This window comes from Pyxidicoccus sp. M15 (assembly GCF_056858435.1).
This window is the reverse complement of sequence record NZ_CM166495.1, coordinates 11160062-11217732: the sequence shown is the minus strand read 5'-3', so window position 1 is coordinate 11217732 and position 57671 is coordinate 11160062. Positions and strand designations below refer to the sequence as shown.

Genomic DNA, 57671 nt, shown 5'->3' with positions numbered 1-57671 from the left:
CCTTCTGTCTGGACGGCAAGCGCCTGCTCCAGGTGGGCAGCACCGACGAGGGGGAGAAGACCTACGCCACGGAGGTGGAGGCGTTCTCACACATCGTGGCGCGGCAGGAGGACGCCTTGGGGCCCCTGTGGTTCGAGGTGCAGCTCAAGAGCGGGCTCGTGCTGGAGTACGGCCGGGAAGGCGCCTCGCGCATCGAGGGCTACCGGATGCGCTTCGAGGCGGCCTCCAGCAACCCCACGGATGCCACGGTGGTGGGAAACCACGCCGCGCAGAGCGTGCGCTACGGCTGGTCGCTGTCGCGTGTGAGGGACCGGCATGGCAACTACATGCTGGTGGAGTACGAGCTGCGCACGCACGGTGATGTCAGCTCGGGCTTCGGCTATGAGCAGCTCCCGGTGGCCATCCGCTACACCGGCTCCACCACGGACCCCTCGGTTGTGACTCCGCGCCGCGCGGTGCGGTTCTATTACCAGTCCACGGAGCGGCCCGACCGCATCGAGCGGTTCGTGTCCGGGTTCCGGATGGTCAACGTGCGGCTGCTCACGTCCATCCACATGTGGGGGCCGGGCTGGGGCACGGGGCCGCTGCGGAGCTACACCCTCACCTATCTCAACAACAGCGTCTCCGGACGGAGCCTGCTGGAGAAGGTCAAGGAGTGCGACGCCAATGGGGATTGCAAGCGCCCCACCCTCTTCACCTGGGAGCTGGGCACGCCGGGGACGGGCCGTGTGGAGCAGGTGCCACCCGTCGACCCGTATTTCCTCCGCGTGCAGGTGTCTTCCGCGCTGCCCTACATCGCGGGGAGCGCGGGCTACCCGGACGCCGAGGGTTTCGCGCCGGGACCGGACTTCTGGACATTGCAGACGCTGGACGTCAACGGCGACGGGCGCGACGACCTCATGTACCGCTTCAGCCCGCTCATCAGCGGCAAGATTCAGCCGCCCAGGTGGTATCTCCGCCTCAACACCAATGGCGAGGACTTCGGCCCGGCCATGGAGTTGCTGGCGCTGTCTCCAGCGCGCGCGGGAGACGGCGCGGATGACCTGCGCACCGTGGACCTGAACAACGACGGGAAGGTGGACGTCGTCAACCTCTCCCTGCCCGACGTGCAGTCGGGCACCAACGGCAAGTACCAGACCTTCCTGTCGAACGGGACGGGCTTCACGGAGACCCAGGCCGACGCGTTCGACTTCTGGTTCGACCAGTCGAGCCCGGTACGCGTGCCGGCCCTGCACGTCGCCGACCTGGACGGCAACGGGTTGCCGGACATGGTGCGCAGCGTGACGCAGGGCACGAGCGGAAGCCCCTTCCCGCGCGAGTGGGGCGCGCGCCTGACTCAGGTGGATGCGCAGGGAACGCCCGTCTTCCCCGTGGGACACCAGCGTACGGGCGTGGCCGCGGGGCAGGACCACGCGGGCTACGCGGTGGACGTGGACGGGGATGGAGCGACGGAGTTGCTGGTGCGCGAGTTCGACTCAGCCACGGCGGATGACTACTCCCGCTTCCTCGTGGCGCTGGGGCGCACGGCGTCGGGGGCGATTGGCAAGAAGCTCACCACGACGCTCACCACGCAGCCAGTCCCCAACAGCACCTACCTCGACTTCATCTACCGGCAGCACTGGTTCATGGACATCAACGGGGACGGGCTGCCCGACTCGGTCAGCGCCAAGCGGCAGCCCCAGGCGCATGACAGGGGAAACATCGAAATCTCCATCAACACCGGCAATGGCTTCGCGCCGCCGGTGACGCAGGTGCTGCCGGCCGGGGCGGAGGTGAGCTTCTCGCGCCTGGACCCGCGGCACCGTCTCACCGACGTGGGTGTGCGGGTGGTGGACTTCAACATGGATGGCAAGCAGGACCTGCTGCTGACGGACGGCGGCTACGGCGTGGGCCTGCGCAACACGCACGTGGTGCTGCAGTCGACGGGCACGGGCTTCACGGTGCGTCCGCTGAGCATCCCGGTGGGACAGACCACCGGCCGCGGCAATGTCATCAGCGTCAGCACCGAGGACTCCTCGAAGACGTCGCTGAAGGGCTCGGGCTGGGGGATGAAGTTCACCCAGCTCCTGGATGCCAACGGAGACGGGCTGACGGACGTCATCCAGATGGAGCAGGGGGAGCTGGTGCTCTACGTGCGCACCTCCTACAAGCCGGACATGTTGAAGAAGGTGGAGGATGGCCTCCAGAACCAGGTGAAGGTTGCGTACGAGTCCGTCACGCACCGCAGTCGCTCCGCGGAGGCATCCTTCCATACGCCGGCAACCTGCACCTGGCCGCAGTCCTGCAACATGCGGGGGCAGTGGTTGGTGTGGCGCCACATCGAGAGCGGCTCGGGCATCCCCGGGGGCGGGGACCGGGACTTCAGGTACAGCTATGAAGGCGGCCGGACGGACCTGCGAGGCCGCGGGTGGCTGGGATTCGCGAAGCGGACGGTGGAGGACGTGGCCGCCTCCCAGGAGACCACCTCGCTGTATCGCAATGACAAGCTCACCCAGGGCTTCTACCTGGAGGCGCACCGGCCCTGGGAGGTGACGACGAAGGTGGAACTGGAGCCGGGGAATGTCGACTCCTTCCGGCGCACCTCCGAATTCGCGTCCCGCCCCACGGCCGGAGGCAGGGGCATCTTTCCGTACGTGTCGAAGGTGACCGAGACGGAGGTGGGCGGGGCCTACGGAACCCTGCGCTACCAGGAGTCGACGAACCAGTACGACACGTACGGCAACCTCACGCTGCACGAGGAGGTGGCGCAGGACGGCACCCGCCTGGTGACGTCCACCACCTATGAGAACCACCCCACGCCGGGAGACCACCTGCTGGGCCTGCAGCGCCGGCAGACGGTGACGAGCACGACGCCCGCGGGGCTGTCCGTCACCCGGACGACGGAGCTCCAGTACTGCGACGGTGCCTCGTGCCAGCCGGCTTCGAATCTGCCGCGTCGGCTCATCGTGGAGCCGGATTCGGTGTCACCCGAGCGCGAGGACGTCTGGCTGGAGTCGGTCTTCACCTACAACGGGTTGGGGCTGCCGACGCAGGTGGTGAGCACGGACGCCGCGGGACGCCAGCGCCGGACGGAGCTCCACTACGACGCCTACGAGCGGCTGCTGGTGGCGGCGCGCATTGCCCATCCCACGGATGACCCGAATGGCCCCGTCCTCCGCACGGACTATGCCTACCAGCGGGGCATGGGAGTCGTGGCGGTGCAACAGAACCACAATGGCTTGCAGACGCGCTGGTATTACGATGCGTTCGGTCGCCCGCGGGCCGAAGATGGCCCGCACAAGGGGGATGCCACCCTCAGCTATTCGTCGGAGGACGGGCGACCCCTCGTCACCTCGCGCGAGGTCGATATCTCGACCTGCGGGGGGAATGCCTATGGACTGAACTTCGCCACCTGTACGCCCAACGGCATCGAGTCGCAGGTACGCCATGACTCGCTGGGCCGTGAGTCGGTGCGCCGCACGCGGGGCTTCAACGGCGAGTGGATGGTGACGGATACGGAGTACGACGCGCTGGGGCGGGTGAAGCAGGTGTCCATGCCGCACACGGTGCTGGGACCGGTGCTCTACAGGCGCTTCGAGTACGACAAGCGGGGGCGGCTGCGTTTCGTCCACAACCCGGATGGCACGTTCCAGGAGAAGAAGCATCAGGGGCTGAAGACGCTCCGCTGGGACGAGAAGCGCAATGAGGGCTACACGGTGGAGGACGCGCTCGGGCGGGTGGTGCAGAGCGCGGACGTCATCTCCACGGGCACACTGGTCACCCAGTATGGGTACGGGCCGTTCGGGCTCCCTCGCACCGTGACGGATGCGTCGGGCAACCAGACCGTCCTGGAGTACGACAGGCTGGGCCGGCGCACGCTGCTCCATGACCCGGACTCGGGCATCCACCGGACCGCGTACACCGCGTTCAGTGACGTGCGGTGGCAGACGGACGGGAATGGAAACACCGTCACCCGCACGTATGACGCCTTGGGGCGCAACCTCACGGAAACCAACCAACCGGCGGCGACGGGCAGCCCCGCGCAGGTGACGACGCTTGTCTGGGACACAGCGCCCAACGGGCTGGGGGCGCTGCACACGGCCACGTCGCCGGACGGCGTCGTGCAGACGTACGAGTACGACACGCTGAGCCGCCCCGTGCACGAGCGGTGGAGCATCCAGGGGCAGGAGTACCGGCTGAGCCGCGCCTACGACGCGCAGGGGCGTCTGCAGACGGTGGGGTACCCGGAAGTGGCGGGGCGCGCGAGGATGGGCCTGCTCTACAACTACACCGGCCATGGCGACGTGCAGTCGGTGCAGAACATCAACACGGGCCAAACGTACTGGACGGCGACGTCCCGCAACGCGTCCGGCCTGTTGACGGCGGAGACCTTCGGCAACGGCGTGACGACGACGCGGCGGTACGACGCGCTCAACCAGCTGCGCTTCGTCGAGACGTCGGGGCCGGCGGGGGACGTGCAGAAGCTGGCGTATGACTACGAGGCCAATGGCAACCTGCGCAGCCGGGTGGACCGGCTGGGGCAGGTGACGGAGGACTTCCAATACGACGGCGTGGACCGGCTGACGCAGTGGAAGGTGAGCAAGGGCTGCAACAGCGCGGTGTTCGCGTACAACTATGACGCGCTTGGCAACCTGAAGTACCGCTCGTCCAAGCTGGGCAATACGAGCAGCGCTCCCTTTGAGGAAGTTACGTACGGGTACGGGGACGGGCCGGCGGGGCCGCACGCGGTGACGAGCGTGGGGGCGGACCACTACGCGTACGACGGCAACGGCAACCTCAACCGGCGCCAGCTGGGGACGGGCGGGCTGCGGGAGCTGGAGTACACCTACTTCAACCTGCCGAAGAAGGTGACGGAGGGGACCCGGCAGTGGACCTTCGGGTACGACGCTGGCCACCTGCGGACCTTCAAGCAGTCCAATGACGGCTCTCGCACGGTGTACGTGGGCGGCCTGTACGAGAAGCGCACGCAGCCGGATGGGAAGGTTTCGCACATCTTCTACGTGGCGGGGCCGGAGCAGGTGGTGGCGCAGGTGGAGTGGACGGACGTTCCGACGCCGGGCGCGGAGACCGTCGCCTACCTGCACATGGACCACCTGGGCTCGGTGGAGTCGGTGACGGCCAATGGTGGCCTGGTGGTGGCGCACCATAAGTACGACCCCTTCGGCCTGCGCAAGAATCCCACCAACCCGGCGCTCCCCTTCACCGGGAGCGCGGCGAGTCTGCGCCTGGGCTTCACGGGCCACGAGGAGGACGACGAGCTGGGGCTCATCAACATGAAGGGCCGGATGTATGACCCGAAGCTGGGTCGCTTCATGAGCCCGGACCCGGTCGTCCAGGCCCCCTTCTTCGGGCAGTCCCTCAACCGCTACAGCTACGTCCTCAACAATCCCCTCACGTTCACGGACCCCACCGGCTTCCAGGCCGAAGAGTCTATGTCCTATCCCATCATGGGGTTGCGGCAGGTCTACGAGCCGCGGGTGACGGAGATTGAATTCACGGATGACATCATCGAGGGGACGAGCCCTGAGCCCGAGTTCATCGAGCCCCCCGCCGAATTCTGGCAGTCCGGCCCGGGAATGGGAGTGGAGCCCGTCGTCGGGGCGGCGGATCCGAATGGCAGCCGCGTCTCCGGATTGGAGGCAGCAGTCTACGGCGTGAATGGACTGCTCGCTGGCGTTGCCATCGGAATGGGGTCGGCGTATGCCCTCGGAGCCTTGGGCGCTCTGTGCCCACCTTGCGCGTTGGCAGCGGGGGTGGGGTTGCTGGCCTACGGCGTCTACCAACTCGCGAACGGAGGCGCGCAGTCGCTCTGGGACAGTGGCGAGCGCATCGTCCAGGGACGCGGGACAGCGGACGACTACTTCGGGGTTGGAGCCGTCGTCGGCGGCGTGGCCAGTGGGAGGTTCCTCGCGAAGCCGGCGAGCCTGACGGGGCAGGCGCATGGGCTTCGGTTGTCGGCTGCTGTCCGAGCGGCCACAGTGCAGGGCCCGCAACGAGCCGCCAGTGCGGAGCAGTTGGCGCTGCGCCTGGAGCGAATGGGATTCCAGGCCGGGCAGGAGGGACAGTATACGGATCCTGAGGTTGTGCTCGAGTATGCTGCGGCCATGGAGCGCGGGACCTGGAATTGGGGGGTTCGCGGGCCAGGCCCTGGGGGACGCTCTCTGGAGCCGATTATTGTTTCAGGCGACGGTGTCCTCATGAATGGACATCATCGCGTCATTGCCGCAGCGCTTACCGAGACGCCCATTCCCCCGTCTGCAGTTGTCAATACCGGGCAGACGACCGGTTGGAGCTTTCCGTGGTATGAAGCAATTCCTACAGGGCTCTTTCAATAGAGGGGTTCATGGGAGTGGAATGTTTTGGCGTGAAGTTGAGCCCTGGTGTGGGTGGTTTGTCAGGGCAACAGGCCCTTGCCACGATAACGGGCCTTGCCCCATCGGGAGTGGGTCAGGTCGGCTGGCCACACTACGAGCTTCTAACCGCCTCAGGTTACGTTGAGTTCGAGCTCAGGCCCGGTGGGGATGTGTCGTGCCAGATTGCCCTGTGTCAGCCGGACGAACTCGATGACGTTTTCTTTGATGTTGTCATCAGCTTGATGGGGAGAATGAAGGCATCGTTGCTTGTCCCGGGAAAGGTGGAAGCCCGCCTCTCTCATCAATCTCCGGCGCCGGAGGTGCTGGATGTGTTGCGCCAAGGGGTAGGAATAAAGCGGGAACGATGGCGGGCTGTATTTGGCGACAGGCGGGTGCAGGCGACGTGTGGCGAGGCGCTCAAGCTGCTCACTGGCACTGGTAGCTAGCTGTCCGGGGAAATGCAGTAACTGCCAGCTGTCCGGATTGATGCTTCGTATCGGGATGGGGCAGAAGCCGAGGCCCGGAAGAGCTGGTTCGCGGCGGTGTGGCGACCGCCCACGGTGGGTCCGCGACGCATCAGCCGGGCGTCGCTTGTGGGGAGTGGTCCGAGTGTCCGACACTGCCTCTCCTACATGGCTGCCAGCGAAGAACGCCGCTTCCAGGCATTGGTGCTCGCGCCCGTCCGGCGTGTGCAACGGCGTCTCAATGCCGTGGCCTGGACCGAGGCCGGTGTCGCCCCGGTGTGGGCCACCGCCACCGCGTGCGTGCTCGCCCGGCTGCTCCTTCGCGGCGCCGTGGTGTGGGCCCTGCCTCCACTATTGGCCGCGAGTTTGGCGTGGTGGTTCTGGCGGGCTCGCTCACGTGGCGTGTCGCTGGAGCATGCCGCCGTGCTCGCGGACCGCTCGGCGAATGCGGGTGGACTGCTGCTCACGCGCCTGGAGCGGCCCGTCGGTGAGTGGGAGCTCACCGTCAACCAGCTCGCCAGTTCGGTGAAGACTCCGGAGGTGCAGTGGCGCAAGCCGGTGGGCGCGTTGCTGGGCGCGCTGCTCTTCACTGTCGTGGGCTTCATGCTGCCGCTGCCCGCGCCTCGCGTCCGTCCCGCCAATGCCGCCGCAGCAGCGAAGGTGGCCGCCGTGCAGGCCCAGGCGGAGGCCCTCGCGAAGGAGGAGGTGCTGGACGAGGCCGTGCAGGACGAGCTGCGCCGGCTCGCCGAGGAGGTCGCCGAGGGCCGCTTCGACTCCGGTGACTGGGAGGCCGCCGACGCCATGGAGAAGCGGCTCGCGGAGAAGGCCGCCGAGGCCGCCGCCGAGCTGTCCCGCGCCTCCGAGGCCGCGCGCGAGCTGGAAGACGCCCTGGGCGCCGCCGGAAGCGCCGAGGCCACCTCCCGCGAGCGCGAGGAATTGGAGCGCGCGCTGATGGAGCTGAGCGGTGCAGACCCCAGCGCCCCGCAGGACGGCAGCGAGGGCACGGAGCAGGCCCAGGGCGACACCGGTGCGCAGGGACAGCCACAGTCCGGCGACTCCCAGCAGCAGGGACAGCAGGCCCAGGCGCAGCAGGGGCAACAGGGGCAGGGCCAGCAGGGGCAACAAGGTCAGCAAGGCCAACAGGGCCAGCAGTCCGCCGCCTCGCGGGCCCGCTCGCAGGCGTCGGGCTCGCCGGACCAGATTGCCAACCTCCGTCAGTCCCTGGAGCGGCGCCGCCAGGCGCTGGAGAACCGCTTCGACCCGCAGAAGAACAACGGCTCCGAGGCCCAGGCCCAGCAGCGCTCCGGGCAGGGCCAGCAGGGGCAGTCCGGCCGGGGCCGCCGTCCGGGGCGCGAGGCCTCCGGTGAGGGCGAGGGCTCCGAGGGACAGGGCGCTCAGGGACACGCGAGCCGGGGCGTGGGCAAGGGCGCCAGCGCGGGGCGCGGGGGCGAGAGTCAGCCGCTCGTCTACGGAGACCAGGCGCAGATGGACCCGGAGCGGCTCGCCTTCGAGCCGCTGCCGCAGGGCAAGGGCGGTAACGAGGCCGAGGAGTTGTGGGGCCTCCAGGCCGCGGAGCCGTTGCGGCACGCGGGGCCGGCGGGAGCGGGGGGAGCGCAGGGCACCAGTGCCCGGGGCGATGCGACGGCGGGGCCCGGTGCGGCGCCGCTGCTGCCTCGCAACCGCGACCTGGTGAAGCGGTACTTTGGGGGCGAGTAATCGGGGAGTCGTCCAGAAGGGGAGAACACGTGGCAGCGGAGCTTCTCAGTCCCGTCGAGGCGCAGGGTGCGGCGGAGGTGGCGGCGCGGCTCAAGGACGCGCTCAACACCGTGATGCTCGATCAGGAGTCCGTCGTCGAGCAGGTGGTGGTGGCGGTGCTCGCGCGCGGGCACGTGCTGCTGGAGGGCCTGCCCGGCCTCGGCAAGACGGAGTTGTGCAAGGCGCTGGCGCGGCTGCTCTCGCTTCCCTTCCGCCGCATCCAGTTCACCCCGGACCTGCTCCCCGGCGACATCACCGGCACCTACGTGCTGGAGGGCGAGGGCCGCCGCGACTTCGTCTTCCGCGAGGGCCCGCTCTTCGCCAGCCTCGTCCTCGCGGACGAAATCAACCGCTCCAGCCCCAAGACGCAGTCCGCGCTGCTGGAGGCCATGCAGGAGCGCAGCGTGACGGTGCTCGGGCAGACGCGCTCCCTGCCCGACCCGTTCTTCGTGCTGGCCACGCAGAACCCCATCGAGCTGGAGGGCACCTACCCGCTGCCCGAGGCGCAGCTGGACCGCTTCCTCTTCCGCATCCAGGTGCCTCCCGTGGGCGCGAAGACGCTGCGCACGCTGCTCACCACGCGCGTGCGTGGCACCCCACCGGAGCTGTCCCCGGTGCTCGACGCGAGCGGCCTGTCGCGCCTGTTCACCGCGGTGGACCGCGTCCACCTGCCCGGCCCCGTGGCGGACTTCATCGGCCGGCTGGTGGAGGCCAGCGACCCGCGCCAGGCCTCCGCGCCGGACGCGGTGCGCCGCTTCGTGCGCTATGGCGCCAGCCCTCGCGCGGCGCTCGCGCTCGCCGCCTCCGGGCGGGCCCTGGCGCTGCTGCGCGGCCGTCCCAACGTGGGCTTCGATGACGTGGTGGCCACCGCGTCCGCCGCCCTCAACCACCGCCTCGTGCTCGCGTACGAGGCGTCGCTGGAGAAGGTCTCGGCTCCGGACGTGGTGCGCGCCCTCCTGCAGGCGGTGCCCGAGGTGCCTCGTGGCTAGCACCCTGACGGCCGCGGTGCTGCTCGTGCTGCTCGGCTCCCTGCCCGCCGTGGCGGACGAGGAGCGCGTGCGCGCGGGCTACCGGAATGCCTCGGGCAAGAGCGAGGTCCTCCAGGAGGGCCACCTGCGCACCTCCATCCGCACCGGGGTGCTGAAGCCTCCGCGTGGCTACACGCCGGTAGAGGTGGTGCTGCAGAACACCGGCCCCGTCCCGCTCCGGGCGCGGCTGTCGTTCGAGGGGCACTACGGCACGGGCTCGCGCATCTCGGAGCGCACGGTGGAGGTGGGGCCCCGCGCGCGCGTCGTCACGTGGCTGCCCGTGCCCGCGGTGCTGCAGGCGGGCAACCTCACGGTGGACGTGCCCGGGCTGGAGAGGATGGTCCAACCCATGTACCTGGACGACTCGGGGGAGGGGGCCGCGCTGGTGCTGGGGACGGTGAAGGACTTCGAGATGGACCTCCACCTGCAGGAGACGCAGGCGGAGCAGGAGCCCCTCTTCGCCGCCCGCTTCCTCGAGGAGCGCGAGGCGCCCCGCGAGCTGTCCTCGTACGTGGGCTACCCGACGGTCGTCGTCGCCATGGACGCCACCCGGCTGCCCGCGGACGTGTGGGCCGTGCTGGAGACGTACGCCGCCACCGGAGGCCGGCTCGTCATCACGCGCCCGTCACGCGACGTGCTCGAGCGCCTGCCGCTGCTGCCCGAGAATGGCAGCGCCGAGGAGTCCCCGTATGGCTTCGGCCGCGTGTGTCTGGGCTCGCGGTCCGGAGTCTCCGCTCTGGGAATGGTGCTCGAGCCCTCCGAGGACGACACCGCCCTGGGGATGGTGAATCCCGTGGGCCCGCCGCCGCGCTGGGAGCGGGGCAGCGCGCTCCGCAATGGCACCGCGCCGCTGCTGGAGAGCGCGCGTGCGCCGGTGGGCCGCTTCCTCTTCCTCATCTTCGCCTTCGCGCTGGCGGTGGGCCCGGGCGGGCTGATGCTGGCGCGGCGCCGGGGGCCGGTGTCCGTGCTCGTGGCGGTGCCGCTGATATCCCTCGTCACGTGCCTGGCCCTCGTCTCGTGGTCGGTGCTGGTGGACGGCTTCGCGGTGCACTCCGCGCGCTACAGCCTCACCTGGCTGGACGGTGAGCGCTCCCGCGCGGTGACGCTGGGCGTGGGCGCCTGGTACGCCAACCTGGACCAGGGCGTGGTGAAGCTGCCCGGCTCCAGCACGCTGCTTCCTCCCGGTGACGCGGAGGAGCCGCCCGCGGACCTGGACTGGACGGAGGGGCTGACGGTGACGGACGGCTTCCTCTCGCCGCGCACCTACCGCGAGTGGGGCGAGGTCGCCGTGCTGCCCACGCGCGCGCGCCTGGTGCTGCGGCAGGAGGGCGACGCGCTGCGGGTGCAGAACGCCCTGGGGGCGGCCATCGAGGAAGGCTACGTGCGGCGGGGCAGCGCGACGTACCGGCTGCCCCGGCTGGAGGACGGAGCGGAGGCGGCGCTGCAGGGGCCCGTGCCCGAGAGCGAGCTGCCCCATCCGACGGAGGTGCTGATGGACCAGATGGGCTCCGCGCTGTTCGACCGGCTCCTCACGAACAAGGGCGCCTTCCGCGCGGACCTGCCCGAGGGCGGCTTCGTCGTGCGCACCGGGGGGCCGGGCATGGCCCCCACGTCTTCGATGAAGGTGGAGCTGGAGGCCGGCATGCACGTGGTGCGCGGCCAGGTGCAGGAGGTGCGGCCATGAGCCTGCTGGAGGTGAAGGGACTGCGGCGCGACTTCGGCACGCTGCGCGCGGTGGACGAGGTGTCCTTCAAGCTGGAGGCCGGGAGCATCCTGGGCTTCATCGGCCCCAACGGCGCGGGGAAGAGCACCACGCTGCGCATCCTCGCCACGCTGGACGTGCCCACCGCCGGCGAGGTGCTGCTGGACGGGCACTCGCTGGTGGACGCGCCGGACAGGGCCCGGCCGCTCATCGGCTACATGCCGGACCGGTACGGCACCTATGACGACGTCACCGTCTTCGAGTTCCTCGACTTCTTCGCGCGCGCCTACGGGCTGAAGGGCCCGCAGCGCAAGCAGCGGGTGGACTCCGTCATGGCCTTCGCCGGCCTCACCCCGCTGGCGGACAAGCTCACCACCGCGCTGTCCAAGGGCATGCGGCAGCGCGTGGCGCTCGGGCGCACGCTGCTGCATGACCCGCGGCTCCTGCTGCTGGACGAGCCGGCGGACGGGCTGGACCCGCGCGCCCGCATCGAGCTGCGCGAGCTGCTGCGCGCGCTGGCGGACCAGGGCAAGGCGGTCATCATCTCCAGCCACATCCTCACGGAGCTGGCGGAAATCTGTGACACGTGCGCCATCATCGAGCAGGGGCGCCTGCTGGCCACGGGCAAGGTGGAGGACATCCTCCAGCAGGGCGGCGGCCATGCCGTGTCCCCGGAGCTGACGGTGCGGCTCGCGACGGGCGCGGAGGGCGAGGCCCTGTGGGAGCGCGCGGAGCGACTGCTGCTGGAGCAGCCCCGGGTGGCGCGGGTGGCGCGCGAGGGTGAGGCGCTGCGCGTGCGGCTGGAGCTGGAGGCGGGCGCCGGGCCCGCGCAGGCGGACGCGGCGGCGGCGGTGCTGCTGGCGGCGCTGGTGTCCGCGGGCCTGCCGGTGTGCGCGTTCAACGCCCGGGAGCGGAACCTCGAGGATGCGTTCATGACGGTGACGAAGGGGAGGGTGGCGTGAGCACGCCCGTGGACACGGCCGCGAGCGCGGCACCGGAAGCGGCGGCGCCCGTGGCGGGAGGCGCGGCGGCGAGCATGGCGCCGTGGTGGGAGCGGTGGGGCGACAGGCTCAACCCGCTGGTGGTGAAGGAGGTCCGCCAGGGCCTGCGCACGCGCATCTTCTGGGCGTGCTTCGGGCTGATGCTGCTGGCGTGCATGGTGCTGTCGCTCATCGCCTACGTGGAAGTCCGCGAGGCGGCCTTCGCGCGCCATGGCCGGGGCTTCTTCTTCGGCTTCTTCTTCTGCCTGGGCGTGGTGCACTTCTTCGTCATCCCCTACAACGCGTACCGCTCCCTGGCGCGCGAGCGGGAGGACGAGACGTGGGTGCTGCTGGTGCTCACCGGCCTGGGGCCTCGCCGGATTCTGCGCGGCAAGGTGGCGTCGTACCTGGTGCAGGCGGGGCTGTATGCGTCGGCGGTGGGGCCCTTCCTCCTCTTCAGCTACTTCCTCAATGGCATCGCCCTGCCCACCATCCTCATCATCCTGGCGCTGGGGGCGGCGTGGCTCGTCTTCCTCACGGTGGTGGGCGTGTGCGCGGCGACGCTGGCGGATGGACGGCTGGGACGCGCCTTCATCCACTTCGCGCTGCTGGCCGCGCTGGCCACCGCGCTGGTGCAGGGGCTGGTGGCCGCGTTCGTGATGAGCGACGAGGGAGACCGGCTGCTGCGCGATGACGACTTCGTCTACGCGGCGGGCATCTCGCTGCTGCTGATGCTCACGGACGGGTGGCTGCTCTTCGAGGCCGCCGCGGCGCGGCTGTCGCTGCCGACGGAGGACTACACGCGCGGGCCGCGCCGGGCGCTGCTGGTGCAGGTGCTGCTGGGCATGCTCGGCGGCGTGGCGGTGTGGTGGGCGGAGGGGTTCGAGCACACCGTCGCGGAGGTGTTCGGCATCATTGGCGCGCTGCACCTGATTGCGGTGGGGCTGTTCGTGACCACGGATGCGGACGGCCAGGCGCGGCCGCTGCGCGCGCTCACCCGGCCGTGGTCGCTGCTGCGGCCCGGCGCGCTGCGGGGCTTCCGGATGGTGGTGCTGCTCCTGGCGGCCTGGTGCGTGTGGTTCCTGGGGCTGGAGGTGCTGTCCGCGGACATGCCGATGCGCGGGGAGGCGCTGCGGATGGCGACGGTGGCGACGCCCGCCTACGGCATCCTCTTCCTGTCGGTGGCGGTGCTGCTGGGGCGGATGTCCCGCTCGGACCGGCTGTCCTCGCCCGCGGCGGTGCGGCTGCTCTTCGTGGCGTCGGCGGGCCTGGCCTCCGCGCTGCCTCCGCTGGCGGCGGTGCTGATGGAGCTGGAAGGGGATGACGGGCTCATCAACCTGCTCAACCCGGTGGTGGGCATCGTCAACTTCGGCGTGTATGACTACGCGATGTCGGGCCCGAAGATGACCTGGACGCTGCTGGGCTTCGTGGTGGGCGTGGCGGTGCTGGCCGCGTTCGCCGCGGACCGGGTGCTCGCCGAGCGCGAGAGACGGGCCCACGCCTCGTGAGCGCGAGGATGGACGAGGCGGCCGTCGCGCGGCTGGTGCCGGGGCTGGGGCTGGCGCTGCCGCGCGTGCCCCACCGGGGCCGGGTGGGCGAGGTGCGCGCCACGTCCGCCGGAAGCTCGCTGGAGCTGCACGACTTCCGCGCGTACCAGCCGGGGGATGACCTGCGGCAGGTGGACTGGAATGCGGTGGCCCGCACCGGGGAGCTCATCCTCCGCATCCGCCAGGACGAGGTGTCTCCTCGCGTGGAGGTGGTGCTGGACGGCTCGCGCTCCATGGCGCTGTCCCCGCGCAAGGCAGCGTGTGCGCGCGAGGTGGCGCTGCTCACGGCGGAGGTGGCGGCGCGGCACGGCCTGTCACCCACGTTGATGGTGGCGGGAGCGCGGCCGGAGCGGGCGCAGGGGAATGCGTGCCGGGCGGCGCTCCAGGCGGCGGAGTTCGACGCGCGGGATGACTTGTCGGCGTCGCTGGGGCGGCTGCCCCCGCTGCGCCCGTGCGGGCTGCGGGTGGTGGTGAGCGACTTCCTCTTCGAGGCGGACCTGCCGGCGCTGTGCTCGCGGCTGTCCCGGGGGGCGTCGGGGTTGTTCCTGGCGCAGGTGCTGGACGCGGAGGACCTGGACCCGTCGGGCGGCGAGGGCGCGCGGCTGGTGGACGCGGAGAGCGGCGCGGCGCTGGAGGAGTTGCTGACGGACGACGTGCTGGCCGCGTACTCGCGCCGGTTCGCGGAGCACCAGCGTGGGTTGCGGGCCGCGGCCATGCGGGCGCGCGGGACGCTGGTGACGGCTCCGGCGTCGGAGTCGCTCGCGGCGCTGGTGGCCGGGCCGCTGCGGCCCCTGTTCGTGGCGGGAGGTGGAGCGTGAGCTTCGGCTTTCCGTGGGCGCGTCGGGTGGCAGGCCCATCGCGGCGTCGGTGTAGCGCGGGAGGTGGAGCGTGAGCTTCGGCTTTCCGTGGGCGCGTCGGGTAGCAGGCCCATCGCGGCGTCGGTGTAGCGCGGGAGGTGGAGCGTGAGCTTCGGCTTCCCGTGGGGGCTGCTGGCCCTGGGCGCACTGGCGCCGCTCGTCGCCGCGTACTTCCTGCGTCGCCGGCAGAAGCCCGTCGTGGTCAGCGCGCTGTTCCTGTGGCGCACGCCGCGTCCCCGCGCCGAGGCGGGTCCTCGCTTCGAGCGCTTCACGCGCGAGGCCTCGTTGCTGCTGGAGGCCCTGGCCGTGGTGGCGGTGGCGCTGTTCCTCGCGGACGTGCGGCTCGGTGAGACGGCTCGCACGCGTCACCTGGTGCTGGTCGTGGACGGCAGCCTGTCCATGTCCGCGCGCGGCCCGGACGGTGTGACGGTGCTGGAGAAGGCGCGCCAGGAGGCCGCGAAGCGTGTGGAGGAGGTGGACGCCACGCAGGTGACGGTGCTGGCCAGCGGCATTGCCCCGCGCGTGCTGGCGGGCCCGGAGGCGGAGCCGTCCCGTGCGCTCGCGGCGCTGGAGTCCTTCCACGCCCTGGGCGCGGACCATGACCCCATGCCCACGCTGACCTGGGCGCAGGAACTGGCCGGTGCCGGCAGGCGCGTGGTCTTCCTCACCGACGTGGCGCCGGAGAACGCGGCCCTCGTGCCGGCCTCGGTGCGGTGGATGGCGCTCGGGACGGGACGCGACAACGTGGCGCTCGTCTCCGCGCAGCGGCGGGACGAGGGCCCCACGGCCACGGTGACGCTGCGGGTGGCGTGCTTCGGAGCGGGGCCTCAGGAAGTGGAGGCCCGGGTGCGTGCGCAGCCCGGCCCCGGCGCGAAGCAGGGCACCGAGCGTGTGGAGCGCGTGCGCCTTCCGGACGAAGGCACCGCCACCGTGCGCCTCACCTTCCAGGGCGCGGGAGAGGTGGAGGTCTCCCTGCCCGACGATGCGCTGCCCGAGGATGGACGCGTCCGCCTGCCGCCCGCGCCGTTGCGTCCCGTCGCGGTGGGCATCGCGGAGGGGCTCGCGGCTCCCGAGCGGCAGGCCGTGGAGCGCTTCCTCGCGGTGGCGCCCGAGGTGGAGAAGGGGCCTGCGACAGGAGAGACACTGCTCATCGGTCCCCGGGGCACGGATGCGCGGGTGACGGTGGGCTCGGCGGGGACGCCGCGCACCTTCCTGGGGCCGTTCTTCTCGGAGAAGGGACACCCGCTGCTGGACGACGTGCAGCTCGCGGGCGTGCGGTGGACCGCGGGAGACAACCCGCCCGGGCGCCCGCTGGTGACGGCGGGTGAGGCGGTGCTCGTGTCCGAGGAGGAGGGAGGCCGGGTGCACCTCAACGTGGACCTCACGCGCTCCAACGTGCAGCGCGTGGCGGCGTGGCCGGTGCTGCTGGGCAACGTGGTGCGCGAGGCGCGGCGCACGCGAGAGGGCTTCCCCCGGCGGCAGCTCACGCTGGGCGAGCCGCTGCCCGTGGTGACGGTGCCCGGCGCGCGCTACACGCTGGCGGGCCCGGAGGGAAGCCGTCCCGTGTTCGGCGCTGGGGTGGTGGACCTGCCGCCGCCCTCGGGCCCGGGCCGCTACGTGCTGGAGCGCGACGGGGACGAGGTGGACGCGGCGGAGGTGCTCGCCCTGGACGCGCGCGAGTCAGACCTGCGCGGGCGAGGTCGCGCGGACGTCGCCGCGCGTGAGGCCGGTGACGACGAGGAGCGCGGCTCTCCGGGACGGGCGCGCTGGCCCCTGGTGCTGCTGCTGGCCGCGCTGGTGGCGGACTTCTACGTCACCCGGCGCGTATGAGTGCTCAAGCCATGCGAGAGAACGAACAAGGCGCCGCGTCCGAACGCAATGACCTGAGCCGGCTGCTCGAAGGGAGCGGCTCCCGGCTGCTGTCCAGCGAGCGCGTCGTCATCCGCTGGCAGGGGCAGGCCGCGCCGGGCGGTTTCCCGGAGACTCCACCCGCAGGCGTCAGGCTTCCCTCGCGATGACCTTCTCCCTTCCCCAGGCGTGGGTGCTGCTGCTGCCGCTGGGCCTCTTCCTGTGGAAGTACGGCCGGCGGCCCGGCCCGCCCATGTGGCTGCGGGCCGCGCTGCTGGTGCTCGCGGTGGGCGCGCTGTCCGGCCCCGAGCTGCGGCTGGCGGACGCGGGCAGCGACGTCGTCGTGGTGGTGGACCGCTCCGCCTCCATGCCCCGCGACGTGGACCGCACCGCGCAGGAGCTCATCACCCTGCTGGAGGCGCAGCGCCGTCCCGGAGACCGCGTGGGCGTCATCACCTTCGGCCGCGAGCCGCGCGTGGAGCAGTCGCTGTCCACCACCGGCCGCTTCGGTGGCTTCTCGCGGCCGGTGGACACGGAGGCGTCCGACCTGGCCGCCGCGCTGGATGCTGCGGGTGGCCTCATCCCCGACGAGCGCACCGGCCGCGTGCTGGTGCTTTCCGACGGACGGGCCACGGGCGTGGACGCGCGCGGCGCGGCGCGGAGGCTGGCGGCGCGAGGACTCGCCGTGGACTGGCGCCAGCTCGCCCGCCCCGAGCCTCCGCTGGACGTCGCCGTCGTCTCGCTGGACGTGCCCGGCTCCGTCGCCGTGCGCGAGCCGTTCCAGTTCTCCGCCGTGGTGCACGCCACGGCGGCCGTCACCGGCACGGTGCGCCTGGAGCGCAACGGCCGCGTGCTCGTCCAGGGCCCCTTCGACTTCACGCCCGGCGCCAACGTGCTGCCGCTCCGGGATTTGGTGGAGGAGTCGGGGCTCGTGCGCTACCAGCTCACGGTGGAGGCCCCCGGCGACGGGGTGACGGAGAACGACAAGGGGCTCGCGGTGCTGCGCGTGGAGGGGCCTCCGCGCGTGCTGCTGCTGACGAACCAGCCCCGGGGCACGCTCGCCAAGGCGCTCGCGGAGACGGGCATGCAGGTGGACGTCCGCGCGCCCTTCCGGCTCACGCTGGATGACCTGGACGGCGTGGGCTCGGTGGTGCTGGAGAACGTGGACGCCAACACGCTGGGCGAGCCGGGGCTCCTCTCGCTGGCGTCCTATGTGGAGCAGGCGGGGGGCGGGCTCGTGATGACGGGCGGGCGCAGCAGCTTCGGCGAGGGCGGGTACCGGCGCTCGCCGGTGGAGCCGCTGCTGCCGGTGTCGCTGGAGATGCGCGAGGAGCAGCGCCGCGCGGCCGTGGCGCTGAGCGTGCTGATGGACTGCTCGTGCTCCATGGGCGTCACCGTGCCCGACGGGCGCACGAAGATGGAGCTGGCCGCCGAGGGCGTCGTCGCCGCGCTCACCCTGCTCAATCCGAAGGACGAGGTCTCCATCCACATGGTGGACACGGAGTCCCATGAAATCTTCCCGCTCAGCTCCGTGGAGGCGGGCCTGCCGCTGAACGAGGTGGCGCGAGGCTTCAGCGGGGGCGGCGGCATCTACGTGGGCGAGGCGCTGCGCACGGGCCGGGGCGAAATCCTCCGCAGCGACAAGCCCACCCGGCACGTGCTGCTCTTCTCCGACGCCGCGGACTCCGAGGAGCCGGACGACTACCAGCGCACGCTGGCGGAGCTTCGCGCGAAGGACGTGACGGTGTCCGTCATCGGCCTGGGCTCGCCGAAGGACCCGGACGCGGACCTGCTGAAGGAGGTGGCCACGCGCGGCGGCGGGCGCATCTACTTCGCGGAGGATGCGATGAGCCTGCCGCGCATCTTCAGCCAGGAGACGCTCACGGTGGCGCGCGCCACCTTCGTGGACGAGCCCGCCTCGCTGGAGGGGGCCCCGGACCTGCCGCTGCTGGGCCGCCTGTCGCCGCAGGGGCTGCCGCAGGTGGGCGGCTACAACCTCACGTACCTCAAGCCGCGCGCCAGCGTGGCGCTGCGCACCCTGGACACCAACAGCGCGCCGGTGCTGGCCATGTGGCCGCGCGGCGCGGGCCGCACGGTGGCCTTCACCTCGGAGGTGGACGGGCCGTACACGGGGGAGTTGCGCCAGTGGAGCGCACTGCGCGCGGCGCTGGAGGCCATGGTGCGCTGGACGCTCGCGGGCGCGACGCCCGTGGGCGAAGCGGTGGTGCGCTCCGAGCGGCGGGGCCACCTGCTGCGCGTGACGCTGGATTTGCCTCCGGGCGGGCCACTGCCGGGCGCGCTGCCCACGCTGGTGCTGCTGCCCGGGGACGGGCGCACCGCGCAGGTGGAGAGGCCCATGCGCTGGGAGGATGAAGACCGGCTCGTGGCCGAGTACCCGCTGCAGGGCAGCGGCACGTGGCACCCGGTGGTGCGCCTGGGCTCACGCGTGCTGCGCGCGCCGCCGGTGACGCTGCCGTATGCACCGGAGTTCGAGCCCGGCAGCGCGAAGGAGGGCCTGGAGTTGCTGCGCGCCGTGGCGGCGGTGGGGGGCGGCGTGGAGCGGCTCTCCATGACGGGCCTCTTCATGGAGGCCCCCGAGTCCCAGGGTCGCCTCGCCCTGGCGCCGTGGCTGGCGGGCCTGGCGCTGGCGGTGCTGCTGGCGGAGGTGGCCGTGCGCCGCTTCCTCTCCGGGCCTCGCGTGCGCAAGCCGGCCACGGTGTCGGTGGCGAAGCCCGCGTTCGCTGGCATGCCGGCCGTCGGAGCGGGCTCGGCACCCGCGCGCGCGGCCCCCGAGGTGGAGCGCAAGCGCGACGCGGTGGGCGAGGGCGCGACGGCGGACACGTCCACGGAAGCCGAGGTCGCGAAGCCGAAGGAGGGCGGGGTGGACTCCGCGCTGGAGGCGGCTCGTGCGCGCTCCCGCCGGCGGCTGGACCGGTGACGGCGCGGAGGTGACGGCGCGCTCACGCCAATGACTGGACCGCGAACGTCGCGGGACGCTGGCGGGTGGCGGCATCGCTACGGATGAAAGGTGCGGGCTGGCCGACTCGGGATGAAGGATCAGCGCTGAGGCACAGCCCGCGGTGAAAAATGCAGGCCGCCCCGGGTTCGAGATGGGCAGTCAATGGTGTGGGGCGGCCCGCGGTGAAACGGTGCGGGTCGTCCCGGACTCAGGATGCAAAATCACAGTTGGGGGGCGACCTGCGGTGAGGCACGGATGACCCCCTACTCGGAGGGGATACATAGATGCGGTGGGGTAATCCGTCCCCGTGGGTCTCACAGGGCGAAGAGGAAGATACACGCGAAGTGTGCTCGGGTCAACAGAATTGGAATATTCCTTCTGTGCGATAATTCATGAGCATCCCTGAGCGCAGAACGGCTGCCCCCGCCTGCCGTTGTGCAACACCGAGCGCTTCCGGAGGTGTCACCCGTCACGGGCGGGAAACCAGCAATTCCGGACCAGGAGGGCCGTGGCAATCTTCACCGCCATGGACCTCCAAGAGACGATGCGGGAGCTGGAGTCATTGGGTTCGGAGCAGACCCGGAAGACGTTCCTCCGTCACGGCGCGCCGGAGCCGCTGTTCGGCGTGAAGCTCGGGGACCTGGAGAAGCTGCGCAAGCGCATCAAGACGAACGCCGGCCTCGCCGAGGCGCTGTGGGACACGGGCAACGCGGATGCGCGCATGCTGGCGACGATGGTGGCCGATGCCGCCGCCATGTCTTGGGATCACCTGAATGCCTGGGCGCATGCGCTCAACTGGCACACGCTGGTGGATGTCTTCATCAGCAACGTGGCGCTGCGCTCACCGCACTTCAAGACGGCGGTGGAGACGTGGACGGCCCAGTCCGGGGAGCTGCAGCGCCGCGCGGGCTGGCAGTTGCTGGCGGCGCTGGCCACCAAGACGACGAACCTGGTCGACGAGGAGCTCGCCCCCTGGCTGCCGCGCATCGAGCAGGGCATCCACACCGCGCAGAACCGCGCGCGCGAGGCGATGAACAGCGCGCTGATTGCCATTGGCGGGCGGGGTGGGGCGCTGCGTGACACGGCGCTCGAGGTGGCGAAGCGTATCGGCAAGGTGGAGGTCGACCATGGCGACACCGCCTGCGAGACGCCGGATGCGGCGGAGTACATCGAGCGGATTCGCGCCCGGAAGGAAGGGGGCATGGCGAAGGCCGCCGCCGTGGCGAAGAACGCGGTGGACAGCGTGAAGGACATGGCGGCGAAGGCGCAGAGCGCGGCGGCGGGCGCGAAGAGCGCCGTGGCCAATGCGAAGAACGTGATGGCGGGCGCGAGAAGCGCCGTGAGCAACGCGCAGGACGTGGTGTCGGCGATGGCGAAGAAGGCGGCCGACGGCGCGAGGAACGTGGTCTCCGGTGGGGCGCCCAAGGAGTCAGCGGGCGTGAAGGCGGCGGCGGTGAAGAAGGCCCCGGCTCGTGCGCAGACGGCGAAGGCTTCGGTCGGCGCGAAGAAGAACGGTGCGGCGAAGGCTCTGCCAGTCGCGAAGAAGAACGGCGCGGCGAAGGCCCTGTCAGTCGCTAAGAAGAACGGTGTTGAGAAGGCTCTGTCCGTCGCGAGGAAGAGCGGTGCGGCGAAGGCCCTGTCCGTCGCTAAGAAGAACGGCGCGGCGAAGGCCCTGTCCGTCGCGAAGAAGAACGGCGCGGTGAGGAAGGTCAGCGCGGCGCCCGTGGCTCACAAGGCCACGGCGAAGCGCACCGGCACCACGGCGAAGAAGGCCGCCGTGAAGCGCGGCGCCTCCCAGACGAAGCGGACCACGGTGAAGCGGGCCGCTCCCGCGCCGAAGCAGGCCACGGCGAGGAAGGCGGCGACTTCGGGCCGGAGCAGGACTGGCACGAAGCAGAGCGCTCGGTCACGCTCCTGAACCTCGGGCCGGCGCTCCGCCTGTCCCGGATGACAGCGGCTCCAGCGCGGAAGCCGCACTCCGAAGTCTCACTCCGCTACGGCGTGCACAGCCGCTGGCCACCGGCCTGTTTGTAGGCCCGCACGCGGCCCACCAGGTTGTCGTTGTCCGACTCCGGCGTGGTCGTCCCGTCGATGCCGGCGCCGAACGCGAAGCCCACGGAGTGGGCGGCGGCCAGCTCCGCGGTGTGCGTGAAGAAGTAGTCCACGCGGTTGTCCTTCCACGCGTCACCCGCGTTGGGCAGGTTCGGATTGCCCACCGGCAGCTGCCACCAGAAGTTCGGCTTGTTGAGCCGCTCGGAGACGGCCTTGGCCCAGGCGAAGGCCTGATGGAAGTGGGGCAGGGTGGCGTTGGACGCGTCCCACCACGTGTCCTCGCCCTCGTTCACCTCGTACCAGCCGGCGTCGCGGTCCGCCGCCTCGATGACGATGAAGTCCGTGTCCGCCGCGCCCAGCTTCAACAGGAAGTCGGCCACCTTCCGGGCCTCGCCCACCACGTCGAAGGACGCCTGCGTGTTGAGATACACGTCCATCTTCGACGCCCACGGGCTCGCGTGCAGGCCCACCTTCGCGTTGGGCGCGTACTTGCGCGTCATCGCAACCATGCACTTCGCCAGCCCGGCGGCGTTGTTCTCCTGCGCGCCACAGTCCGTGGAATTGGCGCTGGCCACCTGCGCCGGCACCGTGCTCGGGTCTTCATTTTTCGAGTGGAACTGGATGTAGCCCCACAGGTCCGGCTCGAGGTGCAGCAGCGCGCGCTCGCTGCCCACCTGCTGCAGCGCGAAGCGCCAGTCGTTCAGGTAGCGCCGCATGAACGCCACGTCGTTCAGCTTCGTCAGCTGCGCCGCGCCCTCATTCTCCCGGCTGCCCAGCAGCTCCACGTAATAGGTGATGAAGGCAAGCTGGCCGCGCCCCTTCGCCAGGCGGATGAAGTCGCGCACCATGGCTCCCGGCGCGGCGGAGATGTCCTGCCAGCAGCCCCACCAGGCGCACTGGTACTGCCCGCAGGAGCCCTCCTGCGTCGTGCAGCTGTCGTTGCAGGCGTTGCAGACGTTGGTCGAGTCCACGAGCCGGCTCGACACGTAGAGGTAGTGCACGTCGAAGGGCGCGCTGGCCGCAGTGTCGTCCTCCATCTTCGCGCCCACCAGTAGCCGGTCCTTCCCCAGCGACTTCAGGAACGAATCGCCCAAACACGCCGAGGGCTGGGTGCCGCCATCCGTGTTGCCACCGGTACCCGCGTCCGTGTTGCCACCGGTACCCGCGTCCGTGTTGCCACCGGTGCCCGCGTCCGTGTTGCCGCCCGTCCCCGCATCCACGCCCGCATCGGCCGAGGGTTTCTTGTCGTCGTCGTCCGAGCTGGAGCAGCCCGCCAGCACCAGCAGGCCGAGGGTGAGGAACGCGAGCCGCTTCATCCGCTTCGCAGGAGGAGTGCGCATACGGCTCCCGACGCTACCCCGGCGCCACGCCAGGGAGTCACCGGACGCACGCGCTCCGGGTCTGCCCGGCCTGCCTGCCCGCCCACCTCGGCCCACGTCCAGCCACGAGCCAACAATCCGCCAGTCTTTCAAATCAAGAAATTCTTGAGAACTGCTCATCGCCCCGGCTAGACGCACGGCTCCCCTATTCCCCCCGAGGATTCTTGATGAAGACGCGAGTGTGGATGCTCCTGGTGCCCGCGCTGCTGGCGGCCGGCTGTGGCCCCGTCGACGAAGCGGAGGCGCCCGTCATCGACGAGCTGACCGGACAGGTGCTGCAGGAGGCCACGACGAAGTACGACATGCACCGGCTGATGGAGGACGCGGACATCATCGGCGGCCAGTGGATTACCGCCGCGCAGGTGCAGGCCTTCCTCCAGCAGAACGGCTCGTACCTGGCCACGTACAGGGACCCGGCCTGGGGCAACAAGACGGCCGCCACGCTCATCGTCGAGCGCTCCAAGGCGTACACCATCAGCCCGCTGTACATGCTCGCGCGCATCCAGGGCGAGTCGAGCCTCATCCAGAGCGGCACCTCCACCAACCTGTCCAAGGCCACCGGCTGCGGCTGCCCGGACGGCAGCGGCTGCGACGCGCAGTACACGGGCTTCGGCAACCAGATTGAGTGCTCGGCGAAGAAGATGCGCGGCTACTTCGTCGACCTGGACGCGGGGCGCACCACGGTGTCCGGGTGGAAGGTGGGCCTGACGAAGAACACGTCGGACCCGTGCTCGGTGAAGCCCGTCACCAAGGCCACCGCGGCCCTCTACACGTACACGCCCTGGGTGGGCGCGTACGCCATCCAATGCGGACGCACCACCGTGGGCGGCTCGTCGCTGATGGCCAGCATCTTCAACCGCTTCAAGTCGGCCTATAACTGGGGCACCGGCACCACCACCTGCTACACCGAGACGGCGGGCACCTCGCTGCCGGTGAATGGCTGCGTGCAGAGCTCGTCGGATGCGCTGTGGCGGCAGTGCCTGTCGTCCGGGGCCTTCACGGCGGGCAGCACCACGAAGCCCTCCACCTGCACCGTGTCCTATCCGTGGTGCTCCTCCGCCACGCTGGGCCGCTCCGTCCCCGCGCGCACCTGCGTGCAGTCCTCCGGGGACTCGCAGTGGCACCAGTGCGGCGTGGAGGGCGCGTGGCAGAGCGCGCCCACGGCGCCCACCAGCGGCGCGGGCCCCGTCGGCGCCTGCTTCGAGCTGTACGCGCTGTAGCCCGCCCGCGCATCCCGAGCACCGGCTCCCGTCCCGATGCACGGACGGGAGCCGCCGGGCGCGTCAGTATTCCTTGCTCCAGATGAGGTCCAGGCCGCCCGAGCGCGCGTCGCCGTACTGGCCTTCCAGGCTCCAGCGCGTGCCGAGCTGGTACTCGAAGCGCACGGCGTTGGCGTTCTCCCCCTGCTGGAGGTTGGCGCCGACGCGGCCGGTGTAGCCCACGTAGATCTTGTCCGTCACGTACGTGCCCACCTCCAGCTTGGTGCCGGAGATGCCGGAGTCGCCGGCCTCGATGGAGAGCACGTCCAGCGGGAGCTTCGCCGCCAGCGCCTTGCGCGCCTCGTTGGCGACGAGCGAGCCCACCACGGAGGCCGCCTGGGCGCTGGCCGTCATGGACGCGCCCGAGCCGCGCTCCAGCGTGCGGCGGCCGGTGGCGAGCAGCGTATAGATTTCCGACTCCGGCAGCGGCGGGTCGCTGGTGGGCTTCAGGGTGATGTCCCGGCCCTGGCCGCGGATGGTGACGAACACCGTCACCTTGGCGTTGTCGTTGCGGTGCTCGGCGGTGACGTTGATGTACGGCACCGTCGCGGGCCCGGTGAAGCGCACCTGGCTGTCGCGCTGCACGTCGAACCGGCGGCCCAGCACGTCCACCCGGCCGCGCAGCACGCGCACCTCGCCGAACAGGCGCGCCTCCTCGCGGTACTCCACGCGGAAGTCCTCGGACAGCCCCAGCTCGACATTCACGTCCGAGCCCTTCACCCAGACGTTGCGCGGCGCATTCACGTTCACCCAGTACGTGCGCAGCGGCGCCGGCTGCTCCACCCCGACCTCCTCGTCGTCCCCGGCCTCGTCCACGGCCTTCGCGAGGTCCTCCGCCTGGGTGCCCACGCCCTGCGCGCCCGGGCCGCTGCCACCCACGGCCGTGCGGCGGCGGTCGCTGGGCGTGGCGTCCGGGATGTTCTCCTCCTGGTCCTTGTCCTGCGCGGCCGTCCCGGGCGCTCCGGGCGAGGCCTGTTGCCGCTGCTTGCGCTTCTTGCGCTCCACGGGCACGCCGTTGCGCACGAGGACGACGTCGCCGGGCCGCTCCAGCGGCTGCAGGTCCTTTCGCTTCAGCTCCGGCAGGGTGATGGTGGCCTCGGGGATGGAGACGTTGCGCAGGTTGACGAGCTTCTCGGACAGCGTGCCCTCCACCTTCGCGCGCATGCTCAGCACGGCCATGAGCTGGTCGTCGTAGACGATGGGGAAGTCCTGCGCGACGAGCGGGTGCTCATTGCCCTTCGGGCTGGACAGCTCGTACTCGCCCGCGCGGGTGCGCACGGCCGTCAGGGGCGCCTCCAGCCGTAGTGAGCCATTGCCGGCCTTCGCCGACAGTGTCCGCAGCGCGATGGACTCCTGGCTGGCCTCCAGGGCGAGCTGGATTTCGCGGTACTCGCCCATGCCCATCAGCCCCAGCACGCCGTCCTTCCACGCCAGGGTGCCCTGGAAGGTGGGCGCGCCCACGGTGCCGGCGAGCTTCGCGTCCGCCTGCACCAGGCCGCCCAGGGTGCGCACCATCTCCGTGGCGCCGGAGAGGAAGGACGGGTCGAAGTTGCGCGCCTTGAGGGACACCTCCAGTGGCGCGCGCGTGTACTGCAGGCCCTTCTCGAAGGCGGGCAGCGACACGTCCAGGTCCACGCCGCCCGTCACCATCATCGTGCCGCCCGCCGGCGCGGTGAGCAGCGCGTCGAAGGCGGAGTGGATGCCCTTGTACGTGTAGTGCAGGCGCGCCTGCCCCAGCCCCAGGGTGCCCACGCCCAGCTTCTGCACGCCCGCGGTGAGGTCCACCTCCGGCGTGTCCAGCGTGCCGCGCGCGGCGATTTCCATCGCCAGCACACCCTGCAGGCCCTGCGGGTTGGTGCCCGGCGTGGGCGGAGGGCCCGAGGTGCGTGCGCGGGCCAGGCCGGGCAGCTCCTGGATGGACACCGGCATCAGCCGGCCGCGGATGCGGAAGGGGATGTGGCCATAGACTTCGCGGTCCTGCAGCGCGCCCAGGGGCGCCAGCAGGGTGGCCTCCAGCTGTGCCAGCGGGCCTTCCTGGCGCTGCACCGCCAGCGTCACCTTCACGTCCTTGTCGCCGCCCGTCACGGTGAGCTGGCCGCTCTGCGGGGGGATGTCGTTGGCGGTCGCTCCCGTCACCTGCACGGCCAGCTTGCCCTGGGGCACCAGCACCGAGCCCTGGATGTCCACCTGCGCGGACACCCTGCCATCCGGCTTCTCCACGCCCGGCATCCCCTCGAGCAGCTTGAGGGGCAGGTCCGCCACGCGGGCCTCCAGCTCCAGCGCCGCGCTCAGCGCCTCGTCGGGCGTGGGCGGCTTCGCCATCAGTCCGCCCAGCGTGAAGGGCGTGCGCAGCGCGACGTACGCCTGCGAGGCGAGCCCCTGCAGGTCCAGGCGCGCGTCCAGCGTGCCGTCCTGCGCGTCGGACGCGGCGCGCAGCTCGAAGGCCAGCGGCTGCTTCAGCGAGAAGCCCGGGGGCGGCACCTGGTAGAGCAGGTCCTTGCCGCGCAGGACGAAGTCCAGCTTCGGCTCGCGCGCCGGGCCCACCACCGCCAGCGTCCCGGAGAGGTGGCCGCTCGGGCCCTTCGGCTGCTTCGCCAGCTCCATGGCCCGGGCGACGTCCAGGTCCTCCAGGTTCACCTTGAGGGACATCATGTCCCGGCGGCGCTTCAGCACGCCCTGCACCGGCACGTCGAAGTCCGCCGTGAGCTTCGCCATGGGCAGGCTCGCGGACAGCTTCCCGGTGGCGCGGTCCTTCACGTAGCGCGCGTCCACCGCCGCGTGGAGCCCCTCGTACCCCTGCACGCGTCCGTCCTCCCAGCGCAGGTTCGCCTCCGCGTCCGGACGCGGCAGCCGTCCGCGCGCGGCCACGTGGCCCGTCACCGTGCCGCCCAGCCCGAGCGACTCGGGGACGAAGGCGCGCGGCAGCTTCGTCAGGTCGAACGCGCCCAGCTCCACGCGCGCCGTCACCTGCTCGCCCTCTTTCGCGCCGCGCAGCGACAGCGACTGCGGGCCGGAGCTGAGCGACAGTGCGGGCTCCACCTCCACCCGGCCCCCGCCGAAGCCCACGTGCGTGGGGCGCTGGAGCGTCCAGGTGGCCTCCGGCCAGGACAGCGACAGCGCGTCCACCGCGAGCCCCTGGCCGTCCTCGTCCACCATGCCGCCCAGGGCGAGGCCGAGCTGGACGTCCCCCTGCACGCGCACGGTGGCGTCCAGCTTCCGCTCGCGCGTGGCGACGGTGGCCGCCAGGTCCTTGAAGGTGCGCGTGCCCGAGCGCAGCTCGGCCACCACCACGGAGCCATCCGTGTCCAGCGGCCGGGTGACGTCCGGCAGCTCCACCTTCACGGACAAATCCTTCAGCGACAGGTCCGGGCCATACGACAGCGAGGCGAAGCTGCCATGGGCCTCCAGGCCCGGCGTGCGCAGCGGGCCCTCCACGACGAAGTCCAGCGTGCCGCTGCCCGCCATGGGGGCCACCGTGCCCGGCAGCAGCTTCGTCAGCGTCTGGGACAGCAGGGCGAGGTTGCCCGCGGTGAGGCCGCCGTCCACGCGCAGCTTCTCCTGGGTGCCCTGGCCCCTGGCGCGCAGCGAGGCGCCCGGCAGCAGCACCATGAGCCGCGACAGCGTGTACTGGCCGTTCTTCGCGCTGGCCTCCAGCTCCACCGGGCCCAGGGGCTGGCCCTGGTACTCGGACGGGGAGACGGTGAGGTCCACCTCGCCATCCAGCGTCTCCAGGCTGGTGCCGCCGCCCTTCGCCACGAGGTCCGCGTGGACGTTCGTCTTCGGGCCCTCCGCCACCAGCTGGGACAGGTCCACGTCCCGGGCCTTGGCGGTGAAGCCGCTCGTCCGCATGTGTTCCAGGTCCAGGTCGCCCTTCAGCTCCAGCTTCGCGTCCGCCGCCTTCGCCCGCGCGTCCGCGCGCACCTGGTCTCCGTCCATGCTGGCCGTGCCCTCCAGCGACACGGGCACGAGCAGGGGGTACGTGGGCACGAAGCCCTTGAGCAGCTCCGGCGGCGCCACGAGGCGGCGCACCGTCACCTGCCCCTGCAGCTTCCCCTCGGACTGGCTCGGGAGCTGGCCCGGGGGCGGCTCCGGCGGCAGCTTCACGTTGCCGCTCGCGTCCAGCACCAGCCCCGCGGCCTCCAGGCCCACGTCCGCCTGGAGCGCGCCCTCCTCGCCGCCGCCCTCGAGCGTCAGGCGCACCGGCCCGGCCACGGGACGGGCCAGGCCACCGGTGGCCTCCAGCGTGGCGTTGAAGCCCTGCGTCGCCGCCGCGTAGCTGGCGGAGCCCTTCGCGTCGAAGTCCTCCAGCCGGACGTTGCGGTCGGGGCCGCCCTCCACCTCCTGGCGGAAGTCGACGTAGCCGTCCTCCAGCACCAGCTCGTGGATGTCCAGCTTCAGCTTGCCCCGGCCCTGCGAGGGCTCCTCGGGCTTGGGCACGCGCGGCTCCAGCGCGCGGGACAGGTTGAGGCCGCGCTCGTCCTGCGCGAGGTACAGCCGCGGGCGCTCCACCTTCGCCAGCGACAGGTCCACGTGCTGGCGCACCAGCTGGCTCAGCCCCAGGCGCGCCTCCACGCGGGCAATCTCCGCCACCAGCTCGCCCTCCGGGTCATACAGCTTCAGGTCCGTGAGGACGGCGCCGCCCGGCCACAGGTCCAGGCCGCCCAGCTCCAGGCGGCCGGAGAGCTGCTCGTTCGCCAGCGCCACGCCCTTGCGGACGAGCCACGCCTCTCCGCCCGGGCTGGTGAGGTAGACGAGCGCGCCCACCACGGCGAGCACGAGCACGAGCACGAGGCCGGCGAGCCCCCACAGCAGCCTGCGTCCCCAGTGCTTCCGGTCGCTCAAAACGCCTCTCCAATCGACAGGTGCAGCGCGCACAGGCCGTCCGGGGCGCCCGCGAAGGTGGCTCCGCGCGTCCTCGGACCGGTGGTGCTCCAGCTGCTGCCAATGCCGAAGCAGCCCCCGGAGTCGGGATAGATGTACCCCGGGGTGGAGACGGGCAATCCCCTGCCGATGTTCAGCCGCCGCGCGATGTCCAGCCGGATGGGCCCGACGACGGTGAGGTAGCGCAGCCCCAGTCCCAGCGCGTGGTAGTGGTCGGGACCGAACAGTCTGGGACTGCGGGCCGAGCTGAAGTCGGCGATGCCCACCAGGCCGGAGTCATAGAAGGCCGCCACCACGAGGCTCTCGGTGAACTGGTAGCGCAGCTCCAGGGCGCTCTCGAACATGCTGTTGCCGCCCACCGGCACGGTGTCCCACTGCTCGTTCTGCGACACCACGGGGCGGACCTGGCCGTCCTCGATGGGCTCGTCCACCGTTTCGGGCAGGGCGGCCATGGGAGACAGGCGCTGGCCGTTGAAGCCGCGCATGGAGGTGGCGCCGCCGGAGAAGAAGCGGGTGACGATGGAGCTCTGCCCGTTGCCGGCCGGGTTCAGCGTGCCCAGCCGCACCTTCGCCGCGAGCACAAGCCGGCGCTCCTCGTCCAGGGCCCGGTAGAAGCGTATGTCCGGCAGCACGCGCACGTAGGTGAAGTCGCCGAAGAAGATGGGGCCGCCGCCCTTCTGGATGGACAGGCCCAGGTAGTAGCCGTCGCGGGGCTCGATGGGGTCGTCCCGGCGGTCCCACGCGAAGGCCAGCTCCAGGTAGCTCAGCGCCACGTCGCACTGGGTGGCGTTGTCGCCGCAGCCCAGGATGATGGGCGGCACGCGCGCGTCGGCGGAGACGCGCCCGGTCAGCCGGTAGATTTCGAGGTTGTAGGAGGGGAAGACGGAGAAGTTGGGGTGGGGCTGCCAGATGACACCCGCCTGGAGCTTCCCGCCCCAGTAGTCGTACGCCTGCTCCAGGCCGCGCTCGGCGGTGAGCGACGTCTGCAGGCGCAAGTCGCGGAAGAGGAAGCGCGGCTGCTCGAACTCGGTGGTGATTTCGAAGGTGGGGCCGCTCTTGCTGACCTTGAAGATGTTGGGGATGAAGGCGTAGCCCACCTGTCCGCGCACGGTGAAGCGGCGCAGGCCGCCGCGGAAGTTGCGGTGGGTCCATTCCCCCAGCACGCGCACCTCCTGCCGCGCGGCGTCCACGCCCACGCCGCCGCCCAGCCGCACCGAGCGGAAGGGCGACTCCCGCACGTCCACCACCACCGGCACCGTGCCGGACTCCCGGTCCGGCGCCCCGCGGTTCACCTTCACCGCGCCGAACACGCCCATGCGGAACACGCGCGACTGGGCCTCGGCCAGCGCCGTCTCGCTGTACCAGTCCCCCTTCTTCAGGCTGCCCTGCACCTGCTCGATGATGCGCCGCGGCGGCACCTGGGGGTTGGCGTCCGTGGCGACGAAGGTGTTGCCGAAGCGGTAGCGCGGGCCCGGGGTGATGCGCAGGTCCACCGTGGCCTCCTTCGTGGCCAGGTCCACCCGCACCTCGCCGCCGGCCTCCGCCTCCGCGTAGCCCAGCTCCCGCAGCCGCTCCTGCACCAGGCCCTTCGTCTCCTCCCAGGTCGCTTCGCGGAAGATGTCCCCCTTCTTGAGGGGGAGGTCCGCCATCACCCGGCCCTGGTGGGCCTCGCGGAACTCCTGGGGCAGCGTGTCCAGGCCGGACACCTGGATGTCGGCGATGCGGGTGGGCTCGCCCTCGTTCACCTTCACCTGGAGGGAGACGGCGTTGCCCCCCTCCGGCTTCACCTCGTTGGAGACGACCTCCGCCGCGTAGAAGCCCTGGGCCTGGTAGTAGCGCTGGATGCGGCGCAGGTCCGCCTGCCAGGCGTTGGCGTCGAAGTAGCGCGGCCCGCCGAAGGGCCAGAAGCCCCACCAGGGGGTCTCCGTGGTGAGGATGCGTTCCTTGATGTCGCCCTCGTCGACCTCCTTCGTGCCCTCGATGTTCAGGTCATTGACCTTGGGGCCGGAAGGACGCTCTTGCGTGGTGGCACAGGCGGCCAGCAGCAGCAGCGCGGCGGTGGTGGCGAGGCGGTGGGTTCGGGGATGGGCGGCGGCCACGGGGGCGTTCTTAATCCCAGTTCCCGCCGCTGACTCTCCCCTTGCCAACGGAAAGTCGCCCCACTGTCGCATTCCGAGACCTGCGCGAAGTCAACAGTGTCCGCTGTCTCGCGCGGATACCCCCGTGTAATACAGCGACACGTGCAAGGCGGGCCGAGGTGCGCAAGATTGGCACCCTATGTCCCTGTCCTGGCCAATGAGAGTCCTGGGGTTCTGTGCGCTGGCGGTGTTCAGCTCCGCGTGCGGCGTGGACGACGACGAGGTGGTGAAGCTGAAGGAGGGTGAGAGCTTCGCGGACGCGGCCTACTGCGGCTCGTTCGGCTGCGAGGACCCGTACCAGCTGTGCGCCGAAATCTTCCTGGAGTTCGGCCGCTCGCCCCCGCTGTGCGTCTACGACGACGTCTGCGAGCGCCTGGAGTGCGCCAACACCAACCGCCGGTGCGCCGTGTTCGACGGCTTCCCGGGCCAGGTGAAGTGCATCGACTGAAGTGAAGGCGCCCCCGCGCCCGGAAGGTGTGCTCCGGGGCGGAAGGTCCGCGTCGCCAGCGCCTTGCCGGCGGAAGACCTCCTCGCGGAGGTCGTCCGGTGGGAGGCGTCGTCCCTCTAGCGCCGCGCGGAGGCGGTGAGCCAGGCCAGGCGCTCGGCGGCGCCGCGGGACTGCTCGTCCTTGAGCAGCGCGTCCGCGTCCTGGCTGATGCGGTAGGCCCAGTTCGAGTCGCTCATGGAGCCGGGCAGGTTGATGCGGTCCCGGGTGCCGAGGATGTCCTGCCAGGGCAGCACGCACACGTCACTGCCGGAGTTGAGCGCCGACGCCAGCATGGCGCGGTGGACCTCCGGGGTGAACTCGCGGGTGACGGGCACGCCGTTCAGCTCCGGCCAGGCGCGGGCGGCGGCCTGGCGCTCGTCGTCGCGGGCCCCCTCCCACCACTCGGCGACGGTGTCCGTGTCATGGGTGCCCGTGGTGACGAGGGACACCGCGGGGAACTGGTGCGGGTCGCGGTAGGTGTTGTCGTCGCGCTCCCAGCGCATCACCCGGTAGCCCGGCAGCTTCAGGTCCGCGAGGATGCGGCGCACGAAGGGCGGAATGACGCCCAGGTCCTCGGCGACGATGCCGGCGCCTTCCGACAGGAGGCGGAAGTGCTTCTCGCCCAGGCGCTTGTGGCTCTCCTCGTCCGGCGGGACGAAGCGGCCGGTGGGCGTCTGCTCGTCGCGAATCCACTGGCGGAAGTAGCCCACCGCGTGGTCCACGCGGCGCAAGTCGTAGTAGCTGGCCGCCTTCTTCGCGCGCTTCTTCAGCCACGCGTAGTCGTCCTTCTCCATGGCGGCGAAGTCGAAGTAGGGCAGGCCCCAGTCCTGGCCGGTGGCGGAGAAGTCGTCGGGGGGCACGCCCAGGCGCGCGTCGCGCCGGAGGATGTCCGGGTGGGCCCAGCAGTCCGCGCTGTCCTGGCCGATGATGAAGGGCTCGTCGCCGCACAGCAGCACGCCGCGCGCCTTCGCCTGCTCGCGCACCGCGTCCCACTGCGTCTCGGCCACCCACTGGAGCCACGCGTGGTAGCGCACCCGGCGCTCCAGCTCCTTCGACTTGGCGCCCAGCGCTTCCGGCTGGCGCTTCTTCAGGCCCTCCGGCCACTCCCACCAGGGGCGGCGGTCCTCCTGCTCGCTGATGGCGGTGAAGAGGGCGTAGCTCTCCAGCCATTCTCCTTGGGCGTCGCGCCACTGGCGGAAGGCCCTGGCGCGCTCGGACTGGGGGCCCCAGTGCTGGGCCTCGAAGGTGTCGAAGGCGCGCGCGAAGGCGGCGTCCTTGAGCGGGAAGACCAGGTCGTAGCGCACGCGCGGGGCGGCGCGGGCCTCGGCGAGCTTCTGGCGCTGCTCCTCGGAGAGGGCGGCCTCGCCTCCGGAGGCGGTGAACTCCGGCAGCTTCTGGAGGTCGATGAAGAGCGGGTTGAGGCCGAAGGCCGAGCGGGTGGAGTAGGGGGACGGGTCACCCGGCGCGGTGGGCAGCAGCGGGAGCAGCATCAGCAGGCGCTGGCGCGCGGCCTTCATCCAGGCGAAGAGGCCGTCCATGGCGCCGAAGTCGCCAATGCCGAAATCCGTCTGTGAGCGGAGCGAGAAGAGCGGAAGCAGGAGACCGGAGAGCCGGCCAGGTGTGGACATGGTGCGGCGCAATCTGCCCCAGCCCCGCGCCGGTGTGAACTGCTCCGACAGCGAGGAGTGCGCGGGGGCTCCGCTGCCTGACGGAACAGACTCCAGGCGGCGGCGCTACTTGGCCCCGGGTACTATTCCAACGTGAACTGGCTTCCGGAATCCTTCTATGCGCGACCCGCGCTGACTGTCGCCCGCGAGCTGCTCGGCACCCTGCTGGTGGTGGAGGGAGGCGGGGTGAGGCGGGTGGGGCGCATCGTCGAGACGGAGGCCTACATCGGCGAGCACGACCTGGCGTGCCACGCCGCCAAGGGCGTCACCGCGCGCACGGAGGTGATGTTCGGGCCGCCGGGACGGGCCTACGTCTATCTCATCTACGGCATGCACCACTGTTTCAACGTGGTGACGGACGCCCCCGGGGTGGGGGCGGCGGTGCTGGTGCGGGCGGTGGAGCCGGTGGAGGGGCTGGCCGGGGGCGAGCGCACGGACGGACCCGGGCGGGTGTGCAAGGCCCTGGGCGTCACCAAGGCGCACAACCGGGTGGAGCTCTTCTCCCCCGCCCTGCACCTGCTTCCCGGGGAGCCCGTCCCTGAGGCACGGGTGGCCCGGGGGCCGCGTATCGGGGTGGACTACGCCGGGGCGTGGGCGGCGGAGCCCTTCCGGCTGTGGGTCCGGGACAGTCAACACGTCAGCCGGCCCCCCAAGGGGGCGCGCAAGCAGCCTTGACGGAAGCCGCCGCGGCTGGTTGGGTGCGCCCCGCCATGTCCGACGAGGCCGCCAGGGAAGAGGACCGACAGCTCCTCGAGAGGGCACAGGATGGGGACGTTTCCGCCTTCGAGGCCCTGGTGGATGCCCACCGGGACAAGGTGTACGGCCTGGCCCTGCGCATGACGCGCTCCGAGGCCGACGCCGCGGAAATCACCCAGGATACCTTCCTGTCCGCCTACCAACACCTCAAGGACTTCCGGGGGGATGCCGCCTTCGGGTCCTGGGTGCACCGCATCGCCGCCAACCACGCGCTCATGCGCCTGCGCCACCGCCGGGTGGCCCAGGCGGCCGAGCAGGAGCTCCAGGGGCCGGAGTTCACCGAGCGGGGCTCCCTGGCGGAGTACCCCCTCTCCGACTGGAGCCGGGACGCCGAGGAGAAGGCCCTGGACGCCGAGCTGGGGACGGCCATCCAGCAGGCAACCGACCAGCTTCCGCAGGGTTACCGGGAAGTCTTCCTCTTGAAAGACGTGGACGGCCTCAGTTACGAACAGATTGCAGAGACGACGGGGGACTCCATCCCCGCCATCAAGAGCCGTTTGCACCGTGCCCGGCTCGCGCTCCGTGAAGCCATCGATGATTTCTACAACCGGGACAGTCGCGGGGCGTGAAACGCGACGAAGCGCTCGGCATCTTCGAAAGGGACAAGGGCGCGCCGCAGCCAGCCGAGGTTCGGATGTATAATTGCAAGGATTCGATCAACCTCCTGCTGGAATTCCTCGATGGCGAGATGTCCGCCGAGGAGGCACAGCATCTGAAAGAGCACCTGCGCGGGTGCAGCCCCTGCGTGGACTTCCTCCGCACGTACCGGGCGACGCCCGGGCTGTGCAAGAAGGCCCTGGCGGCGAAGATGCCGAAGGAAGTCTCCGAGAAGCTGACCGAGTACCTTCGCTCCAAGATCAAGTCCGCCTCGTGAACCTGAAGCAACTGTCGCTCCCGGAGCTGGAGGCCGCGCTGGCCCCGCTCACCCCGTCCCCCGCCGCCGTCCGCAAGGTGTTCGCGGCCGTCTTCGCTCACGGAGCGAAGACGGTGGAGGACGTGGCCGGGGCCCGGCAGGTGCCTCGCCGCGTGGGGGACTACCTGCGGGAGCACGCGGAGCTGCCGACGCTGCAGGTGGTGGAGCGGCGCAAGGCGGACGACGGCTTCGTGAAGTACCTCTTCGACTCGCCGCTGGGCGGGCGCGTGGAGGCGGTCCGCATCCCCATCTTCGACGAGAAGTACGTCATCTGCGTGTCCAGCCAGGTGGGGTGTGCGCTGGCCTGCGACTTCTGCATGACGGGGAAGCTGGGCTTCAAGCGCAACCTCCAGACGTGGGAGATCCTGGACCAGGTGCTCCAGGTGCGCGCGGAAGCGGACCGGCCGGTGCGCGGCGTGGTGTTCATGGGGATGGGCGAGCCGCTCCTGAACTACAAGGAGACGCTGCGCGCGGCGGACATCCTGCGCACCCCGTCCGGGTTCTCCATCTCCGGCGAGGCGATTACCTTCTCCACCGCGGGCCACGTGCCGGCCATCCGCCGCTACACGCGTGAGGGCCACCCGTACCGGCTGGCCTTCTCCGTGACGAGCGCGATTCCGGAGAAGCGCGCGCAGGTGCTCCCGATTGAGAAGACGCACCCGCTGCCGGAGCTGATTGAAGCCATTCGCGAGTACAGCTCCGTGCGGCGCGAGCGGGCCATGATTGCGTACGTGGCCATCAGCGGCTTCAACCTGGGGCGCGAGGACGCCGAGGCGCTGAAGGTGGCCTTCGAGGGCATCCCCATCAAGGTGGACCTCATCGACGTGACGGACCCGACGGGGAAGTACCTGCCGCCGACGCCCGACGAGCTGAGCGCCTTCCGGGACTACCTGCAGATTTTGAAGTCGCCGGTGGCGCGGCGCTACTCGGGCGGCAAGGAGATTGGCGCGGCGTGCGGCACGCTGGCGGCCACGCAGTACGGCGGCACGGTGATGCCGCGCCCCGAGCCCACCGCCTCCTGAGCGAGGCTCAGGCGCCCCGGAGCAGCTCCTCCAGCAGGGCCTGCCCTTCGGGCCACGCGCCGAGCTTCGCCGCGCTGCCCAGGTGGCCCTTCGCGCCCATGTTCACCAGCCGGGCGCCCCAGTCCGCGGCGAGCCCGGTGACACGCGCCATCGTGATGTAGTTGTCATCGGTACTCGCCACGACGAGCGAGGGAAACGGCAGCCGCAGGCGCGGCATGGGCGCGAAGCCCACCGTGCCCGCGGGGAAGCCGGGCGCCTCGGTGTCACTGGGCGCGACGAGCAGCGCGCCGCGCACCCTGCCGGTACTCGCCGGGTGGGCCGCGGCCCAGTGCGCCACCAGGATGCACGCGAGGCTGTGGGCCGCGAGCACCACGGGCCGCCGGGCGCCCGTGACGGCGCGCTCCAGCGAGGCGACCCAGTCCTCGCGCCGGGGCGTGTTCCACTCCGCCTGCTCGACGCGCTGGCAGTCCTTCCGCTCCCGCTCCCAGTGGGTCTGCCAGTGCTCGGGCCCCGAGTTGTAGAGGCCCGGTAGGAGGAGCACGGTGGGAGCGGTGTCGGTGGACATGGGCCTGGGACGTTACCGGCGGCCCCCGTCCGGTCAAGGGCTGGACACGAGCGGCACGCTCCAGAGCTGGTTGGCCGCGGTGTCGTCGAAGGCGCTGAAGAACACCCGCTGTCCCACGCGGGTGTAGCCGTACGGAAAGGAGCTTCCGTTCGGGGCGATGTCCTTCAGCGCGCGCGTGCCCGCCACCGTGCCGTCCGTCACCCAGGGCTCGATGCCCGTGGCGCCGTCATAGGCGGCGAAGAAGACGAGGCCGGAGTCCACGGCGACGATGGGCGAGCCGTACTCGTCGGAGAGGCTCAGCGGCCGACGCAGGAGCTTCGTGCCGGCCTTGGTGCCATCCGTCACCCACAGCTGCGTGTCGCGCGGCGCGGGGCCGGAGCTGCCGATGGTCTGCTCGAAGTAGATGCGGTCCGCGGTGGCGCTGAAAATGTTGAGGGTGGGGAAGGCCTCTCCCTGGTCCGCGTACGGGTTGGGCAGTGTGGCGACGTGCTCCTTGCCGCCCTGGCCGTCCAGGCGCAGGCGGAAGATGGCGAGCCGCTGGTCGACCGGGTTGGACAGGGTGACGTAGAGGTACGCGCCCAGCGTGGTCATCAGCCGCGGGTAGCGGCCGTCGTTGGCGAACGTGTACAGGCGCACCGTGCCCGTGCGCGTGCCATCCGTCTTCCAGACGGTGGTGGCGCCCTGCGCGTCGTACGCGGTGAAGAACGCCAGCCCTCCGGCGCTGTTCACGTCCAGGGGCGCATAGCCTCCCGACGTGTTGAGCGCGCGCAGTGACTGCGTGCCCGCGCTGGTGCCGTCGGTCCTCCAGGCCGTGGTGTTGCCGGCCGCGTCCCGGACGAAGAAGACGAGCGTGTTGCCCGCGCGCGCCGTCCGCCAGTCGGCCTCGACTCCCGTCCCCAGGTCGAGGATGCGGACCGTGCCGGAGGCGGTGCCGTCGCTCTTCCACACCTCCGTGCGCGAGGGCGTGGAGTCCGTGCCCGGCACGGTACGGAAGAAGGTCAGCGTGTTGCCGAGCGCGGTGAGGTTCGTCAGCTGCGAGTCCCCGGCACCCGGGGTGACGTCCTTCACGAGCCGGGTGCCGCCGGTGGTGCCGTCACTCACCCACAATTCGTTGCCGGACACGGGCTCGCCCACGGTGAAGAAGAGGCGGTCGCCCATGGGCGTGAGCTGCGCCACGCGGGTGTTGATGGCGGGCGGCGGCGACACGGGAAAGCTCTTCACCGCGACGGTGCCCGCGCTGGTGCCATCGCTCGTCCACAGCGCGCGGCTGCCATCCTCGAAGTTGGCGGCGAAGGCGAGCTGTCCCTTGAACTCCACCAGGCTCGCGGGCCCCTCCGCGAAGAGCGGAATCGTCTGCGTGGGAGGGAAGATGACCTTCACCCGACTCGGAGTGCCCGGAGCGACGGCCGCCATCGCCGCGGAGGCCGGCTGTCCCTGTACGTCCTCCCGCGCCGCCACCGACGTGCTGGGGGACAATCCCTCCTCCGCCACCATCCCCCCGCATCCCGCGGCCAGCCAGCCCACCAACACCCCACCGCACCATCCACGCATCCGCCACCTCCATCCAACTGCCTTGCGCGAGGGTAGGGAGCGTGGGTCATACGGACCACCGCGTGCGGGAGTGCGCGGCGCGCGTTGCGTGCGCTGGCCGACGGATGTGCTTCCCCTCTTGCTCCATGAGTGGGAACGCGAAGGGCCACACCGTGAAGTTCGTGCGCCACAAGCAGGCAGGAGCACGGGCCCACGCCTTCGTGCCGGCCCGCGAAGTCACGGCATCTTCATGCTGACGCTGGAGTGTGGCGGCACCGTCACGTCGCGAAGGTGGCACTGTCCTTCCGTGACGCTGTCCGGGAAGTGCCTCGCGGAAGAATGCTGTGCTCCATGCCCGCGCCCACCCCGCCGAAGGCCGTCGCGAAGCCCTTCGGGCTGCGGCTCATCATCGCGTACAAGGTCATCAAGGCGGCGCTGGTGCTGAGCCTCGCGTTGCTGCTGACGCTCGCCCCCGAGAAGGCGAGCGCCTTCACCGAGCACCTCATCCACGCGCTCTCCGAGCGCGGGGCGCTGCTTCATCGCCTCGGGGCGTGGCTGCGCTCCCACGGTGCGGTGACGCTCGTGAGCGATGCCCGGCTGGTGGCGTGGGTCGACGGCGTGTCGACGGCCATCGAGGGCGCGCTGCTCCTCTCGGGGCGTGCGTGGGGCGAGTGGGTGGTCGTCGGAAGCCTGGCCCTGCTCATTCCCGCCGAGCTCGTCTCGCTGGAGCGGCGCTTCTCGGTCGCGAAGGTGGTCGTCATCGTCGTCAACGTGGCCATCGTCGCCTACCTGGTGCACCTGCGGCTCCGGGCCCGGCGCGGTGCGCCCCGCGCGTCCTCGTGAGCCGGCGCGGTGTGCCCCGCGCGTCTCCGTGAGTCAGCGTCGCGGCTCCGGTGGCCGCTCGTGTCCGAGCCGCTCGGTGAGCAGCTCCACCTGGAGTTGCTGAAGCTCCAGCATGCGCTCCCACTGCATGTGCATCAGGTGGTCCAGCTTCTCGTGCAGCGTGGCCACTTCGAGCTCGGCCTTGAGGTTGACGCGGTAGTCCTGGTCGGCCTGGCGCCTGTCGCGGAGGGCCTGGCGGTTCTGCGACATCATGATGATGGGGGCCTGCAGCGCCGCCACGCAGGAGAGGACGAGGTTGAGGAGGATGAACGGGTACGGGTCGAAGGGGCGCGCCGCCTCCCAGCCTGAATTGAGGAGCACCCAGCACAGGATGACGGAGAGGCCGCCGAGGACGAAGCCCCAGGAGCCGCCGACACGGGCCACGGCGTCCGCCGCGCGCTGACCGAAGGTGAGGTTGCGGGTGAACTCGCGCTCCAGGTCCTCGGCGACGGTGGAGTGGATGGCCGCGCGCCGCGCCACGTCTGCTTCCACCGCGGTGAGCTGGCCACGCTCCTCCTCGAGGCGGGAGGTGACGAGGGCGAGGCGCTCGGCGTCGCGGCAGCCGCGGCAGATGAGGGCGCCGGGCGCGGCGGCGTCCGGGTGGCGCTGGATGATGAAGCGGGACAGCTCGGCGCGGAGGGCATCCATGCGCATGCGCTCGCTGGACGGGCGCTCACGGTGACAGACGCAACACGTGAAGGTGGGCGGGTGATGGGGCCCGTGGTGGTGATGTCTCGGGTGCCCGTCTCCGGTGCTCGTCGTCATGGATGTCTCCCTCTGGAGCGGCTGTGTCACGGAGGGCCGCCCACCCCGTTCCACCACTGTGCCACCGTGAAGGTGCACGCGGGGGGCGGGCCACCCGGAAGTCGACCTGACCACCACGTGACACCCGCCCCGGAGGGAGGACGCTCTCGCTGGGAGTCAGCGGGTAGGGTGCCCCGCGGGAGCCGGACCGCCGGCCGTCGCCGGGGGCGCGGGCTCCCGAGGGAGGGCCTTGCCGTGTCCGTGCTCTCGGAGTTCAAGGCGTTCGCGTTGAAGGGCAACGTGGTGGACCTGGCGGTGGCGGTGGTCATCGGCAATGCGTTCACCGCCATCGTCAACGCGGTGGTGGCGGACCTGGTGATGCCGGTGGTGGGGCTGGTGCTGCCGGGCGGGGACTGGCGCAACGCCACCTTCACGCCGCTGCAATTGCGCATCGGCCACCTGCTGGGCGCGCTGCTCGACTTCTTCATCATCGCGGTGGTGCTGTTCCTCGTGGTGGTGAAGGTGGGCACGCTGTGGCGCCGCAAGCAGGAGGCGCCTCCGCCGCCCACGACGAAGGTGTGTCCGGAGTGCCGGGAGACCATTCCCCTGGAGGCGCGGCGCTGCCGGGCCTGTACGTCCGTGCTCGAACCCCTGGCGTCCGGCCGTGCCTGACGGTGTTCACCGCTGGCAGGCCCGGAGGAGATGTCGCTTTCCCTTCAGGCCCTCCGGACTTAAGTCTGGGTCGCCGGAGGTCTCACGCGCGGATGGTGGAATTCATCGACCAGCTCATCACCTCCCTGGGGCCCCTGGGGCTGCTGGTGCTGGGCGTGGCGGCGGCGCTGGAGTACGTCATCCCGCCCTTTCCCGGGGACACCATCACCCTGCTGGGCGGTGTGTACGCGGTGCGCGGCACGCAGCCGTGGCCGCTGGTCTTCCTGGTGGTGACGGCGGGCAGCGTGGTGGGCGCGGCCATCAATTACTGGGTGGGCCACTGGCTGGCGAAGCGCTTCGCCGCCCACCCCGGGAAGAGCTACTTCGGCATCACCCACGCGAGGCTGGAGCAGGTGCAGGCGCGCATGCGGCGCAACGGGCCGTGGCTGCTGCTGGCCAACCGTTTCCTGCCCGGCATTCGCGGGCTCATCTTCGTCGCGGCGGGGGCCGCCAACATGCCCCGCTTCAACGCGATGGTGCTGGGCGCCCTGTCGGCCATGGCCCACACCGGGCTGGTGCTGGCGCTGGGCGCGGCGGTGGGCGGCAACCTGGAGCGGCTGGCCGCGCTCGTCACCCGCTACCAGTACGCGGTGGTGGGGCTGGTGGTGGCGGGGGTGCTGGGGGTGCTGGTGCGCATGCTGGCCCGGCGCCGTGCTCCCGCGCCGGAGCCCTGAGTCCGGGGCAGGACGGGACCGCGGGTCGGGATTGCGTGACTCCGGCGGGCGCGCTTGAGTCGGGCCCATGGTCTTCCGCGCCCGCCCCTGGAGTCCGCTGCTCTTGGCATTCGTGGTGGTCGTCGTCGGCGGCTGCCGATGCGGCGACCCGGGCCTGGGAGGCACGCGTGAGGGCTTCCGTCCCCAGGAAGAGGCCGTGGACTTCGGCCGCGTGCTGGAGGGCGAGCAGGCGCGCAGGCAGGTGACGCTGCTGGCCACCGGCCGCGCGAGCGTCACGGTGACGGCCTCCGTGGGCGCTCCCTTCTCCGTGGCGACGCCGGAGGTGACGGTGCCGGGCAGCGGCACGGCCACGGTGGAGGTGGTGTTCACCGCGGGCAACGGGGAGGCGGAAGGCTCTCTGGTGCTGGCGGGCAGCGGCGACACGGAGACGGTCCGCCTCACCGGCACGGGGGTGCGGCCCAAGCCCTGTCCGGCCGCGCAGTGCCTCCAGTCGCGCTTCGACGTGGAGTCCGGCGAGTGCGTCGAGTCGCCCCAGCCGGACGGGGCCACGTGCATCCCGGAGAGCCGCTGCCAGGAGAACGGCCGCTGCGAGGCCGGCGCGTGCGTGGGCAGCCAGCGCTCGTGCAATGACGACAACCCGTGCACGGTGGACTCGTGCTCGCCCACGCGGGGGTGCGTGACGGACCCGGTGGTGTGCCCCGCGCCGAGCAACCCCTGCAAGGTGGGGCTGTGTGAGCGTGAGGACGGCTGCACGGAGGTGGACGCCGAGGACTTCATCCCCTGCGGCCCGCTGGACTGCAGGAACGCCAATGTCTGCATCGGCGGCAGTTGCACGAAGGTGCCCACGCCGGACGGCACCGTCTGCGCGCCCGCCACCGCGTGCCGGGACGAGGGCACGTGCCAGGATGGCGAGTGCGAGCTTCCGGACGCGGGCGAGCTCGAGTACGCCCTCCGGCAGCAGCTCGGCGGCGAGCCGGTGGGCGAGCCCGGCGGACCCGTGCTGCTGGTGCAGGACGGTGCGCTGTTCACCTCGCTGTGCGGTGGGGACGCGGGCTGCCGGCTCGTCTCGTACACGGCGAATGGACTGCTGCGCTTCGAGTCTCCCTATCCGGATGGCGGTGCCCGCACGCTGCTGGTCGTCTCGGACGCGGGCGTGGTGGTGCTGGGCTCGGAGGGACTGGAGGGCTATGCGCCGCGCGACGACGGCGCGCGGCTGTGGGAGGCGTCGTGGGCGTCGATGGGCCCACCCTCCGCTCCGGACGCGGGGACGTGGCATGGCGGGACGGGGGCGGGGCGCGTGGCGCTCACGGCCGAGGGCGACGTGCTCGCGTACGTGGACTGGCGGCCGGATGCGGATGCAGGGGTGGATGGAGGCGACGGCGGGGCGGTGCCGCTGCCCCCGCCTGAGGCCGCGCGGCTGGTGTGGCTGGCGGGACGTGAAGACGCGGGCACGCTGCTGCGCGCATCGCCGGTGGAGGCCTGGCCCGGTGAGGCCCGGCTCGCCCTGGATGTGACGGGCGCGGCCTTCCTCTACTCGGTGGATGGGCGGCTGGCGCGCGCGGACCTCGAAGAGGATGGCGGTACGGCGCTGTGGCTGTCACCGCTCGTGGATGGCGGGGTGCCGGATGGCGGTGCGTCGCTGGCGGTGGCGGATGGGACGCTGCTGGTGGGTGCTCGGGCCTTCGTGCACCTGGAGCCCGGGGACGCAGGCACCTTGCTGCCCGCGGCGCACCCGGGCCTGGAAGGGACGCAGGGGACGGAGGCGCTGCCGTCCGCGAGGCCCGCGGGCGCGGACGGGACGCGGTGGCTGGCGCCGCGTGCTTCACTCCTCGCGGACGGCGGGGCGCCGGTTCCGGTGGACTGGGACGGTGGGACGCGGACGCTGGTGCCGCTGGCGGAGCCGGCGCTGCTGTCCTCGGCGGATGCGCCCGGCTACCTCTTCGCCCGGGCCTGCAACCGCACGGACGGCGTCTCCTGCACACCCGAGGAGGAGCGCGTGGTGCTGCGCGCGGTGGACCCGGCCACGGGGAAGCTGGTGTGGGAGGTGGACGCGCTTCCGGACGAAGCCCTGCCGGGCACGCTGCACGACGCGACGCTGGTGAGTGGCGGCGCGGTGGGCGTGCTCGCGGCCGCGGAGCAGGCGGACGGGCCTCGCGTCTGGTACCAGCTCTTCGCGCGCGGAGAGCGGGTGGGCATGTGCCCGCTGCCCGGAAGGCCGCGCGTGGCGGGCGCGGCCTTCGTGGGCGGCCTGCTGCACGTCGTGGTGGAGCGCCAGGGCGCGTGGCTCCTGGAGTCCTACGCGGTGGACGGGAGCGCGCAGACGCGCGGCTGGCCCCAGCGCCACGGCGGCGCGGACGGGGCCCGGCGCGAGTCGCCGTGACTCAGGAGGCCGCGCCCGGGTCCACCCAGAGGTCCTCGAAGCGCACCTGCGGCGGCGTCTGGTGCAGCCGCAGGCCCTGCACGGTGGGCATGGCCGCCGCGTGGATGCGCTCGTGGTACAGCGGGATGAGCGGGCAGTCCTCGTGGAAGAGCTTCTCCGCGCGCACGTAGAGCTGCTGGCGCAGCCCCGGGTCGATGGACACGCGCGCCTCCGACGTAATCCGGTCCAGCTCCGGGTTGCGGTAGCCCAGCGGGAAGATGGTCTGCGCGTTGGAGTTGAGCAGGAAGTAGAGGAACGTGTCCGGGTCCGGGAAGTCCGCGAGCCACCGGCTGCGGAAGGCGGGCAGCTTCCCCTCGCTTCCCCGGGCCGTGTACTCCTCCTGGGACATCCGCACGTGTCGCAGCTCCAGCAGCCCCGCCTGCACCAGCGGACGGAAGAGCACCGCGTCCTCGGCGGCGGGGTCCTGGTCGGCGGGGTGGTGCAGGGTGAGCCGCAGCCGGCGCAGGCCCGCGTCACGCAACAGCTGCTCCGCCAGCGCCACGTCCGGCACGTGCGGCGCCCCCATGTCCGCGTCGTCCAGCAGCTCCGGTGGGGTGAGGGTGCGCGCCATGCGGGCGCCTGGGTGGAACTGGTCCACCATGCCCTGGATGTCCATGCCCGCGCGCAGGGCCCGCCGGACGCGGACGTCGTCGAACGGCGCCTCGCGCTGGTTGAGCACCACGAAGGCGGTGGAGGGCGTGGTGCTGGTGACAATCTGGAGCGACTCCAGTCCCGGTATCTCCACGTGCTCGGCGGCGAGGAAGGAGACCATGTCCAGCGCCCCCTGCCGCAGCCGCGCCACGGCCTCCTGCCGCGAGCCGGCGAGCAGGAACTCCAGCCGGTCCACCAGCGGGACGCCGGGGCGCCAGTAGGAGGGGTTGCGCTCCAGCACGACGCGCTCCTGCTCCAGCGCCGTGAGGCGGAAGGGGCCGGTGCCCACCAGCCGCCCGCTCGAGTCCACCCGCGCCACGGCCGTGGCGGTGAGGGCCATGATGTGCAGGAAGAAGGCCTTGGGCTCGCGCAGCCGGATTTCGAGCGTGCCGTCGTCGAGCGCCTCGATGCCGGACACCTCGCGCGCCAGGCCGGAGGTGTACTCGGGCGCGCCCTCCACGTCCTCCAGCAGGCTGCGGTCCGGCGAGCGCACGGCCGGGTCCAGCAGCCGCTCCAGGTGGCGCTTCACGTCGCCCGCGGTGAGCAGCGTGCCGTCGTGGAAGGTGACGCCGCGGCGCAGGTAGAAGCGGTAGCGGCGCGCGGACGGGTCCGCGTCCCATCGCTCGGCGAGGTCCGGCTCCAGCCCGCCGTCCTCCAGCCGCAGGAGGCTGGAGAAGATGCACGAGGTGAGCTCGGCGACCTGGTTCTCCACGCTGAAGAGCGGGTCCACCGCCTGCCGGTTGCGCAGCAACGCCGCTTGGTGCAGCCCCACGCGCAGCGTGCCGCCGGCGCGGGGCGTGGGCAGCTTGAAGCGGAACACCTCCGTCTCCAGGCCCACGGCCTCGTGGCCCAGCTGGTCCACCGTGCGCGTCAGCCCGTCGCCGATGCGGATGACGCGGCGGGCGTCCTCGCGCACCTGCGCGACCTCCTCGCGGATGGAGACATCGCCCTTGGTGAGCACCACGTTGGCGGAGCGCAGCTCCTCGATGGCCGCGCTCAGCCGCACCACGGACTCGGACAGGTCACGGCCGGTGCGCGCCTGGGCCTCGGCCTTCTGCGAGGCGCTCTGGCCCACGCGCGCCATCTCGTGCGTCTGGCGCACCAGCTCGCGGGCATGGCCGGACTGCTCGATGGCCATGCGCGTGACGTCCTCCACGCGCCGGGCGACGCGGCGGCTGGCCTCGACGACGGTGGTGCCCTGGGCCTCCAGCCGCTGCGTCTCGGCCACCGTGGCCTCCACGGCGGTGAAGGTGCGCTGCGTAATCGTGCGAATCTCCACTAGCGCCTCGGCGGCGCGGTCACCCAGGGCCACGCCGGCGGTGGCCTGCTCGCGGCCCTCCTGCACCAGCGTCACGGCGGTCTGCACCGCGTCGCGCACGCCGGCCACCATGGCGGCGATTTCGCGCGTGGAGCGCGTGGTGCGCTCGGCGAGGCTGCGAATCTCGTTGGCGACGACGCCGAAGGGGCGCCCGTGCACGCCGGCCTGGGCGGCGATGATGGCGGCGTTGAGGGCGAGCAGGTTCGTCTGGTCGGCGATTTCCTGGATGACGTCGACGATGCGGCCAATCTCGGTGGAGCGGTTGCCCAGCGTGCCCATCAGCTCGGCGGCCTTGCGCACCGTCTCCTCCACCCGGTACATGCCCTTGACGCTGTCGCCCACGAGCACCTCGCCGCGCTCGGCGGTGGCCGTCACGGCGATGGCCAGCTGGTTCGTGTCGTTGGCGCGGCGGCGCACGGAGTCGATGCCGCCCTCCACCGCGGCCACGAAGTCCTCGGCCTCGCTGGCGAAGCGGCCCAGCTCGTCGCCGGAGGAGGCGATGTTGGCGAGCCGCTCGGCCATGGCCTGCATCAGCGCGCTGGTGTTGTGCGCGAAGCTGTTGACCTGCGTGAGCGAGTCCACCACCTGCTCCAGCCGCTCGGTCATCTCCAGCAGCGCGCCGGTGGTGTCGACGGCGAAGACCTCCAGTTGGTGGACGCGCTTGACGGCCACATGGAGGCTGCCGCCCATGCCGCTGACGGCTTCCAGGGTGCGCTCCACGGCGCCGCCCTGACGGCGGGCGGCCTCCAGCAGCATGCGGGCCTGCTCGCTCACCTCGTTGCTGGTGCGGTGGAGGTTGGCCGTCACCCGCTGCACCTGGGACAGCGCTCGGCGCAGCGACAGGATGAGGCGGCGGGTGTCCTCGTGGCCCTCGTAGCGGGAGCTGACGGTGGTGGTGAGGTCGCCCTCCGCCAGCCGTGCCATGACCTGCCGGCGCACGCGGCGCCGGCGGGCCGCCCAGCGGAACCACGCGAGGTAGCCGCCGGTGAGATAGAGCGCCGGCGTGGCGACGAGGAGCACGGCCCACGTCAGGTTCGGCAGCGGGGCGTCGTGAACGGCCCGCAGCAGTCCCCCCAGGACGAGCGCGGAGATGAGGCCCGCGGCCAGGCCGAACGCGAACAGATACCGTTTGGCGCCCATGAACGGCGCAACGCTACCCTGCCTTCTCGCGCCGGTCCTCAAAACGCCGCACACTTCGGGCCGTGGCCGCCCTGCTCGCCTTCCTGCTCCTCGCTCTCCCTGTGAAGCCCGCGAACCCTGGCGAGGTGGCCGGGTCTGCGCTACCCCGTGAAGAGGCGCGCTTCGTCTTCGCGTGGCGGGGCGTGCCCGTGGGGACGGTGACGCTGACGCGGGAGCCGGGGCGCTTCACGTACGCGAGCCGGCACCTGCACACGCGTGACGGCCAGCCGGGCGAGCGCCGGCGCGAGATGACGCTGGAGGTGGATGGGGTGGGGCGGGTGCGCGACTCGCAAGCCGGTGAGGCGAGCAAGGGGCCCGCACCGGCATGGCATGGGCGAGGTCCACTGGAAGTGGGTGCCGGGCATGACGCGGCGGTGGAGGCGCGAGGCTCACCGGATGCGGGCTCGAAGCGAGGGCGGGGCTCGGGCGCGGAGGCAAACGCAGTGGAGCGGGTGTCGGGCCCGGACGTGTTCCCGCAGGCGCTGTGGCTCTGGCGCGGTCCGCCGGCCGTGGGCTGCGTGGTGGCGCGAGAGGAGCTCTCCGGACGCGAGGGCCCGCATTGTGTCACGCGCGTGGAGGGCTCGCGGGTGGAGGGCACCCTGCTGGGCACGCCCTTCCGCGCCAGCTACTCCGAGCGGGGCCGGCTGGAGGTGCTGGACGTGGGCGACTCCCGCTTCACCGTGGCGGCCCCCGGCACGCGGCTGCGCTCGCCGCCGGAGCTCTTCGCGCAGGGGCTGCCGGTGGAGGGCACGCGCGGCGCCCTGGCGCTGGCGCCTCCGCTGGAGGTCCCCGCGCGACTGGACGGCATGACGCCCTGGGAAGCGGGGTCCGCGAGCGCCCTGGCGGAGCGGGTCCACGCGGCCTTCATCGACAAGGGGCCCACGGTCGCGGACTGGGCCGAGAATGGCGAGGGCGAGGCGGGCGGCTGTCTCGCGCACGCGCTGCGCTTCGCCGCGGGAGCGCGGGAGCGTGGCGTGAAGGTGGCGCTCGTCCACGGACTGCTGGTGGTGGACGGCGGCCCGGCGCGTCCGCACGCGTGGGTGCGCGTGGCGCTGGCGAAGGGAGGGACGCTGGACCTGGACCCCACCTCGCTGGACGCCGTGAGGCCGGACACGCACCTGCCGCTCGCGCTGGAAGACGCGCGAGGGCCGGCACTGGAAGCGGGACGGCGCTGGCTGGAGCTGCTGCGCGGGGCGCACCGGGTGGTGCGCCGGCCGTGACGCGCGGCTACTCGAAGGGGATGAGCGACAGCTTCGCCCCGGGCTCCGCGCCCAGGATTTCCTTCGCGCGGGCGGGCAGGTAGGCCACGGTGTTGTCCAGGCGGGCCTGGCAGCGAACGGAGCGGAAGCGGTTGCGGCCCGAGTCGTGCTCCAGGGCGACGAGCACGTCGTCGCCCTCCATCTCGAAGTCCTCCTCGGCCAGCTTCACGGTGCGGTACTTGCGCACCAGGGTGATGTCGGCCGTGTTGGCCTCGAAGTGGGGGCCGCCGTCGAACGGGTCGATGCGCTCCACGTACTTGAAGCCGACGCGCTCCAGCATGCGCTGCACGCCGCGCGTCTGGGGGCCTACCTCGCCCAGCACCTTCTTCACGCGGTCCGGGAAGAGCGACGCGTAGATGTCCGAGGAGGGGAACAGCTCCTTGATGAACTCCTTGTTCTGCCGGCTGAGGCGGTCCGCCTCCTGGTAGGTGAGGCCGGTGAACTTCTTGCCGCACGCCTCCCACAAGAGGCTGCGCCCGTCCGGCAACAGCGGCGGGAGCAGTTCCGCCAGCACGCGCGGGCGGAAGATGCGCCGGTGCATGGCGATGAAGAGGAAGCGCACGTAGGACAGCTGCTTGCCGGGCTTGTCCGGCGTGGCGCGGTAGGGCGGGTCCACGACGAGGCCGCCGATTTCGGTGGGGCCCTCGTAGTTGTAGGCGATGGAGAGCACCTTGTGGCGCAGGTGCCGCTCGAGGGACGCGGAGTAGTGCTCGCGCTCGCTCACCTCGTAGTAGATGTGCGGCGCCTCGTACGTCCCGTGCTGGGCGATGATCATCGACGTGCCGATGATGAGGTTGTTGCGCACGTCTTCGAGGACGAAGAGGTACTCGCGGTCGAAGGGGTTCTTCACCTTTCCCGCGAAGCTCTTCACCGACTTGTCGATGATGGCTTCGAGCGTCTCCTCGTTGTTCGGCAGGTTCACCGTGTTGAGCACGGCGGCAAGCCGTTTGAGGCCGGCCAGGTCGGTCTTCTGGACGTCACGCAGAACAAGCATGGGTGCACCGGGGACGCCCCCTTCAGAGGGGGTGCCGGAAGGGTGGGGACCATACACCACGCCTGCCGGCAGTCAGCCTCCTGGTTGCCCGCCTCGTCGCCTTGTGCACTGCGTCACGCGGGCCGGCTCGCCCGGTTGGCCGAGGGGCCACTCAGAGTCACAGAAGGGTGAAACATGTTTCACACCCTTCGAGGGCTTGTCTGTCTGTCTGCCCTGTTGTCAGGCAGGTGGGAAGGAATTGCCGGTGGAATGAAGCGCGGAATGCCTTGCGGTACGGTGTGTCACTCGTTGGCTGTCAAACCTTCTCAAGGGCACATCAGTGAAAGCACTCTTTCCCGTCTGGCTTGCGATGTGGCTGGTCCCTGGCCTGGCGTCGGCTGGAATCGTGTGGCGCGGTGACTTCGAGACGGGAGACCGCTCGCAATACTCCGGCACGCAGATGGTGGCCGCGGACCGGCTGCAGGTGGTGACGTCCCCGGTGGCGGAAGGGAAGTACGCGCTGAAGGTCACGGTGAAGCAGGGCGATGACCCCATCAACGCCAGCGGGAACCGGAACGAGCTGGTGTACCAGGGCCGGGAGGCGGTGGGCTCGGAGTACTACTACCGCTGGAAGGTGATGTTCGCGAAGGACTTCCCGAGCGTGGACACGTGGCAGCTCTTCACGCAGTGGCACCATGACGGGTGCTGCGGCTCGCCGCCGGTGGAGTTCTACGTGCGCGGCGAGGAGATTCGCCTGTCATTGCCCGGCACGGGCGAGGTGCCGTGGAAGACGAAGCTGGTCCGCGGCGTGTGGCACGAGTTCATCCTGCACGCGAAGTGGGGTGCCACCGCGAACACGGGCTTCCTCGAGCTGTGGCACAACAAGGAGCTCGTGATGCCCAAGCGCGGCGCGGTGACGATGTACTCGGGGCAGAAGAACTACCTGAAGCTGGGCCTGTATCGGAGTGACACGGTTCAGCCGGTGGGCGTCGTCTACCATGATGGGTTCGTGCAGGCGACGGCGCTGGCGGATGTGATTGCGCTGGATGTGCCGCCGCCGCCCGTGGACGCGGGGACGCCTCCTGCGGATGCGGGAACTCCGGTCGTGGACGCGGGGACGCCGCCGGTGGATGCGGGGACGCCTCCCGCGGATGCGGGGACTCCAGTCGTGGACGCGGGGACTCCGCCGGTGGAGGAGGCTCCGGAGACGGAGACGCCGCCGGGTTCGGGCGTGCCGCCTCCGTCCCAGGGCATTCCCTCGGGCGAGGAGCTGGCTGGTGAGGTGGGTTGCAGCAGTGCCGGTGGGACGCCGTTCGCGGCCTTCGCGCTGCTGGGCGTGCTGGGGCTGATGCGGGCCCGGCGCCGCCGGAGCTGACGTGGAGCGGGGCGCGCGAGTGATGGGCTCGCGCGCCCTGTGGAGTCGAGGCGCATGGATGGTGGCCCCTGGAGGCCTGCTGCTGCCTTGACTTGAGGGGCTCCTCCTTCTGGAGTGACGCGGCCCGGAGCAGGGCGCCCGGTCGGAGGGGTTCTGATGATGCCGCGTCGGTGGTGGCCGCTGCTGTGTGTGGTGCTGGCCGCGTGCGGCGGTGCCCGGCAGACGGTGCGGCTGGATACGGGAGAGGGTGCTCCCCGTGTCCACGTTCCGCGTGACGCGGATGCGGCGCCGCTTGCGGTGGATGCGGAGGACTTCCAGGCGGCCGTGGCGGAGCTGGCTCGCGAGGTGCGTCCTCCGGCCCGGCCACAGGAGACCGCGCGACGGTTGTTCGACGTGGACGCGCGCGCGGGCACGTATACCTACGAGTCGCGCAGCCGCCGAATGACTCCGGCAGGGCCAGGGGAACGCCTGGAGGCGGAGCTGCCGGCAGGGGAGGTGGCGCTGACGCGTGCCTACCTGGCGTGGTGCGCGCGGACCGGCGGGAAGGGCGACTGCCTGCGGCTGCTGGTGGAGAGTCCCGTCGTCACCGGGGATGGACGCTTCGCGCTGGCCATGGCCCTGGCGAGGGGCGCGGTGCTGGAGGAGATGCTGGAGGCGTTCAAGGACATGGCGGACCCGGAGGCCATGGTGTCCGCGGTCCTGTGGACCATGGCGACGTATGCGATTCTGTGGACGGTGCCGGAGCCCCTGACAAAGGGCGTGGCGGCGGTGATGACGGCGTCGCTCATCGTGTACGTGGGGCTGGATACCTTCAGGGGACTCATTCTCGGGTTCCGGCGGCTCTGGGAGGAGTCGGAGCGCGCGAGCAGTTTCGACGAGCTGCGCGACGCAGGGGCGCGCTACGGGAAGGTGATGGGGAGGAACGCGGCGCGGGCGTTCGCGATGCTGGCGATGGCGGCGATGGGCAGCACGCCGACGGCCTTCGCGGCGAGGTTGCCGAAGCTGCCTGGGGCGGCGCAGGCGGTGGTACGGGCCGAGGCACAGGCGGGGCTCGTGTACGGGGCCGTGGGGCAGGTGGAGACGGTGGCGGTGACGGCCGAGGGCGTCACCATGGTGCTGGCGCCTGGAGCCGTGGCGATGGCGGCCCGTGGTGCGAGCACGTCTTCTGTAGCCCAGCCGGCCGGAGGCAGGGCCTGGAAGTCGTTCAGTGGCTTCAAGAAGGCGATGGGGAAGGCGGGCCCCGGAAAGCAGTGGCACCACATCGTCGAGCAGACGCCGGGGAACGTGCAGCGGTTCGGACCTGAGTCCCTGCACAATGCACGGAACGTCGTGCCATTGGACGAGGCACTGCATACTCGGGTGAGCGCGTTCTACTCATCGATCCAGCAGGAAATCACCGGCTCCAGGAGTCTGACCGTGAGGCAGTGGCTCAGCACCAAATCCTACGAAGCCCAACGTGATTTCGGACCCTAAGCCATCGAGAAGGTCCAGAGGGGGATCTGGGGGGCTGGGACGTGAATCTGGAGAAGCTCGTTGAGGCATTCGCCCGACACGCCGCCGCGCAGACTGATGCCATCTGGCAGGGGGATGCCAAGACGGGGAACAAGCACGCCAGGCAGGTCAACGCGACGTTCGACAAGCTCTGCGCACAAGGAAACGCGGGAAGAGATGCGCTCGCGGCATTGCTCACACATCCACGAATGGACGTACGGGTCAAAGCCGCGGCTTTTCTGCTCCGCCATCGAACCGAGGATGCCAAAGCGGTGCTCCGTGAAGCGGCAGTGGGGGAAGGAATGGTCTCCTTCTCAGCTTCCGAAGCCCTGAAGCGATGGGAGGAGGGCTCGTGGGCCTTGGACCCGGGCTAGTGAACCGGAACTTTGTGACTCTAAAGTAGGCAATCTTGTGATGTCCCTCGAGGAATTGGTGGAGCAATTCGCTCACAGCGTCGCAGCACAGACGGATGCTATCTGGCGAGGGGATGCCAAGACCGGTAACAGGCACGCCCGACAGCGTGCTGCCGCGTTCAAGCAACTGCGTGCTCAGGGAGATGCTGGGCGCGATGCGCTCGCCGTGCTTCTCGCCCATCCCAGTGTGGATGTCCGGACGATGGCGGCGGTGTACCTCCTTCGTCACCGCACCGACGAGGCAGTAGCGGTTCTGAAGCAGGTGGCCATGGGGCAGGGGCTCATTGCCTTCGAAGCAGGGCAGGCGTTGGAGCGTTGGAGGGAGGGAACCTGGGCCCTCGACCCCGGGTAGCCCGCACCCGGCGCTTGAAGCTCCGCGCCACCCATGGGAGGAACCGCGCGCATGAGCCACGACGCGCGTGACGGTGACGAAGCGGTGCCCCATCTGAGCCCGGAAGAGTTCCGGAAGCTCGGGCACAAGATGGTCGACTGGATTGCCGACTACTGGTCCCGCCTGGAGTCCTTCCCCGTCCGCTCGCAAGTCAGTCCCGGCGCCGTCGCCTCCAAGCTCCCCGCGCATCCTCCCGAAGAGGGCCTCGACGGTGAGAAGGGCTGGGACGCCATCTTCCGCGACCTCGAGGACGTCGTGCTCCCGGGGCTGACGCACTGGCAGGCCCCCTCCTTCTTCGCCTACTTCCCCGCCAATGCCTCCGGCCCGGCCGTCCTCGGCGAGCTGCTATCCGCCGGCCTCGGCGTGCAGGGCATGCTCTGGTCCACCAGCCCCGCCGCCACGGAGATGGAGACCCGGGTGCTGGACTGGCTCGCCGAGCTCACCGCCCTGCCCGCGTCCTTCCGCTCCACCTCCGCCTCCGGCGGCGGCGTCATCCAGGGCACCGCCAGCGAGGCCACCCTCGTCGCCATGGTCGCCGCTCGAGACCGCGTCCGCCGCCACGGCGCTCCCGCGGACTCTCAATGGGTGGCCTACTCCTCCACGCAGGCCCACTCGTCCGTGCTCAAGGCCGCCATGCTCTGCGGTGTCGCCCGGGGCGCGGACGACACGGTGCACGTGCGCCAGATTGAAACCGACGCCCACCAGGCCCTCCGCCCCGAGGCACTGGAGCGCGCCATCCGCGAGGACCTCGCCGCCGGTCGCCGCCCCTTCTTCGTCTGCGCGAGCCTGGGCACCACGTCCTCCGGCGCCTTCGACCCCGTCCGCACCGTGAGCGCCGTCCTGGAGCGCACGGGCGTCACCGCCTCGGGAGGCTGGCTCCACGTCGACGCCGCCTGGGCGGGCGCCGCGCTCGTCTGCCCCGAGCACCGCGCGTTGCTGGACGGTGTGGAGGTGACGGACTCGTTCGCCTTCAACCCGCACAAGTGGCTGCTCACCAACTTCGACTGCAACGCCTTCTACACGCGGGACAAGCGCGCCCTGCTGGACGCCCTGAGCGTGATGCCCGAGTACCTCCGCAACGCCGCGAGCGCGAGCGGGGCCGTCATCGACTACCGCGACTGGCAGGTCCCCCTCGGCCGCCGCTTCCGCGCGCTCAAGCTCTGGTTCGTGCTCCGCCACTACGGCGCGCGCGGCCTGCGCGCCCATGTCCGCGGCCACATCCGCATGGCGGAGCACTTCGAGTCCTGGGTCTCCCAGGACGCCCGCTTCGAGCTCGCCGCGCCGCGCTCCCTCTCCCTCGTGTGCTTCCGCCTGAAGCCCCTGCCCGGCGAAGCCCCCGAGGCCACCGATGCGCGCAACCGGGCCCTGCTGGAGCGGGTGAATGCGACGGGAAAGCTGTTCCTCACGCACACGGTGCTGCCGCCCGTGGATGGAAGGCCTCCGCGCTATGTGCTGCGCATGGCCATCGGCGGTACGTACACGGAGGAGCGCCACGTGCGCGCCGCCTGGGACGCGCTCGCCACCACAGCTGACTGACGAGGGCTGGGCTCAGCGTCCGTGACGGAAGACGCGCCACGTGCGCGCCGCCTGGGACGCGCTCTCCGTCTCCGGAGACTGACGCCAGGGCGGGAACGGGAGCCACGCCTGCCCGCCCGCTCGCGGAAGGGCTTGCGGCGCGGGGCCTGTGGCATCATGCCCTCCCGCATGGAGTCTCCCCGCCGCGTCGCGCTCGTCCTCAGCTACCAGTACCCCGGCAAGTACGCCTTCACCGTGCTGGCCGGCGCCGTGGAGTCGGACCCGGCGCTCGTGGGCGTGTCGCTCCACTTCCCGCGAGACCGCGAGACGCTGCTGTCCACCGTGCGCGAGCGCGCCGACGCGGGTGACACCGTGGTGGCCGCGTGGTCCTTCTACTCGGCCAGCTTCGGCCCCTCGGTGGAGGAGCTCGCCTGGGTCCGCGAGCGGCTCGAAGGGCGCGACGTGCTCTGCATCGCCGGCGGTGTCCACGCCACCGCCGAGCCCCTTCAAACCCTCCAGGCCGGCTTCGACATCATCGCCGTGGGCGAGGGCGAGCACTCCCTGCGTGAGTTGCTCGGCCGCGTGCAGCGGGGCGAGGACCCTCGCGCCACCCACGGCGTCGCGTACCTCGAGGACGGGAAGCTGGTGCAGAACGGCCGGGGCGAAGGCGTGCAGCTCGACGACTTCCCGCCCTTCGCCGCGCGCAATGCCATGTACGGCGCCATCGAGATTACGCGCGGCTGCATCTACGCCTGCCGCTTCTGCCAGACGCCCTTCATGAGCAAGGCGCGCTTCCGCCACCGCTCCGTGGCCAATGTGGCGCACTGGGCGCGCGAGCTGCGGCGCTCGGGCCGGCGCGACATCCGCTTCATCACCCCCACGTCCATGTCCTACGGCACCGCGGACGAGTCCGTGAATCTCGCCGCAGTGGAAGCACTGCTCGCCGCCGTGCGCGAGGCCATGGCCCCGGACGGGCGCATCTACTACGGCACCTTCCCCTCCGAGGTCCGCCCCGAGCACGTCACCCCCGAGGCGCTCGCGCTCCTCAAGCGCTACGTGCACAACGACAACCTCATCATCGGCGGGCAGTCCGGTTCGGAGCGCATCCTCCAGAGCACCCGCCGCGGCCACGACGTGGAGACGGTGGTGCGCGCCACCCGGCTCACGGTGGAGGGCGGCTTCATCCCCAACGTGGACTTCATCCTCGGGCTGCCCGGTGAGGAGCGCTCGGACGTGGATGCCACCGTGGCCCTCATGGAGCAGCTCGCCGCGCTGGGCGCCCGCGTGCACGGGCACACCTTCATGCCGCTGCCCGGCACGCCCTTCCGGGACGCCCCCGCCGGCCGCGTGGACGAGGAGACGCAGCGCAAGCTGGACCGGCTGGCCTCCCAGGGACGGCTGTATGGCCACTGGAAGCAGCAGGCCGTGCTCGCGGAGGGCATCGTCTCCCGCCGCAAGCCCCGCGCCCGCGTGGCGCCCCCGTCCTGACGCCGCCACTTCTCCGGGCCCGCGCCCCCCGAGGCGTTTAGGATGGAGGCGCGATGTCTTCCGACCAGGCTCCTCCCTATTGGGTCCTCATCTCCGTCCTGTTCAGCTCCCAGCCGCTGAGCCCCGCGCTGGCGATGACGCTGCACCAGGCCGCCTACGAGCTGCACCAGCGCGGTGACGGGATGAAGGAGGTGGCCGGAGACATGCTGAGCGGCCGCGTCATCAACCTCCGCAAGGACGTGGCCCTGGGCGGCATCTCCGGCCCGGCCTTCGAGGCGGAAATCGACACCGAGCGCGGCTCCGGCGTCGTGCGCTTCGTCCTCACCCGCCAGGGGCTGGAGATGATGAAGCAGCAGCCCGCCGAGCCGCCCCGCCCGAAGTACCTCAACTAGGCCACCGGGGGCCCGTCAGGCCGGCTGCTCCCTGCGCGGGGCGGGCGGCCGTCCCCACCTTCGAGGCAAGGCGTCAACGCACTGACTCGAAGGAGCCACGCATGGATTCGAAGGACGACTACCTCAAGCGCAGCGCGGGCATCCCCCTGGACCCGGCGAAGCAGAAGGACCCCGAGGAGTCCGGTGACGAGGTGCCCGCGGAGGGCCGCGCCGAGCACCTCAACGACATCACCGAGCAGCACGGGGGTCAGCGCACCGAGGTCGAGCTGCCCTGGAAGGGCGCGCCCGAGCTCCAGGAGGCGTACCGCAAGGAGTACGACGAGAAGAGCAACAAGAAGAAGGGCTGAGCCCCGCAAGGACGAAGGGCGGGGCCGCCACTCGCGTGGCACGCTCCCGCCCTTCACGCCCGCGGCCCGAGGAAGCTCAGGTGTCGAGGCTGACCTTGTTCTTGTTGCCCATGTGGATGATGGAGTTGCCCAGCGTCGCGGCGGACAGCGCGGCCAGGTCCATCAGCGCCTGCTCCTGCTTCGCCTGCTCCGAGCCCGGCTGCGCGGCGGTGGCGCCCTGCCCCTGCGCCGGGGTGCCCTCCTGGGAGATAGGCCCGCGGCCCACGGCCGAGAGGTAGGAGTTCATCAGCCCGCTGTGCGGCGAGCTGCCCACCGACGCCAGCGCCGAGGCCACCACCGCGCCACCGGACGTCATCAGCGGGTCGCCCGGACGGTTGGCCGGCGCCGCCGCGGCGCCCTGGAGGAGCGAGCCGAAGCCCGTGCGGGACGCGCCGCTCGTGGCCTGGGTGGTGGGCTGCTGCACCCGGGGACCCGAGAAGGAGTTGATGCGGTTCATGGCGGCTCCGTCGCGGCCCGGATGACGCGCACCTCGCGCGCTTCAGGCCTCTGATCCCCATTATCGCCGGAACCGGCCGGAAGTTGCGTCCCCCGAAAAACGCCCGAAGGCCGCGGACTTACGGGCGCACGGCCCGTCCGTCCACGGCCTCCTGGAGACCTTCACGACTTCGCGGCGCGCGACTAGAACTGGTGCGCCTCGGTCGACTCGTGCAGGGCGAGCGTGCTGGCGTTGCCGCCGGAGATGACCTCGGCCACCTGGTCGAAGTAGCCGGTGCCCACCTCGCGCTGGTGACGCGTGGCGGTGTATCCGTCCTTCTCGGCGGAGAACTCGGCCTGCTGCAGCTCGCTGTAGGCCGCCATGCCGCGGTCCTTGTACTTCCGGGCCAGCTCGTACATCCCGAAGTTCAGCGCGTGGAAGCCCGCCAGGGTGACGAACTGGAACTTGTAGCCCATGGCGCCCAGCTCACGCTGGAACTTCGCAATCGTCGCGTCGTCCAGGTTCTTCTTCCAGTTGAAGGACGGCGAGCAGTTGTAGGCCAGGAGCTTGTTCGGGTACTTCGCGCGGATGCTCTCGGCGAACTTCTTCGCCTGGGCCAGGTCCGGGGTGCTCGTCTCGCACCACACCAGGTCCGCGTACGGCGCGTAGGCCAGACCGCGCGCGATGGCGCAGTCCAGGCCGCCGTTGAGGCGGTAGAAGCCCTCCGCGGTGCGGCCGGCCTTCTTGTCGATGAAGGCGTGGTCGTACTCGTCCGCGTCGCTCATCAGGAGCTTGGCGCTGTCCGCGTCCGTGCGGGCGACGACGAGCGTGG

41 protein-coding genes (2 of these 41 running past the window's edge) are annotated in these 57671 nt (G+C 71.2%); 30 read left to right on the top strand and 11 right to left on the bottom strand.

Annotation, left to right across the window (positions count from 1 at the left end):
* The 11 genes from ACX9TP_RS41420 to ACX9TP_RS41370 form a co-directional block, all read left to right on the top strand.
* Positions 1-6335, top strand: the 3' portion of a protein-coding gene (locus ACX9TP_RS41420) for an RHS repeat-associated core domain-containing protein (RefSeq protein ID WP_482976200.1). The gene continues 442 nt to the left of window position 1, outside the view; only the last 6335 of its 6777 coding nucleotides appear in the window; the start codon falls outside the window, past its left edge; the stop codon is at positions 6333-6335.
* A gap of 884 nt (positions 6336-7219) precedes the next feature.
* Positions 7220-8533 carry a hypothetical protein gene (locus ACX9TP_RS41415; protein ID WP_482976199.1) on the top strand — a complete coding sequence of 438 codons (1314 nt, stop codon included), beginning with the start codon at positions 7220-7222 and terminating at the stop codon, positions 8531-8533.
* Positions 8534-8562: 29 nt separating this feature from the next.
* Complete coding sequence (locus ACX9TP_RS41410; RefSeq protein ID WP_482976198.1) at positions 8563-9561, top strand: AAA family ATPase; 999 nt, start codon at positions 8563-8565, stop codon at positions 9559-9561.
* Positions 9554-11284, top strand: coding sequence for a hypothetical protein (locus ACX9TP_RS41405; protein ID WP_482976197.1), 1731 nt, complete (start codon positions 9554-9556; stop codon positions 11282-11284). Before ACX9TP_RS41410 ends, ACX9TP_RS41405 begins: the two co-directional genes overlap by 8 nt.
* Entirely contained in the window at positions 11281-12264 is a 984-nt protein-coding gene (locus tag ACX9TP_RS41400; protein WP_482976196.1) for an ABC transporter ATP-binding protein, read from the top strand. The genes ACX9TP_RS41405 and ACX9TP_RS41400 overlap by 4 nt, the downstream gene beginning before the upstream one ends.
* Positions 12261-13790: an ABC transporter permease gene (locus ACX9TP_RS41395; RefSeq protein ID WP_482976195.1), complete on the top strand. Its 1530-nt coding sequence runs from the start codon at positions 12261-12263 to the stop codon at positions 13788-13790. The genes ACX9TP_RS41400 and ACX9TP_RS41395 overlap by 4 nt, the downstream gene beginning before the upstream one ends.
* 8 nt (positions 13791-13798) lie before the next feature.
* Positions 13799-14647, top strand: coding sequence for a DUF58 domain-containing protein (locus ACX9TP_RS41390; RefSeq protein WP_482982304.1), 849 nt, complete (start codon positions 13799-13801; stop codon positions 14645-14647).
* 144 nt (positions 14648-14791) lie between these two features.
* Positions 14792-16516, top strand: a complete 1725-nt coding sequence (locus ACX9TP_RS41385) for a BatA domain-containing protein (RefSeq protein ID WP_482976194.1) — start codon at positions 14792-14794, stop codon at positions 16514-16516.
* Between the two features lie 11 nt (positions 16517-16527).
* The gene (locus ACX9TP_RS41380; RefSeq protein ID WP_482976193.1) at positions 16528-16704 is read left to right on the top strand and encodes a hypothetical protein; all 177 of its coding nucleotides are present in this window, start codon (positions 16528-16530) and stop codon (positions 16702-16704) included.
* Positions 16701-19472, top strand: coding sequence for a VWA domain-containing protein (locus ACX9TP_RS41375; RefSeq protein WP_482976192.1), 2772 nt, complete (start codon positions 16701-16703; stop codon positions 19470-19472). Before ACX9TP_RS41380 ends, ACX9TP_RS41375 begins: the two co-directional genes overlap by 4 nt.
* 529 nt (positions 19473-20001) lie before the next feature.
* A complete protein-coding gene (locus ACX9TP_RS41370; RefSeq protein ID WP_482976191.1) occupies positions 20002-21411 on the top strand; it encodes a DNA alkylation repair protein in 1410 nt (469 codons plus the stop codon).
* A 76-nt stretch (positions 21412-21487) separates the two neighbouring features.
* On the opposite strand, the gene ACX9TP_RS41365 is transcribed toward ACX9TP_RS41370, so the two are convergent.
* Positions 21488-22885, bottom strand: a complete 1398-nt coding sequence (locus ACX9TP_RS41365) for a hypothetical protein (protein ID WP_482976190.1) — start codon at positions 22883-22885, stop codon at positions 21488-21490.
* A gap of 206 nt (positions 22886-23091) precedes the next feature.
* On the opposite strand from ACX9TP_RS41365, the gene ACX9TP_RS41360 reads away from it, so the two are divergent.
* Positions 23092-24144 (top strand): hypothetical protein, encoded by a 1053-nt coding sequence (locus ACX9TP_RS41360; protein ID WP_482976189.1) that lies wholly within the window; start codon positions 23092-23094, stop codon positions 24142-24144.
* A 63-nt stretch (positions 24145-24207) separates the two neighbouring features.
* On the opposite strand, the gene ACX9TP_RS41355 is transcribed toward ACX9TP_RS41360, so the two are convergent.
* Positions 24208-29025: a translocation/assembly module TamB domain-containing protein gene (locus tag ACX9TP_RS41355; RefSeq protein WP_482976188.1), complete on the bottom strand. Its 4818-nt coding sequence runs from the start codon at positions 29023-29025 to the stop codon at positions 24208-24210.
* Complete coding sequence (locus tag ACX9TP_RS41350) at positions 29022-31163, bottom strand: BamA/TamA family outer membrane protein (protein WP_482976187.1); 2142 nt, start codon at positions 31161-31163, stop codon at positions 29022-29024. Before ACX9TP_RS41350 ends, ACX9TP_RS41355 begins: the two co-directional genes overlap by 4 nt.
* Positions 31164-31359: 196 nt before the next feature.
* Between ACX9TP_RS41350 and ACX9TP_RS41345 the strand changes: the two genes are divergently transcribed.
* Positions 31360-31650, top strand: a complete 291-nt coding sequence (locus tag ACX9TP_RS41345; protein WP_482976186.1) for a hypothetical protein — start codon at positions 31360-31362, stop codon at positions 31648-31650.
* 116 nt (positions 31651-31766) lie between these two features.
* On the opposite strand, the gene ACX9TP_RS41340 is transcribed toward ACX9TP_RS41345, so the two are convergent.
* A complete protein-coding gene (locus tag ACX9TP_RS41340) occupies positions 31767-33317 on the bottom strand; it encodes a 4-alpha-glucanotransferase (RefSeq protein ID WP_482976185.1) in 1551 nt (516 codons plus the stop codon).
* A 132-nt stretch (positions 33318-33449) separates the two neighbouring features.
* Between ACX9TP_RS41340 and ACX9TP_RS41335 the strand changes: the two genes are divergently transcribed.
* From ACX9TP_RS41335 to ACX9TP_RS41320, 4 genes are read left to right on the top strand one after another with little or no spacing between them, the layout of a single operon-like run.
* Complete coding sequence (locus tag ACX9TP_RS41335) at positions 33450-34031, top strand: DNA-3-methyladenine glycosylase (RefSeq protein WP_482976184.1); 582 nt, start codon at positions 33450-33452, stop codon at positions 34029-34031.
* 35 nt (positions 34032-34066) lie between these two features.
* Entirely contained in the window at positions 34067-34681 is a 615-nt protein-coding gene (locus ACX9TP_RS41330; protein ID WP_482976183.1) for an RNA polymerase sigma factor, read from the top strand.
* Positions 34678-34986 carry an anti-sigma factor family protein gene (locus tag ACX9TP_RS41325; protein ID WP_482976182.1) on the top strand — a complete coding sequence of 103 codons (309 nt, stop codon included), beginning with the start codon at positions 34678-34680 and terminating at the stop codon, positions 34984-34986. The genes ACX9TP_RS41330 and ACX9TP_RS41325 overlap by 4 nt, the downstream gene beginning before the upstream one ends.
* Positions 34983-36047 carry a radical SAM protein gene (locus ACX9TP_RS41320; RefSeq protein WP_482976181.1) on the top strand — a complete coding sequence of 355 codons (1065 nt, stop codon included), beginning with the start codon at positions 34983-34985 and terminating at the stop codon, positions 36045-36047. Before ACX9TP_RS41325 ends, ACX9TP_RS41320 begins: the two co-directional genes overlap by 4 nt.
* 7 nt (positions 36048-36054) lie before the next feature.
* Here ACX9TP_RS41320 and ACX9TP_RS41315 read toward each other — a convergent pair whose 3' ends face one another.
* Positions 36055-36612, bottom strand: coding sequence for an RBBP9/YdeN family alpha/beta hydrolase (locus ACX9TP_RS41315; RefSeq protein WP_482976180.1), 558 nt, complete (start codon positions 36610-36612; stop codon positions 36055-36057).
* 33 nt (positions 36613-36645) lie between these two features.
* On the bottom strand, positions 36646-38163 hold the full coding sequence (locus ACX9TP_RS41310) for a hypothetical protein (protein ID WP_482976179.1): 1518 nt from the start codon (positions 38161-38163) through the stop codon (positions 36646-36648).
* Between the two features lie 330 nt (positions 38164-38493).
* Here ACX9TP_RS41310 and ACX9TP_RS41305 point away from each other — a divergent pair, with 330 nt between their 5' ends.
* Positions 38494-38985: a DUF2127 domain-containing protein gene (locus ACX9TP_RS41305; RefSeq protein ID WP_482976178.1), complete on the top strand. Its 492-nt coding sequence runs from the start codon at positions 38494-38496 to the stop codon at positions 38983-38985.
* Between the two features lie 33 nt (positions 38986-39018).
* On the opposite strand, the gene ACX9TP_RS41300 is transcribed toward ACX9TP_RS41305, so the two are convergent.
* Positions 39019-39789 (bottom strand): DUF1003 domain-containing protein, encoded by a 771-nt coding sequence (locus ACX9TP_RS41300; RefSeq protein WP_482976177.1) that lies wholly within the window; start codon positions 39787-39789, stop codon positions 39019-39021.
* A gap of 234 nt (positions 39790-40023) precedes the next feature.
* Here ACX9TP_RS41300 and mscL point away from each other — a divergent pair, with 234 nt between their 5' ends.
* The 3 genes from mscL to ACX9TP_RS41285 all read left to right on the top strand — a co-directional run bounded on the left by mscL (position 40024) and on the right by ACX9TP_RS41285 (position 43533).
* Complete coding sequence (mscL, locus tag ACX9TP_RS41295; RefSeq protein WP_482976176.1) at positions 40024-40440, top strand: large conductance mechanosensitive channel protein MscL; 417 nt, start codon at positions 40024-40026, stop codon at positions 40438-40440.
* Between the two features lie 92 nt (positions 40441-40532).
* Positions 40533-41153, top strand: coding sequence for a DedA family protein (locus ACX9TP_RS41290; protein ID WP_482976175.1), 621 nt, complete (start codon positions 40533-40535; stop codon positions 41151-41153).
* 112 nt (positions 41154-41265) lie between these two features.
* Positions 41266-43533 (top strand): outer membrane protein assembly factor BamB family protein, encoded by a 2268-nt coding sequence (locus ACX9TP_RS41285; RefSeq protein ID WP_482982303.1) that lies wholly within the window; start codon positions 41266-41268, stop codon positions 43531-43533.
* 1 nt (position 43534) lies between these two features.
* Here ACX9TP_RS41285 and ACX9TP_RS41280 read toward each other — a convergent pair whose 3' ends face one another.
* Entirely contained in the window at positions 43535-46681 is a 3147-nt protein-coding gene (locus tag ACX9TP_RS41280; RefSeq protein ID WP_482976174.1) for an ABC transporter substrate-binding protein, read from the bottom strand.
* 62 nt (positions 46682-46743) lie between these two features.
* On the opposite strand from ACX9TP_RS41280, the gene ACX9TP_RS41275 reads away from it, so the two are divergent.
* A complete protein-coding gene (locus tag ACX9TP_RS41275) occupies positions 46744-47940 on the top strand; it encodes a lasso peptide biosynthesis protein (RefSeq protein ID WP_482976173.1) in 1197 nt (398 codons plus the stop codon).
* Positions 47941-47947: 7 nt separating this feature from the next.
* On the opposite strand, the gene ACX9TP_RS41270 is transcribed toward ACX9TP_RS41275, so the two are convergent.
* Positions 47948-48973, bottom strand: coding sequence for an arginine N-succinyltransferase (locus tag ACX9TP_RS41270; RefSeq protein WP_482976172.1), 1026 nt, complete (start codon positions 48971-48973; stop codon positions 47948-47950).
* Positions 48974-49322: 349 nt separating this feature from the next.
* Here ACX9TP_RS41270 and ACX9TP_RS41265 point away from each other — a divergent pair, with 349 nt between their 5' ends.
* From ACX9TP_RS41265 to ACX9TP_RS41230, 8 genes are all read left to right on the top strand, one after another.
* The gene (locus tag ACX9TP_RS41265) at positions 49323-50327 is read left to right on the top strand and encodes a heparin lyase I family protein (protein WP_482976171.1); all 1005 of its coding nucleotides are present in this window, start codon (positions 49323-49325) and stop codon (positions 50325-50327) included.
* A 156-nt stretch (positions 50328-50483) separates the two neighbouring features.
* Positions 50484-51800: a SitA5 family polymorphic toxin gene (gene sitA5 / locus ACX9TP_RS41260; protein ID WP_482976170.1), complete on the top strand. Its 1317-nt coding sequence runs from the start codon at positions 50484-50486 to the stop codon at positions 51798-51800.
* A 41-nt stretch (positions 51801-51841) separates the two neighbouring features.
* Complete coding sequence (locus ACX9TP_RS41255) at positions 51842-52192, top strand: DUF2019 domain-containing protein (RefSeq protein ID WP_482976169.1); 351 nt, start codon at positions 51842-51844, stop codon at positions 52190-52192.
* A 40-nt stretch (positions 52193-52232) separates the two neighbouring features.
* Positions 52233-52583, top strand: a complete 351-nt coding sequence (locus ACX9TP_RS41250) for a DUF2019 domain-containing protein (RefSeq protein ID WP_482976168.1) — start codon at positions 52233-52235, stop codon at positions 52581-52583.
* 51 nt (positions 52584-52634) lie between these two features.
* On the top strand, positions 52635-54158 hold the full coding sequence (locus tag ACX9TP_RS41245; RefSeq protein ID WP_482976167.1) for a pyridoxal-dependent decarboxylase: 1524 nt from the start codon (positions 52635-52637) through the stop codon (positions 54156-54158).
* A gap of 168 nt (positions 54159-54326) precedes the next feature.
* On the top strand, positions 54327-55625 hold the full coding sequence (locus ACX9TP_RS41240) for a TIGR04013 family B12-binding domain/radical SAM domain-containing protein (RefSeq protein WP_482982302.1): 1299 nt from the start codon (positions 54327-54329) through the stop codon (positions 55623-55625).
* Between the two features lie 53 nt (positions 55626-55678).
* The gene (locus ACX9TP_RS41235; RefSeq protein WP_267859434.1) at positions 55679-56017 is read left to right on the top strand and encodes a hypothetical protein; all 339 of its coding nucleotides are present in this window, start codon (positions 55679-55681) and stop codon (positions 56015-56017) included.
* A 101-nt stretch (positions 56018-56118) separates the two neighbouring features.
* Positions 56119-56364 carry a hypothetical protein gene (locus ACX9TP_RS41230; RefSeq protein ID WP_482976166.1) on the top strand — a complete coding sequence of 82 codons (246 nt, stop codon included), beginning with the start codon at positions 56119-56121 and terminating at the stop codon, positions 56362-56364.
* Positions 56365-56440: 76 nt separating this feature from the next.
* Here the strand turns inward: ACX9TP_RS41230 and ACX9TP_RS41225 are convergent, their stop codons facing one another.
* Both ACX9TP_RS41225 and aceA read right to left on the bottom strand, forming a co-directional pair.
* Positions 56441-56860, bottom strand: coding sequence for a hypothetical protein (locus ACX9TP_RS41225; protein ID WP_482976165.1), 420 nt, complete (start codon positions 56858-56860; stop codon positions 56441-56443).
* A gap of 182 nt (positions 56861-57042) precedes the next feature.
* Positions 57043-57671 carry the final stretch of an isocitrate lyase gene (gene aceA / locus ACX9TP_RS41220; protein WP_482982301.1) on the bottom strand. 658 nt of this gene lie beyond the right edge of the window, so only the last 629 of its 1287 coding nucleotides appear in the window; its start codon lies beyond the right edge, outside the window; it ends in the stop codon at positions 57043-57045.

Excerpts from the sequence above, each read along its gene's own strand:
- ACX9TP_RS41400 (WP_482976196.1), top strand. The coding sequence starts at position 11,281 with ATGAGCCTGCTGGAGGTGAAGGGACTGCGGCGCGACTTCGGCACGCTG.
- ACX9TP_RS41390 (WP_482982304.1), top strand. The coding sequence starts at position 13,799 with ATGGACGAGGCGGCCGTCGCGCGGCTGGTGCCGGGGCTGGGGCTGGCG.
- ACX9TP_RS41380 (WP_482976193.1), top strand. The coding sequence starts at position 16,528 with ATGCGAGAGAACGAACAAGGCGCCGCGTCCGAACGCAATGACCTGAGC.
- ACX9TP_RS41375 (WP_482976192.1), top strand. The coding sequence starts at position 16,701 with ATGACCTTCTCCCTTCCCCAGGCGTGGGTGCTGCTGCTGCCGCTGGGC.
- ACX9TP_RS41365 (WP_482976190.1), bottom strand. The coding sequence starts at position 22,885 with ATGCGCACTCCTCCTGCGAAGCGGATGAAGCGGCTCGCGTTCCTCACC.
- ACX9TP_RS41360 (WP_482976189.1), top strand. The coding sequence starts at position 23,092 with ATGAAGACGCGAGTGTGGATGCTCCTGGTGCCCGCGCTGCTGGCGGCC.
- ACX9TP_RS41345 (WP_482976186.1), top strand. The coding sequence starts at position 31,360 with ATGAGAGTCCTGGGGTTCTGTGCGCTGGCGGTGTTCAGCTCCGCGTGC.
- ACX9TP_RS41340 (WP_482976185.1), bottom strand. The coding sequence starts at position 33,317 with ATGTCCACACCTGGCCGGCTCTCCGGTCTCCTGCTTCCGCTCTTCTCG.
- ACX9TP_RS41330 (WP_482976183.1), top strand. The coding sequence starts at position 34,067 with ATGTCCGACGAGGCCGCCAGGGAAGAGGACCGACAGCTCCTCGAGAGG.
- ACX9TP_RS41315 (WP_482976180.1), bottom strand. The coding sequence starts at position 36,612 with ATGTCCACCGACACCGCTCCCACCGTGCTCCTCCTACCGGGCCTCTAC.
- ACX9TP_RS41310 (WP_482976179.1), bottom strand. The coding sequence starts at position 38,163 with ATGCGTGGATGGTGCGGTGGGGTGTTGGTGGGCTGGCTGGCCGCGGGA.
- ACX9TP_RS41305 (WP_482976178.1), top strand. The coding sequence starts at position 38,494 with ATGCCCGCGCCCACCCCGCCGAAGGCCGTCGCGAAGCCCTTCGGGCTG.
- ACX9TP_RS41300 (WP_482976177.1), bottom strand. The coding sequence starts at position 39,789 with ATGACGACGAGCACCGGAGACGGGCACCCGAGACATCACCACCACGGG.
- ACX9TP_RS41290 (WP_482976175.1), top strand. The coding sequence starts at position 40,533 with ATGGTGGAATTCATCGACCAGCTCATCACCTCCCTGGGGCCCCTGGGG.
- ACX9TP_RS41280 (WP_482976174.1), bottom strand. The coding sequence starts at position 46,681 with ATGGGCGCCAAACGGTATCTGTTCGCGTTCGGCCTGGCCGCGGGCCTC.
- ACX9TP_RS41270 (WP_482976172.1), bottom strand. The coding sequence starts at position 48,973 with ATGCTTGTTCTGCGTGACGTCCAGAAGACCGACCTGGCCGGCCTCAAA.
- ACX9TP_RS41265 (WP_482976171.1), top strand. The coding sequence starts at position 49,323 with ATGTGGCTGGTCCCTGGCCTGGCGTCGGCTGGAATCGTGTGGCGCGGT.
- sitA5 (WP_482976170.1), top strand. The coding sequence starts at position 50,484 with ATGATGCCGCGTCGGTGGTGGCCGCTGCTGTGTGTGGTGCTGGCCGCG.
- ACX9TP_RS41250 (WP_482976168.1), top strand. The coding sequence starts at position 52,233 with ATGTCCCTCGAGGAATTGGTGGAGCAATTCGCTCACAGCGTCGCAGCA.
- ACX9TP_RS41245 (WP_482976167.1), top strand. The coding sequence starts at position 52,635 with ATGAGCCACGACGCGCGTGACGGTGACGAAGCGGTGCCCCATCTGAGC.
- ACX9TP_RS41240 (WP_482982302.1), top strand. The coding sequence starts at position 54,327 with ATGGAGTCTCCCCGCCGCGTCGCGCTCGTCCTCAGCTACCAGTACCCC.
- ACX9TP_RS41235 (WP_267859434.1), top strand. The coding sequence starts at position 55,679 with ATGTCTTCCGACCAGGCTCCTCCCTATTGGGTCCTCATCTCCGTCCTG.
- ACX9TP_RS41230 (WP_482976166.1), top strand. The coding sequence starts at position 56,119 with ATGGATTCGAAGGACGACTACCTCAAGCGCAGCGCGGGCATCCCCCTG.
- ACX9TP_RS41225 (WP_482976165.1), bottom strand. The coding sequence starts at position 56,860 with ATGAACCGCATCAACTCCTTCTCGGGTCCCCGGGTGCAGCAGCCCACC.